This is a genomic window from Massilia sp. YIM B02763 (assembly GCF_030412015.1).
Taxonomy (GTDB): Bacteria; Pseudomonadota; Gammaproteobacteria; order Burkholderiales; family Burkholderiaceae_D; genus Telluria.
Map to the genome: position 1 here is coordinate 1 of NZ_JASNRD010000007.1, position 55,650 is coordinate 55,650.

Annotated in this window: 57 protein-coding genes, 1 tRNA gene and 1 pseudogene (1 of these 59 only partly in view); 20 read left to right on the top strand and 39 right to left on the bottom strand. The window is 64.6% G+C overall.

Going from position 1 to position 55,650, the window contains the following annotated elements; all coding sequences use genetic code 11:
* Window positions 1–56: 56 nt before the first annotated feature.
* Complete coding sequence (locus tag QPK32_RS11270) at window positions 57–254, top strand: hypothetical protein (RefSeq protein ID WP_290412908.1); 198 nt, start codon at window positions 57–59, stop codon at window positions 252–254.
* A gap of 189 nt (window positions 255–443) precedes the next feature.
* Window positions 444–1,175, top strand: a complete 732-nt coding sequence (locus QPK32_RS11275) for a helix-turn-helix transcriptional regulator (RefSeq protein WP_290412909.1) — start codon at window positions 444–446, stop codon at window positions 1,173–1,175.
* Between the two features lie 75 nt (window positions 1,176–1,250).
* Here the strand turns inward: QPK32_RS11275 and QPK32_RS11280 are convergent, their stop codons facing one another.
* From QPK32_RS11280 to gpmA, 16 genes are all read right to left on the bottom strand, one after another.
* Window positions 1,251–1,982, bottom strand: coding sequence for a type II secretion system protein N (locus tag QPK32_RS11280; RefSeq protein ID WP_290412910.1), 732 nt, complete (start codon window positions 1,980–1,982; stop codon window positions 1,251–1,253).
* An 11-nt stretch (window positions 1,983–1,993) separates the two neighbouring features.
* Complete coding sequence (gspF, locus tag QPK32_RS11285) at window positions 1,994–3,214, bottom strand: type II secretion system inner membrane protein GspF (protein ID WP_290412911.1); 1,221 nt, start codon at window positions 3,212–3,214, stop codon at window positions 1,994–1,996.
* A gap of 3 nt (window positions 3,215–3,217) precedes the next feature.
* Complete coding sequence (gspE, locus tag QPK32_RS11290) at window positions 3,218–4,645, bottom strand: type II secretion system ATPase GspE (protein ID WP_290412912.1); 1,428 nt, start codon at window positions 4,643–4,645, stop codon at window positions 3,218–3,220.
* An 18-nt stretch (window positions 4,646–4,663) separates the two neighbouring features.
* Window positions 4,664–7,036: a type II secretion system secretin GspD gene (gene gspD, locus QPK32_RS11295; protein ID WP_290412913.1), complete on the bottom strand. Its 2,373-nt coding sequence runs from the start codon at window positions 7,034–7,036 to the stop codon at window positions 4,664–4,666.
* Window positions 7,036–7,809 carry a type II secretion system protein N gene (gene gspN / locus QPK32_RS11300; protein WP_290412914.1) on the bottom strand — a complete coding sequence of 258 codons (774 nt, stop codon included), beginning with the start codon at window positions 7,807–7,809 and terminating at the stop codon, window positions 7,036–7,038. The genes gspD and gspN overlap by 1 nt, the downstream gene beginning before the upstream one ends.
* Complete coding sequence (locus QPK32_RS11305) at window positions 7,806–8,324, bottom strand: type II secretion system protein M (protein ID WP_290412915.1); 519 nt, start codon at window positions 8,322–8,324, stop codon at window positions 7,806–7,808. Before QPK32_RS11305 ends, gspN begins: the two co-directional genes overlap by 4 nt.
* On the bottom strand, window positions 8,321–9,532 hold the full coding sequence (gspL, locus tag QPK32_RS11310) for a type II secretion system protein GspL (RefSeq protein WP_290412916.1): 1,212 nt from the start codon (window positions 9,530–9,532) through the stop codon (window positions 8,321–8,323). Before gspL ends, QPK32_RS11305 begins: the two co-directional genes overlap by 4 nt.
* Before the next feature lie 18 nt (window positions 9,533–9,550).
* Window positions 9,551–10,519, bottom strand: a complete 969-nt coding sequence (gspK, locus tag QPK32_RS11315; RefSeq protein ID WP_290412917.1) for a type II secretion system minor pseudopilin GspK — start codon at window positions 10,517–10,519, stop codon at window positions 9,551–9,553.
* A gap of 14 nt (window positions 10,520–10,533) precedes the next feature.
* Complete coding sequence (locus QPK32_RS11320; RefSeq protein ID WP_290412918.1) at window positions 10,534–11,229, bottom strand: type II secretion system protein J; 696 nt, start codon at window positions 11,227–11,229, stop codon at window positions 10,534–10,536.
* Window positions 11,226–11,612, bottom strand: coding sequence for a type II secretion system minor pseudopilin GspI (gspI, locus tag QPK32_RS11325; protein WP_290412919.1), 387 nt, complete (start codon window positions 11,610–11,612; stop codon window positions 11,226–11,228). The genes QPK32_RS11320 and gspI overlap by 4 nt, the downstream gene beginning before the upstream one ends.
* A 14-nt stretch (window positions 11,613–11,626) precedes the next feature.
* Window positions 11,627–12,103, bottom strand: a complete 477-nt coding sequence (gspH, locus tag QPK32_RS11330; protein ID WP_290412920.1) for a type II secretion system minor pseudopilin GspH — start codon at window positions 12,101–12,103, stop codon at window positions 11,627–11,629.
* Window positions 12,104–12,139: 36 nt separating this feature from the next.
* Entirely contained in the window at window positions 12,140–12,592 is a 453-nt protein-coding gene (gene gspG / locus QPK32_RS11335; RefSeq protein ID WP_290412921.1) for a type II secretion system major pseudopilin GspG, read from the bottom strand.
* A gap of 144 nt (window positions 12,593–12,736) precedes the next feature.
* Entirely contained in the window at window positions 12,737–13,489 is a 753-nt protein-coding gene (locus tag QPK32_RS11340) for a molybdopterin-synthase adenylyltransferase MoeB (protein ID WP_290412922.1), read from the bottom strand.
* Window positions 13,486–15,012, bottom strand: coding sequence for a S41 family peptidase (locus QPK32_RS11345; protein ID WP_290412923.1), 1,527 nt, complete (start codon window positions 15,010–15,012; stop codon window positions 13,486–13,488). The genes QPK32_RS11340 and QPK32_RS11345 overlap by 4 nt, the downstream gene beginning before the upstream one ends.
* A 28-nt stretch (window positions 15,013–15,040) precedes the next feature.
* Complete coding sequence (locus QPK32_RS11350; RefSeq protein WP_290413090.1) at window positions 15,041–16,417, bottom strand: murein hydrolase activator EnvC; 1,377 nt, start codon at window positions 16,415–16,417, stop codon at window positions 15,041–15,043.
* Between the two features lie 66 nt (window positions 16,418–16,483).
* Window positions 16,484–17,230 carry a 2,3-diphosphoglycerate-dependent phosphoglycerate mutase gene (gene gpmA / locus QPK32_RS11355; RefSeq protein ID WP_290412924.1) on the bottom strand — a complete coding sequence of 249 codons (747 nt, stop codon included), beginning with the start codon at window positions 17,228–17,230 and terminating at the stop codon, window positions 16,484–16,486.
* Between the two features lie 98 nt (window positions 17,231–17,328).
* Here gpmA and QPK32_RS11360 point away from each other — a divergent pair, with 98 nt between their 5' ends.
* From QPK32_RS11360 to QPK32_RS11380, 5 genes are all read left to right on the top strand, one after another.
* On the top strand, window positions 17,329–17,733 hold the full coding sequence (locus tag QPK32_RS11360; RefSeq protein WP_290412925.1) for a rhodanese-like domain-containing protein: 405 nt from the start codon (window positions 17,329–17,331) through the stop codon (window positions 17,731–17,733).
* A 15-nt stretch (window positions 17,734–17,748) separates the two neighbouring features.
* Window positions 17,749–18,018 (top strand): glutaredoxin 3, encoded by a 270-nt coding sequence (grxC, locus tag QPK32_RS11365; RefSeq protein WP_290412926.1) that lies wholly within the window; start codon window positions 17,749–17,751, stop codon window positions 18,016–18,018.
* 191 nt (window positions 18,019–18,209) lie between these two features.
* A complete protein-coding gene (gene secB, locus QPK32_RS11370; protein WP_290412927.1) occupies window positions 18,210–18,671 on the top strand; it encodes a protein-export chaperone SecB in 462 nt (153 codons plus the stop codon).
* Between the two features lie 96 nt (window positions 18,672–18,767).
* Complete coding sequence (locus tag QPK32_RS11375) at window positions 18,768–19,229, top strand: SH3 domain-containing protein (protein WP_290412928.1); 462 nt, start codon at window positions 18,768–18,770, stop codon at window positions 19,227–19,229.
* An 18-nt stretch (window positions 19,230–19,247) separates the two neighbouring features.
* Entirely contained in the window at window positions 19,248–20,279 is a 1,032-nt protein-coding gene (locus QPK32_RS11380) for an NAD(P)H-dependent glycerol-3-phosphate dehydrogenase (RefSeq protein ID WP_290412929.1), read from the top strand.
* 132 nt (window positions 20,280–20,411) lie between these two features.
* On the opposite strand, the gene QPK32_RS11385 is transcribed toward QPK32_RS11380, so the two are convergent.
* The 4 genes from QPK32_RS11385 to mscL are packed head-to-tail and all read right to left on the bottom strand — an operon-like array spanning window position 20,412 to window position 23,075.
* Window positions 20,412–20,771: a cupin domain-containing protein gene (locus QPK32_RS11385; protein ID WP_290412930.1), complete on the bottom strand. Its 360-nt coding sequence runs from the start codon at window positions 20,769–20,771 to the stop codon at window positions 20,412–20,414.
* A gap of 1 nt (window position 20,772) precedes the next feature.
* Entirely contained in the window at window positions 20,773–21,462 is a 690-nt protein-coding gene (locus QPK32_RS11390; protein WP_290412931.1) for a DUF2461 domain-containing protein, read from the bottom strand.
* 19 nt (window positions 21,463–21,481) lie between these two features.
* Entirely contained in the window at window positions 21,482–22,630 is a 1,149-nt protein-coding gene (locus tag QPK32_RS11395) for a Do family serine endopeptidase (RefSeq protein ID WP_290412932.1), read from the bottom strand.
* Window positions 22,631–22,637: 7 nt separating this feature from the next.
* Window positions 22,638–23,075: a large conductance mechanosensitive channel protein MscL gene (gene mscL, locus QPK32_RS11400; protein ID WP_290412933.1), complete on the bottom strand. Its 438-nt coding sequence runs from the start codon at window positions 23,073–23,075 to the stop codon at window positions 22,638–22,640.
* A 270-nt stretch (window positions 23,076–23,345) separates the two neighbouring features.
* Here mscL and petA point away from each other — a divergent pair, with 270 nt between their 5' ends.
* From petA to QPK32_RS11435, 7 genes and pseudogenes are all read left to right on the top strand, one after another.
* On the top strand, window positions 23,346–23,960 hold the full coding sequence (gene petA / locus QPK32_RS11405) for a ubiquinol-cytochrome c reductase iron-sulfur subunit (protein ID WP_290412934.1): 615 nt from the start codon (window positions 23,346–23,348) through the stop codon (window positions 23,958–23,960).
* 1 nt (window position 23,961) lies between these two features.
* Window positions 23,962–25,377 carry a cytochrome bc complex cytochrome b subunit gene (locus QPK32_RS11410; protein ID WP_290412935.1) on the top strand — a complete coding sequence of 472 codons (1,416 nt, stop codon included), beginning with the start codon at window positions 23,962–23,964 and terminating at the stop codon, window positions 25,375–25,377.
* Window positions 25,378–25,403: 26 nt separating this feature from the next.
* A complete protein-coding gene (locus QPK32_RS11415; protein WP_290412936.1) occupies window positions 25,404–26,165 on the top strand; it encodes a cytochrome c1 in 762 nt (253 codons plus the stop codon).
* Window positions 26,166–26,268: 103 nt separating this feature from the next.
* The gene (locus tag QPK32_RS11420; protein WP_052234221.1) at window positions 26,269–26,880 is read left to right on the top strand and encodes a glutathione S-transferase N-terminal domain-containing protein; all 612 of its coding nucleotides are present in this window, start codon (window positions 26,269–26,271) and stop codon (window positions 26,878–26,880) included.
* A 124-nt stretch (window positions 26,881–27,004) separates the two neighbouring features.
* On the top strand, window positions 27,005–27,493 hold the full coding sequence (locus tag QPK32_RS11425; protein WP_290412937.1) for a ClpXP protease specificity-enhancing factor: 489 nt from the start codon (window positions 27,005–27,007) through the stop codon (window positions 27,491–27,493).
* Window positions 27,494–27,514: 21 nt separating this feature from the next.
* Window positions 27,515–27,590 (top strand) — tRNA-Thr (locus QPK32_RS11430).
* Window positions 27,591–27,754: 164 nt separating this feature from the next.
* Window positions 27,755–28,186: pseudogene (locus QPK32_RS11435) on the top strand (phage integrase SAM-like domain-containing protein); the annotation flags it as partial.
* A gap of 389 nt (window positions 28,187–28,575) precedes the next feature.
* On the opposite strand, the gene QPK32_RS11440 reads toward QPK32_RS11435, so the two are convergent.
* From QPK32_RS11440 to QPK32_RS11465, 6 genes are all read right to left on the bottom strand, one after another.
* Window positions 28,576–30,246, bottom strand: a complete 1,671-nt coding sequence (locus QPK32_RS11440) for a DNA glycosylase AlkZ-like family protein (protein ID WP_290412938.1) — start codon at window positions 30,244–30,246, stop codon at window positions 28,576–28,578.
* A gap of 1,484 nt (window positions 30,247–31,730) precedes the next feature.
* Window positions 31,731–31,997 (bottom strand): hypothetical protein, encoded by a 267-nt coding sequence (locus QPK32_RS11445; RefSeq protein ID WP_290412939.1) that lies wholly within the window; start codon window positions 31,995–31,997, stop codon window positions 31,731–31,733.
* Between the two features lie 189 nt (window positions 31,998–32,186).
* Window positions 32,187–32,750 carry a hypothetical protein gene (locus tag QPK32_RS11450; protein ID WP_290412940.1) on the bottom strand — a complete coding sequence of 188 codons (564 nt, stop codon included), beginning with the start codon at window positions 32,748–32,750 and terminating at the stop codon, window positions 32,187–32,189.
* Window positions 32,751–33,321: 571 nt separating this feature from the next.
* Window positions 33,322–33,981, bottom strand: a complete 660-nt coding sequence (locus QPK32_RS11455) for a hypothetical protein (RefSeq protein ID WP_290412941.1) — start codon at window positions 33,979–33,981, stop codon at window positions 33,322–33,324.
* A gap of 360 nt (window positions 33,982–34,341) precedes the next feature.
* The gene (locus QPK32_RS11460) at window positions 34,342–36,183 is read right to left on the bottom strand and encodes a M48 family metallopeptidase (RefSeq protein WP_290412942.1); all 1,842 of its coding nucleotides are present in this window, start codon (window positions 36,181–36,183) and stop codon (window positions 34,342–34,344) included.
* Window positions 36,184–36,275: 92 nt separating this feature from the next.
* Window positions 36,276–37,511 (bottom strand): RtcB family protein, encoded by a 1,236-nt coding sequence (locus tag QPK32_RS11465; RefSeq protein WP_290413091.1) that lies wholly within the window; start codon window positions 37,509–37,511, stop codon window positions 36,276–36,278.
* A gap of 233 nt (window positions 37,512–37,744) precedes the next feature.
* Here QPK32_RS11465 and QPK32_RS11470 point away from each other — a divergent pair, with 233 nt between their 5' ends.
* The gene (locus QPK32_RS11470) at window positions 37,745–38,509 is read left to right on the top strand and encodes a GIN domain-containing protein (RefSeq protein ID WP_290412943.1); all 765 of its coding nucleotides are present in this window, start codon (window positions 37,745–37,747) and stop codon (window positions 38,507–38,509) included.
* An 82-nt stretch (window positions 38,510–38,591) separates the two neighbouring features.
* Here QPK32_RS11470 and QPK32_RS11475 read toward each other — a convergent pair whose 3' ends face one another.
* The 12 genes from QPK32_RS11475 to QPK32_RS11530 form a co-directional block, all read right to left on the bottom strand.
* Window positions 38,592–38,918, bottom strand: a complete 327-nt coding sequence (locus QPK32_RS11475; RefSeq protein ID WP_290412944.1) for a BON domain-containing protein — start codon at window positions 38,916–38,918, stop codon at window positions 38,592–38,594.
* Between the two features lie 95 nt (window positions 38,919–39,013).
* Window positions 39,014–40,120, bottom strand: coding sequence for a LytR C-terminal domain-containing protein (locus tag QPK32_RS11480; protein WP_290412945.1), 1,107 nt, complete (start codon window positions 40,118–40,120; stop codon window positions 39,014–39,016).
* Window positions 40,121–40,137: 17 nt separating this feature from the next.
* Window positions 40,138–41,079 carry a type II secretion system F family protein gene (locus tag QPK32_RS11485; RefSeq protein WP_290412946.1) on the bottom strand — a complete coding sequence of 314 codons (942 nt, stop codon included), beginning with the start codon at window positions 41,077–41,079 and terminating at the stop codon, window positions 40,138–40,140.
* A gap of 34 nt (window positions 41,080–41,113) precedes the next feature.
* Window positions 41,114–42,097, bottom strand: a complete 984-nt coding sequence (locus QPK32_RS11490; RefSeq protein ID WP_290412947.1) for a type II secretion system F family protein — start codon at window positions 42,095–42,097, stop codon at window positions 41,114–41,116.
* Window positions 42,098–42,114: 17 nt separating this feature from the next.
* Window positions 42,115–43,464, bottom strand: a complete 1,350-nt coding sequence (locus tag QPK32_RS11495; RefSeq protein WP_290412948.1) for a CpaF family protein — start codon at window positions 43,462–43,464, stop codon at window positions 42,115–42,117.
* 19 nt (window positions 43,465–43,483) lie between these two features.
* On the bottom strand, window positions 43,484–44,656 hold the full coding sequence (locus QPK32_RS11500; RefSeq protein ID WP_290412949.1) for an AAA family ATPase: 1,173 nt from the start codon (window positions 44,654–44,656) through the stop codon (window positions 43,484–43,486).
* Between the two features lie 54 nt (window positions 44,657–44,710).
* Window positions 44,711–44,995 (bottom strand): hypothetical protein, encoded by a 285-nt coding sequence (locus tag QPK32_RS11505; protein ID WP_290412950.1) that lies wholly within the window; start codon window positions 44,993–44,995, stop codon window positions 44,711–44,713.
* A gap of 9 nt (window positions 44,996–45,004) precedes the next feature.
* Entirely contained in the window at window positions 45,005–46,546 is a 1,542-nt protein-coding gene (locus tag QPK32_RS11510) for a type II and III secretion system protein family protein (protein ID WP_290412951.1), read from the bottom strand.
* 19 nt (window positions 46,547–46,565) lie between these two features.
* Window positions 46,566–47,423 (bottom strand): Flp pilus assembly protein CpaB, encoded by an 858-nt coding sequence (gene cpaB / locus QPK32_RS11515; protein ID WP_290412952.1) that lies wholly within the window; start codon window positions 47,421–47,423, stop codon window positions 46,566–46,568.
* Window positions 47,424–48,776, bottom strand: coding sequence for an ATP-binding protein (locus QPK32_RS11520; RefSeq protein ID WP_290412953.1), 1,353 nt, complete (start codon window positions 48,774–48,776; stop codon window positions 47,424–47,426).
* 93 nt (window positions 48,777–48,869) lie between these two features.
* Window positions 48,870–49,394 carry a prepilin peptidase gene (locus tag QPK32_RS11525; protein ID WP_290412954.1) on the bottom strand — a complete coding sequence of 175 codons (525 nt, stop codon included), beginning with the start codon at window positions 49,392–49,394 and terminating at the stop codon, window positions 48,870–48,872.
* Window positions 49,395–49,452: 58 nt separating this feature from the next.
* A complete protein-coding gene (locus QPK32_RS11530) occupies window positions 49,453–49,653 on the bottom strand; it encodes a Flp family type IVb pilin (RefSeq protein WP_290412955.1) in 201 nt (66 codons plus the stop codon).
* Between the two features lie 382 nt (window positions 49,654–50,035).
* Here QPK32_RS11530 and QPK32_RS11535 point away from each other — a divergent pair, with 382 nt between their 5' ends.
* The gene (locus QPK32_RS11535) at window positions 50,036–51,097 is read left to right on the top strand and encodes a GGDEF domain-containing protein (protein ID WP_290412956.1); all 1,062 of its coding nucleotides are present in this window, start codon (window positions 50,036–50,038) and stop codon (window positions 51,095–51,097) included.
* Between the two features lies 1 nt (window position 51,098).
* Here QPK32_RS11535 and QPK32_RS11540 read toward each other — a convergent pair whose 3' ends face one another.
* The gene (locus QPK32_RS11540; RefSeq protein WP_374046733.1) at window positions 51,099–52,283 is read right to left on the bottom strand and encodes an HD-GYP domain-containing protein; all 1,185 of its coding nucleotides are present in this window, start codon (window positions 52,281–52,283) and stop codon (window positions 51,099–51,101) included.
* 176 nt (window positions 52,284–52,459) lie between these two features.
* On the opposite strand from QPK32_RS11540, the gene QPK32_RS11545 reads away from it, so the two are divergent.
* From QPK32_RS11545 to cydB, 4 genes are all read left to right on the top strand, one after another.
* Window positions 52,460–53,395 (top strand): LysR substrate-binding domain-containing protein, encoded by a 936-nt coding sequence (locus tag QPK32_RS11545; RefSeq protein WP_290412958.1) that lies wholly within the window; start codon window positions 52,460–52,462, stop codon window positions 53,393–53,395.
* Window positions 53,396–53,570: 175 nt separating this feature from the next.
* Window positions 53,571–53,792 (top strand): cytochrome oxidase putative small subunit CydP, encoded by a 222-nt coding sequence (gene cydP / locus QPK32_RS11550; RefSeq protein WP_290412959.1) that lies wholly within the window; start codon window positions 53,571–53,573, stop codon window positions 53,790–53,792.
* A gap of 9 nt (window positions 53,793–53,801) precedes the next feature.
* The gene (locus QPK32_RS11555) at window positions 53,802–55,397 is read left to right on the top strand and encodes a cytochrome ubiquinol oxidase subunit I (protein WP_290412960.1); all 1,596 of its coding nucleotides are present in this window, start codon (window positions 53,802–53,804) and stop codon (window positions 55,395–55,397) included.
* 17 nt (window positions 55,398–55,414) lie between these two features.
* On the top strand, window positions 55,415–55,650 hold the 5' end (the start) of the coding sequence (gene cydB / locus QPK32_RS11560; protein ID WP_290412961.1) for a cytochrome d ubiquinol oxidase subunit II. It continues 907 nt past the right edge of the window; 236 of the gene's 1,143 nt are visible here — the first part of the coding sequence; the start codon lies at window positions 55,415–55,417; its stop codon lies off the right edge, out of view.

Consider the following 55,650-nt stretch of genomic DNA (forward strand, 5'->3'; position numbering starts at 1 on the left):
AACTCCGTCTTCCCCCATTCCCCGCGAAGAACCTTTTTTTTCGCAAAGGAGCGGACATGGCAAACAAGTCACTGGCAACCCGGCAAAAGATGCGCCTGCGCGTCGAACCCACGCCGCCCCTCAAGCCGCGCAATCCGTTCGCCGGCTTCGCCAAGGCGCGCGCGGCCGGGTCGCACGAGAAACCCGCGGCCAGCAAGCGGCTGGAAGAGAAACGCGCACTGAAGAAGCTGCCGCTGGTGGCCGAGGACAACTAAGAGCGCCTAACAAACCTGCAGGGCAAGGCGCATCGTCGAAGACAGTACGCCTGTACGGCGAGACGATGCAACGCAGCCATGCAGGTTTTGTTAGGCGCTCTAAGCCGCGGCCGGCCCCGGCTGTTGTACAAGTCCCCGCTCTTCTGTACATTGGTGTCCGCCGAGTAAAACTGATCAGCGGAACCCTCCATGAGCTCTCCCGACATGCTGCTGGACGTGCTGCGCGCCGAACTGCGCGCCGCCGGCATTACCTACAAGATGCTGGCCGAACGCATCGCCATGAGCGAATCGAGCATCAAGCGCATGTTCGGCCAGAAGGACATGACCTTGTCGCGCCTGGCCCAGATCTGCCAGGCCGCCGGCATCGCGCTGGAAGACGTGTTGCGGCGCGCCGCCGATGCGCGTCCCCAGGCGGATACCTTGACCCTGGTCCAGGAAAATGCGCTGGTGAACCACCCGCGCCTGCTGCTGGTGGCGATCTGCTGCCTGGGCAACTGGAACATGGAACAAATCGTCGAGACCTACCGCCTGACGGAAGCGGAATGCATCGGCTTGCTGGTCGAGCTCGACCGCCTGGGCGTGATCGAACTCAAGCCCTTGAACCGCTACCGGGTACGCGTCTCGAACGCCTTCCGCTGGCTGCCGGATGGTCCCGTGCAGCGCTTCTTCCGCGAACACGTCGTCAGCGATTATTTCCAGGGCCGTTTCGACGGTGCCGGCGAAACGCTGATGTGCCTGCCTGCGCGCCTGTCCCTCGCCTCGGCGGGCGAGCTGGCCGAGAAAATCCACCAGCTGGCCGGGGAACTGGCGCGCATGCACCGCAACGACCGGCGCCTGCCGGCGCAGGAGCGCGACGGTTTTACCTTGCTGGTGGGATTCCGGTCGTGGGAGTTCGCCGCGTTCACGGCCCTCAGGCGCTGAGGGATGCGCTCAACTATGCGCTCAACGATGGGCTGAGCGGTGCGCTGAAGCGACGTCGCTCAACGATCGCCGCGATCACTGCGTCGGCGGATTGGCGGTCGGTTGCGGCGTGGCCGGCATCTGCGCCGCGCCCGGGTTGGTGGGTGGCGGGCCCTCGCGCGAACCGACGTCGCCCGGCGGCACGAATTCCGGCACCGGTTGCTGCTGCTGTTGCTGCGACACTGCGCCCGGCGACATCGGCGGCTCCGGCACCATATTGGCGTTCGGTGCGGCTTGCGGGGCCGGCGTGCCGGCCGGCGTGGTAGCCTGCTGTTGCGGGAGCATGGGACGCGCGGTCTGCACACCCTGCGGTATATTTCCCGCCTGCATGCCCGGCACGCCCGTCAGCACGGCACCCATCGGCGCCGCCGCCTTGGCATCCGGTGCCAGATCGACGCGCTTCATCACGCCGTTGTCGGACAGCATCACGTAGCGCGGATGGACTTCGGCCAGCGTCACGCCCGGCGAAATTTCCTTGCCCACCACGAGGGCCTTCGGTGGCGCATTGTCGGCGACCAGGATGGCGACGCTCTCGCGGCCGGCCGAGACGATGCCCGTCAGCTGGTAATTGGTGGCGCTGGCGACGGCGACCTGGCCGCCGAACAGCGTGGCGGCGGCGTCGATCGACGGGTCCGGCACGTTCGAGGCCGGCACGGCCGCGAGCGGACGCTGCGGCGGCTGGTAGAGCTGCAGGATCCAGTAGGCGAGCGACGCCGCCAGCAGGATCACGCCCACGAGACTCAACAGAAAGGGCAAACGCTTGTTCATCAATATCCTTGTCAGCGCACCAGCTGGTTAATTTCGATAATCGGCATCAGGACCGCCAGCACGATCAGGAGGACGACCAGGCCCATGGCCAGGATCAGCACCGGCTCCAGCAGGCCGGCGATGGTCAGCGCGCGCCGCTCGAAATCGGCCTGCTGCGAATTCGACGCCCGCTCCAGCATGGCGGGCAGTTCGCCGGTGATCTCGCCGGCGCGGATCATGTGCACCAGCATCGGCGGGAACAGTTTCTGCGCCGACAGCGCACGCGCCAGGCTGACGCCCTCGCGCACGCTGCCCGTCGCATCCTCGACCAGTTCGCGCATCGCCACGTTGGACAGGGTGTCGCGGCTCGTTTCCAGCGCGCGCAGGATCGGCACGCCGGAACCGGTGGTGATCGCCAGCGTGCTGGCGAAGCGCGTCGTGTTCAGGCTGCGCTCGAACTTGCCGTACACGGGCGCCGTCAGCAGCCAGGCATGCCAGCGCCGCTTGAGCGCCGGGTTCTGCAGCGCGCGGCGCCACAGGAACCAGGTGGCGATGACGAGCAAGGCGACGTAGATCCCGTAGGCACGCGTAAAGTTCGACACGCCCAGCATCACCACGGTGAGGAAGGGCAATTTCTGCTTGGTGTTGGCGAACACCGAGACGATCTGCGGCACGACATAGGTGAGCAGGAAGATCACGATGGCGAACGCGACCACGGTGACGATGGCCGGATAGGTGAACGCCAGTCGCACGCGCTGCACGAGGGCATTGCGGCGCTCGATGTAGTCGGCCAGGCGCGACAGCACGCGCGCCAGCTGGCCGATCTGTTCGCCGGAACCGACCAGCGCGCGGTAGATGTCGGTGAAGTCGCGCGGGTGGCGCGACAGCGCGCTGGAGAACGAGGTGCCGCCCATGACTTCCGAGCGGATCGAGGCGACCAGGTCGCGCACGTAGGCGCGTTCGGCCTGTTCCAGCAAGGCCGTGAACGCCTGCTCGAGCGGCAGTCCCGCTTCCAGCAAGCTGGCCAGCTGGCGCGTAAACAGCGCCAGTTCGACCTGGGACAGGCGCTCGCCGAAGCCGCGCGCGCGCGCCGCCCCGCTTTCGTCGACCTGGGCCGAGATCGCTTCGACGTTCAGCGGCGTCAGCCCTTGCAGGCGCAAGTCGGCGCGCGCCGCGCGCGGGCTGTCGGCATTGAGCACGCCCTTGCGGGTGATGCCGCCCGTGTCGACGGCTTCGTAGCGGAAGGCTGGCATGGATCAGTCCGCCTTCGCCACGCGCAGCAGCTCGGCTTCGGTGGTGACGCCCTCGCGCACCCAGCGCTCGCCGTCCTGGCGCATCGTCTGCATGCCGGACTTGAGCGCCGTGTCGCGGATTTCCGCTTCCGAGACCTGGTTGTGGATCTGGGCGCGGATCTCGTCGTTGGTTTCCAGCAGCTCGTAGATACCGACGCGGCCCTGGTAGCCCGTATGGCCGCAACGGTCGCAGCCGACCGCGACCCACTGGCCCGGTCCTTCCTGGCGCTTGCAGTGCGGACACAGCTTGCGCACCAGGCGCTGGGCCATCACGCCCAGCAGCGAGGACGACAGCAGGAACGGTTCGATGCCCATGTCGAGCAGGCGGGTGACGGCCGAGGCGGCGTCGTTGGTGTGCAGGGTGGCCAGCACCAGGTGGCCCGTCAGCGAAGCCTGCACGGCGATCTGCGCCGTTTCCAGGTCGCGGATCTCGCCGATCATGATCACGTCCGGGTCCTGGCGCAGGATCGCGCGCAGTGCCTTGGCGAAGGTCATGTCGATGCGCGCATTGACCTGCGTCTGGCCGATGCCGGGCAAGTCGTATTCGATCGGGTCTTCCACCGTCATCACGTTGGTCGTGGTGGCGTTCAGGCGCGACAGGGCGGCGTACAGCGTGGTGGTCTTGCCGGAACCGGTCGGGCCCGTGACGAGCACGATGCCGTGCGGCTGGTTGATCAGCTTGTCGAACTGGGGCAGCAGCTCGTCGCTCATGCCCAGGTGCGACAAATCGAGGCGGCCCGCTTCCTTGTCGAGCAGACGCAGCACGGCGCGTTCGCCGTGGCCGGTCGGCAAGGTGGACACGCGCACGTCGACGGGCTTGCCGCCGATGCGCAGCGTGATGCGGCCGTCCTGCGGCAGGCGCTTCTCGGCGATGTCCAGCTGCGACATGATCTTGATGCGCGAGATCAGCGAGGCGTGGATGGCCTTGCGCGGACGCACGATGTCGCGCAGCGCGCCGTCGATGCGGAAGCGCACGATGGACGTCTGCTCGAACGGCTCGATGTGGATGTCGGACGCCCCTTCGCGCAGCGACTGCGTGAGCAGCGCGTTGATCATGCGGATGACGGGGGCGTCGTCGGACGACTCCAGCAAGTCCTCGATGGCCGGCACGTCCTGCAGCAGCTTGGTCAGGTCGAGGTCGGCGTCGAATTCGTCGGCGACCTGGGACGCGTCGCCGCCGGCCGACTGGTAGGCCGCGGCGATCGCCGCTTCCAGCTCGGCGCGCTCCATGCGGCGCAGGCTGATGCGCCCGAAGCGGCGCGAGACTTCGGCGATCGCGGCCGGCTTGGTCGCGTTCGAGACCAGCACCTCGACGGCTTGCGCCGGGTCGCCGTTGGAACGCGCCAGCACGCCGTAGTCGCGTGCGAATGCGTAAGGCAACAGGTTATTCATGATGTCGGATCAATCTGCTCATTGTTGCTGCACGGGTGCCGCCGGACGGTACTCGGGCTGCGGTTGCACGGGTCGGAACTCGCCGACGCCCGGCTGCGGCTGGGCATTCGGCTGGCCCGGCTGGCCCGGCGTACGCGGCTGGGTCGTGCCGGGGCCGGTGGCGGCCCCGGGGCGCGCGCTGACGGGCGCCGGCGGCGGCATCGTCGCCATGGCGCCGCCCGTCGGCGGCTGGCCGCCCTGGTTCAGCGGCGGCAGCATCGGCGCGCCCAGGTTGCGCACCAGGATCGAGTCGTCGACCGGCTGGGCCTGGCTGCCGGCGGCGCGCATGTATTCGTAGCGGTCCATCGAGATGCTCGCGTTCTGCTCCTTGCTGCGCACGACGACCGGGCGCAGGAACACCATCAGGTTGCGCTTGGCGCGCGCGCGGGTGCGGTACTTGAACAGGTTGCCGATCACCGGGATGTCGCCCAGGCCGCGCACCTTTTCGTTGTTCTCGGACTCGTCGTCCGAGATCAGGCCGCCCAGCACGATGATCTGGCCGTCGTCGGCCAGCACGTTGCTCTCGATCGCGCGCACCGTCGTCACGATGCCCGAGGCCGACGTGACGGAGTTGTCGATGCCCGAGTTCTCGTGGTAGATGGCGAGCTTGATGGTACCGCCTTCCGAGATCTGCGGGCGCACCTTCAGCAGCAGGCCCACATCCTTGCGGTCCACCGTCTGGAACGGGTTGTTGGCGCCGCTCGTGCCCGTCGTGAACGAGCCCGTCAGGATCGGGATGTTCTGGCCGACCTTGATCGTCGCCAGCTCGTTGTCCAGCGTGATCATGTTCGGCGTCGACAGGATGTTGGCGTTGCCGTCGTTCTCGAGGGCGCTGGCGACCGCCCCCAGGCCCAGCTGGCCGTTGATCTGGCGGAAGATACCGATCGACAAGCCGTTCAATTGCGGCAGCGTGCTGCCGGTCGTGCCCGTGCTGGAACCGCCGACGCCAGCCGCGGCGGCGGCCAGGTTGATGATGTTGTTGGTGCCGTTGTTGTTGAACGACTGCACGCCGCCGACGCGGTACTTGCTCGTGCTGTCGCCGGACAGGCCGATCCACTGCACGCCAAACTCGGACGCCTTGTTCGACGTGACCTCGACCACCAGCGCCTCGATGTACACCTGGGCACGGCGCACGTCGAGCTGGTCGATGACGCCGCGCAGGTTGCGGTAGACGGCATCCGGCGCCGTGATGATGAGGCTGTTGGTCGAGGCGTCGGCCTGGATGAAGCCGGAACCCTGGCCGCCGCCGGCGCCGCTGGACGTCGCCTGGCCCTGCTGGGAGGAAATGCCGCCGGTGCCGCCCGCGCCGATGCTGCTCTGCTGGTTGTTCTGTCCCAGGCCGCCGTTGCCGGAGCCGCCCGCGGTGCCGGACTGGATCGAGCCGCCCGACGTGCCCTGCTGCTGCACGGGCACGGCCGAGGCATCCTGCGACACCACGGCGCGCAGCGTCTGCGCGACCTTGCTGGCGTCGGCGTTCTTCAGGTAGACGACGTGGATATTGCCCAGCTCCGCCGTCGGCTGGTCGAGCTTGGCGATCAGGGACTTGGCCATGTTGGCGCGCGCCAGCGACGGCGCGCGCACGATCACGGAATTGGTGCGCGGATCGGCCAGCACGTTGACGCGGCCGGAGTCGCCGCCCGGGCTCGGTTCCATCAGGCGGGTGACGAGGGTCGCGACATCGCTGGCGATGCCGTTGCGGATGGGGATCACGTCCAGGTCGCTGGTCGAGGGCGCGTCGAGGGCGGCGATGATCTTCGACAGGCGGCGCAGGTTGTCGGCATAGTCGGTGATCACCAGGCTGTTGTTGCCCGGGTCGGCCATGATCGAGTTGTTCGGCGAGATCAGGGGACGCAGCACGGCCGTCAGGTTGGCCGCCGACTCGTGCTGCAGGCGGTAGACCTGGGTCGCGACCTGGTCGCCCTTGGCGCGCGCGCCGCCGCTGCCGACCTGGGTCGGCGAGGCCTGCAGCTTGGCTTCCGCTTCCGGCACCACCTTGGCGAAGCCGTCGCCGGTGACGACGGCATAGCCCTGCAGGCGCAGCGCGGAGGTCAGCAGGGCGAACGCCTGGGCCTTGGTCAGCGATTTTTCCGAGACGAGGGTCAGCGTGCCCTTGACGCGCGGGTCGATGATGAAGGTCATGCCGGTGTAGTGGCCGACCGCCTTGATCACCGATTCCATGTCGGCGTTGACGAAATTCAGTGCGGCGCCGTCCTGGGCGAACGCCGTCACCGGCGGGAGCGCCGTGCCGACGGCGCAGCACAGCATGACGCCGGCGGCGAGGCGGCGCATGGCGGGGAGGCGCGCCGGACGAGACGGGGCTGCGGACTGGACGACTGCGTGGGTGTTTTTCATTATCTAAACTCGAGTGCGATTATGTTCTTGCCGTTCACCATTCGGCGCTGGCCCAGGAGGCCCAGCAGGTTGCCCAGCGTGTCTTCGTATCCTTCGGCGGCCGACGCCTGGCCCGAGAAGCGCAGGCGGCCGTTTTCCAGTCCCCCGCTGCCCGACAGCAGCAGCGCACCGCGCACGGTACGCAGCGTCAGGTCGGCGCGCTGCCCGTGCCAATCCATGGCCATCTCGTAGCTGCCCAGCGGCTTGATCGGACTCATGCGCGATCCCATGTCGTTCATGACCAGCACCGTGCGGCCGCTCACCGCGACCGCATTTCCCGCGCGGGCGATGTCCAGCAGGTTCCAGGACAGGCGGATCGCACCCGACGGCGCCAGCGTGTTCAGGGGAGCGCCCAGGCCGGCCAGGCCCTCGGCCGGCAGCAGCAATTCGCCGGCGCTGACCTGCCACTGCGACCAGCTGCCGCTAATGCGCACCGGCTGCGACAGCGCCTGGTCGTTGGCCAGTTCCATGTTCACCTGCCCGAACAGCACCAGCGGCGACAGCCGCCAGGAAAACCGTCCCGGCAACAGCGGCGTGACCGCCCCGCCCTCGCCCGGCGCGCCTCCCACGAAGGCTGAGCCGCGCCACAGCGTACCCTGCGCATCCCCGAGAGTCAAACGGCCGCCCGTCTGGCGTTCGACGATCGGTCCGAGCCAGGCCGCCGGCAGGAATACCAGGACCGTGAGCGCCACCGCCAGCGCGGCCAGCAGGATCCAGGACAGCGCGCGCCTCATTGGGCGGCGCCGGTGTTCTGACGCAGCGTCAGGCTGGCGTCGACCTGGCCCGCGGCCGGCAGCGAGGTGATGGCGGCGTCCTGCACCTGCACCCGGTTGGCGCGGCGCTGCTCGTCCAGCCAGGTGGCCAGGGCGGCGAACGGCACGTCGTTGAACTGCACCTTGATGAATTCCCCGGTGGCCGACAGCGATTGCGGCTTCAGGCCGCGCCCATTCAGGCTGGCGTCGATGGCCTCGCGCGACAGCGGCGCGACCTGGGTGGCGGGCGCGCGCGCCAGGGCGTTCGCTTCCTGCGCCATGGCCTGCAATTCGGCGGCCTGCTGGCGCAATTGCGGCAAGGAGCGGTTCAGGCGCGCACGCCCCTCGACGGCCGGGTCGACCAGCAGCAGGTAGACGATCGCCAGCAGCACGACGGCGCCGCCGATCGCCAGCAGGCGCCGTTCCTGCTCGGTACGGGCGAGCCACTGCGTGGTGGCGCGCTCGCGGACCTGGGCGATGGTGGTGGCGATGCTCATTGCTTGGCTCCTGTGCTGCGGATGGTCCAGTTGCCCGGCGCGGCTTCCTCCAGGCTCAGGCGGCGCGTGGCCAGGGCCGTGCGCAGTTGCCCGACGAGGCCGGGGTCGGCGGTCTCGGGTTTGACTTTGACGATGAGCGCGCGTTCGCGGTACTCCATTGACGCAATGCCGGGTTGGCGTCCGCTCGCGCGCGCGGCTTCGCCGAACGCGGACGCGAGATAGGTGAATTCGTCGGGCGACATCTCGCCCGTGTTGGCGCGGGCGCGCGCGATGTTCTGGCGCATCTGCAGTACCGGGTCGAGGATCGCCGTCTCGCGCGGATAGGCGGAACGGAAGGTCGTGGTCATCGACTGGCGCACCGTATCGGCTTCACGGCGCAGGCGCAGCCAGTCCAGGTTGAGGCCGACCAGGTTGATGGCGACGGCAAGCAGCACCAGGCGGATCGGCCAGCGCCAGCGGCGCCAGTCGCGCGCCGGCACGCCGGCGGCGCCCAGGCCCGACACCAGGTCCAGCGCCGTGCTCCTGGAGCCGGCGATCCAGTGCGCCCAGTCGTCGGCCTCGATCGTGATGCCGGGCCCCGCTTCCTGGGCCAGCGCCGCATATTCTCCGACCTCGCCGCGCGGCACGTACAGCGCCAGCGGGGCGTCGCCGCCGAAGGCGCGCGCGGTCTGCAGCACGGCAACAGGGTTGGCGTCGAGCGCCAGGCCGAAGCCCTGGAACAGGCCCTGGCGCAGCGTCAGTTCGGCGCCGGAGACGGCGGCCGACACGCTGCCCGGCAGCAGCGGCAGGCACAATTGGGCCGGCACGGCGGCCACCGAGCGCGCGCCCTGCACCAGCAGGCTGCGCACGAGGCCTTCGAGCCAGTCGCGGTCGGCCACGGCGATGGGCCGGGTGCCGTCCGGCTGCTCGGGCGCGGCCACCAGCACGGCGTCGTCCGGGTCGCCCAGGATGTGTTCCTCGACCAGCGCCGGCAGCGCCGCCTTCAGGCGCGCGCCGGTCAGCGGCGGCGCCTGCACCGACAGCAGGCTGACATCGGCCGCGGCCAGGATCAGCACGACGCGGCGGCTGGCCCCGACCAGGTCGCCCAGGTTGCGCAGCGGCCCCTCGCCCTGCTGCTCGATGGCGCCGCCGTCGCCGACCACGGCGAAGCGGCTCAGCGCATGCTCGCCCTCCGCGCGGGCGGGGTGCCGGATGTAGAGAGTAGTCAAACCGTCTCGCTTTCTTGTTCAGTATTGGCGGATCCACACCACGCGGGTGCCGCCGGTCAGCGGGCTCGCGCCGCGCTGGATCAGCGATTCGGCGTCGAGCGCGGCGCGGTCCAGGCGGATGCGGCTGTTGACCAGGTACCAGTCGCTCTTGATCCCCAGCGAGTCAGGCGCCGTCACTGCCTTCCCGTTCGTTTCATTCATAAACTGGTCGATCGACAGGTAAGCCGCCTGCTTCCGCCTGACCGCCAGCGCGTTCGCTTCCGACACCGACATTCCCGTCACCATCGCCGCCAGCACTTCGGGCGCGGCCGTGTTCACGTTCACCGTCGACTTCACCGGCAGCACGATGACGTACGGTCGCAGGCGCTCGACCATCGCCGGCGTGAAGCCCGGTACCGACAGCAGGTCGTCGACTTCGACGAACGGCATCGGCGACCCTTGCACGCCGCTGACCTGCGTCCTGGTCTGCGGCTGATCGGTATTGTCGTCCACCGGCGCCCGCACCGATTGACCGGCCGCCACATACTGGGCTACGCGGCGCGCCAACCCGCTGTCCATCTGCAGGTTGGTCAGCAAGCGTCCGAATGCCGTCAGCTGCCCTTCGTCCGGCTGCCGGTTTTCCGCCAGATTGGTCAGATTGTAGCGTGCGCATGCGTCCGTAATATTACCGGACAGGGTGGCGTCATATCTTTCTCCCTCGACCCGCTGGCGTTCGACGTATTCGTCGAGCCGGGTTTCCGCCAGCGGCGTGGCCCAGGGCTGGTCGAGCGAGGTAAACGGCAGGTTGCTGCCCTGCAGGACCAGGATCGCCCAGTCGAGGGCGCCACGCTGGATCCACTTGGTCTGCAGCTGCAGGCGCTGGTTTTCCATCGTGCGCACCTGCACCTGCTGCTGCCAGAACAGGCTGGCCACGATGGACACGGCCAGCGTGGTCAGCAGCAGCGCGGTGACCACGGCGACGCCGCGCCGGCGCATGGGCAGGGGCATGGGGCGACGGATTCTCATGGCACGAGGAGGAAGGATTTGAGCATCGGCACCTGCTGGCCCTGGACCTGGATCGCCACCTGCATCCCGGTCGGATCGCCCGTCTGCACGACGCCATTGTTCTGGAGCTGTTCGGCGATGGGGTTGGACCGGCCCGGCGTCGCGCCGGCATTCGCGCTCGGGTCGATCCCGGCCTGGCGCCACGCATTATTGACCCAGGTCTCGATCTGCATCGATGCGACCTTTTCTTCCAGCGCCACGGTGCCGCTCGTGTCGCTGTCGCTGACGGCGGCCTGCCACAGCGCGTCGAGCTGCACGAGGTCGCGCGTGGGCTGCGACTCGCGCCGCACCAGCGTGCCATTGACGACGCGGTAGGACACCACCTGCAGCCGCGCCGGCTGGTTGTCGTTGAAGACCTGGCGCACGAGGGTGAAGCGGTCGCCGCCGACCTGCAGGAAGGCCCGGTTGCCGACCACGTCGCGGCTGGCGATGCGCTCCGTGTCGCTCTGCATCTGGGCGAAGGCGAGCTGCATGCCGCGCGTGGTCTCCATCTGGTCGGTGAGGGTCTGGCGCGCGCGGATGATGCCGTCCAGGCCGCGCCAGCCGAGCACGGCGACGATGGCCAGGATGCTGATCGCGACCAGCAGCTCGACGAGGGTGAACGCGCGCGCGCGCGCGCGCGACAGGCGGCCCATCCGCATGGTCATGCTCATGCCCCCGGCCGCGGGCGCGGCACCAGTTGCACCAGCTTGACGATGCGCCGGTTCGGGTTCTCGATGTCGAACACGGAGACTTCGACCCGGCGCAGCAGCGGATTCGGGCTGGCGAACACCTCTTCCTGGCACACCAGGCGCAGGTCGCCCTGCGGACAATCGAAGCCGCGCTTGCCGATCTCGGGGAATTCGCGGCCCAGGCGGATCTGCACGAGGCGGTTCTCGGCCGACCAGGTCGCCATCATGGCATTGCGCAAGCCCGTGCTGTTGGCCGTCAGGCTGCCCACGGCGCGCAGGCCGGCGCCCAGCGCGGTGCCGACGATCACCAGCGCGACCAGCACTTCGAGCAGGGTGAAACCGTGGTGGCGATGGGGGGCGCGCATGCTCGTTCGACCGCTCATTCGACCGTGAAGTGCCCGACGCCGTCGGCCCGGATCGCGACGCGGCTGTTGCCGCTGGCCAGGGTCAGGACGAAGGGCTTGTCGACCGGTTCGCGGCCGAAGGTGATGCGCAGGGGATTGACGGTGCCGGCGCTGGTCGGGTCCAGCAGCAGGGACACGGGCGCGTTGCCGAATTCGCGTTCGCGCAGCATGTCGTCGCCCGTGATGAGGTCCCAGCGCGTCTCGTTGCGCACCAGGAAACGGTAGCGCTCGGGCGTGGCTTCGAAGGTGACGAGGCGGTTGCGCACGATGGCTTCGTCGCGCGCCAGCTGCAGCAGCAGCGCCAGGCGCTGGGCGTCCTTCTGCAGTTCCTGGCGCGGGCTGGGGACGACGTTGAGCGAGACCATCCCCAGCGTGATGCCGATGATGACCATCACGACCATGATCTCCACCAGGGTGAAGCCGCCGGCCGGCCGCCGCGCGCGAGTGGTCATGGGTTTGCCTGTTCCGAAGCGCGCGTGGATGAGCGCTTACTTGTCGTCCCAGGAGCCGACGTCGGCATCTTCGCCGGTACCGCCCGGCTGGCCGTCCGCGCCCAGCGAGAAGATGTCGATGTCGCCATGCAGGCCCGGCGACAGGTACTGGTAGGCATTGCCCCAGGGATCCTTCGGCAGGCGCTCGATGTAGCCGCCATCCTTCCAGCCATTGGCGGCCGGGCCGCTGGTCGGCTTCTGCACCAGGGCTTGCAGGCCCTGCTCGGTGGTCGGGTAGCGCTGGTTGTCGAGCTTGTACAGCTGGAGCGCCGACTTCAGGGTCTTGATGTCGGTGCGCGCCGCGGTCACGCGCGACTCGCCGGTGCGTCCCAGCAGCTTGGGCACGACCAGGGCGCCCAGGATGCCGATGATGACCACGACGACCATGATTTCGACGAGGGTGAAGCCGCGCTGGCGGTTCCGTGCGAAACGATGCGGGATGTTCTGCATAATTGAATGATGGATGCGGTCGGGATAATCGAACTAGTATAAGGCCGAATGGGTAGGCACAGCTACCCGTACGGCTGTCTCCAATTGTAAGACAGCCGGTCCATCAGGATACACACCCGCGCTTAGAGCGTTCTTAATGCCGGCTCAGTGCCGATGAGCGCAGACGGGGCAGACCGGGTTGCGGGCCACGCCGATGTCGGTCCATTCCATCGTACGGCCGTCCAGCATCAGCAGGCGCCCCGCCAGCGAGCGGCCGACCCCGGCCAGCAGCTTGAGCGCCTCGGCCGCCTGCATCGTGCCGATGATGCCGACCATGGGCGCGAACACGCCCATCGTGCTGCAGGCCACGTCCTCGAAGCGGCTGTCGGGGGGAAACAGGCAGGCATAGCAGGGAGAGGCCGGATCGCGCACGTCGAACACGGACAGCTGGCCGTCGAAGCGGATCGCGGCGCCCGACACCAGCGGCACGCCGGCCGCGACGCAGGCCCCGTTGACGGCCTGGCGGGTGGCGAAGTTGTCGCTGCAATCGAGCACGACGTCGGCGCTGCCCACGAGCTCGCCCAGGCGATCGCCTTCCAGGCGTTCGCGCAGGGCCACGACCTCGACCTCCGGATTGATCTGCAACAGCGCCTCGCGGCCGGACGCGACCTTCGGCTGGCCGACGCGCGCCGTCGTGTGCATCACCTGGCGCTGCAGATTCGTCAGGTCGACCTCGTCGTCGTCGACCAGCGTGATGCGGCCCACGCCGCTCGACGCCAGGTACAGCGCGGCCGGCGAGCCGAGGCCGCCGGCGCCGATCACCAGCGCATGGCCGGCCAGGATGCGCTGCTGGCCCTCGATGCCGATGTCGTCGAGCAGGATGTGGCGCGAATAGCGCAGCAATTGTTGGTCGTTCATTTCTTGGGTACGGGCACCACCGCCGGCTTGGCACCGTCCTTCAGTTCGGGTGGCTTGTTTTCCGTGCCCGGCAGCTTGGCCGGCGCCGACTTGTCCTCGGGCTCGCCGGCGGCGTCTGCCTTGGCCAGCTGCACGGGCAGGCCCTTGAAGTGATTGATCGCCTGGGCCAGCTGGAAGTCGTCCTTGCCGCCGAACTCGAGGGGCTTGGCGTGCTTCATGGCGGCGAAGGCGCGCTGCTCTTCTTCCAGCTCGTCGCGGCGCTCCTTGGCGTTGGCGCCGGCCTTGGCGCTGGCCTCGTTGGACAGGTGGTGGTCGAGGTCGGCTTCGCGCACCTGCAGCGCGTTCAGGCCGTCGCCCTCGGCGGTCTCGTCGACCTTCAGGTCGGGCACGATGCCCAGCGCCTGGATCGAGCGGCCCTTGGGCGTGTAGTAGCGTGCCGTGGTCAGCTTGACGGCCGTATCGGCGGTCAGCTGGCGCAGCGTCTGCACGGAACCCTTGCCGAAGGTCTGGCTGCCCATCACGATGGCGCGCTTGTAGTCCTGCAGGGCGCCGGCGACGATTTCCGAGGCCGAGGCCGAGCCCGTGTTGACCAGCACCACCAGCGGCACCTTCTTGAGCGCCGCCGGCAATTGCGCCAGCGGATCGCTGCCCGGCTTGGCATAGAAGTCGCGGCGGCCGTAGAAGATGACGTTCGAGTCCGGCAACTGGCCCTTGGTCGAGACGATCACCTCGTTCTTCGGCAGGAAGGCGGCCGACACGCCGATCGCGCCCGGCAGCAGGCCGCCCGGGTCGTTGCGCAGGTCCAGCACCATGCCCTTGATGTTCGGGTCCTGGGCATACAGTTCGCGGATCTTGGCGGCCATCTCGTCCACCGTCTCTTCCTGGAACTGGCTGATGCGCAGCCAGGCGTAGCCCGGCTCGATCATCTTGCCCTTGACGCTGACCACGCGGATTTCCTGGCGCTCCACCGGCACCACCCAGGGCGCGTCGGCGCCGCGGCGGGCGATGGTCAGCATCACCTTGCTGTGCGGCTCGCCGCGCATGCGCTTGATCGCCTCGTCCAGCGACAGGCCCTTCACGGGCACGTTGTCGATGCGGGTGATCAGGTCGCCGGCCTTGATGCCGGCCTTGTAGGCGGGCGTGTCCTCGATCGGCGAGACGATCTTGACGTAGCCGTCCTCCATCGCCACCTCGACGCCCACGCCGACGAACTTGCCCTGCACCGTTTCCTGCATCTCGGCGAAATCGTTCTGGTCCAGGTAGACGGAATGCGGGTCGAGCGACGCGACCATGCCGGCGATGGCTTCGGACAGCAGTTTCTTGTCGTCGACCTTCTCGACGTAGTCGCTCTTGATGAGGGCGTAGACGTCGGCCAGCTGGCGCAATTCGTCCAGCGGCAGCGGCGCGGCGGCGCTGTTGGCCACGCCGCCCTGCTGCGCAAATGCGGAAAACTGCACCGACGCGGCCACGCCGGCCGCCATGCCCAGGCCGATCAGCCCGAGATTCTTGAGTTTCTTGCGCATATGTTCCTGGAACTTGGAGGATAGGCTCTCAGAAGTTCACCCAGCCCGTCGGGTCGAAGGCCTTGCCGAGATGCCTGAGCTCGAAGTATAGCCCCGATTCCTCGTTGCCGCCGGTGTTGCCGGCATTGGCGATGACGTCGCCCGATTTGACGGAATCCCCCACCCTTTTGATCAGGCTCTGGTTGTTCCCGTAGATCGACAGGTACTCGCCGCCGTGGTTGACGATGATCAGGTTGCCATAGCCGCGCATCCAGCTCGAGAACACGACGCGGCCCGCGGCGATGGCGCGCACGTCGGTGCCTTCCGGTGCCTTGATGAACATGCCGCGCCAGGCCGGGCCGTCGCCGCGCTTGGCGCCGAAGCGCGCCGCCACGCGGCCCGAGATCGGCGCCGGCAGGCGGCCCTTGAGGCTGGCGAAGGCGCCGCTCGGCAGGTCGGTGGCGAGCGCCGTGTCGGCCGCGCGCTGCGGGGTTTCCTTCGGTTCGTCCGCGACCTTCGGCTCGTCCTCCACCGGCGCCGGCGCGGGCAGCGGCTTCATCGGCTTGCCCGTCTTGGCCGCTTCGCGCGCCAGGCGCGCGCGTTCTTCCTGCAGGGCCTTGGCACGAGCCAGCGCCCGCGCCTTCGCCTCGGCGGCGGCCTTGGCGCGGGCGGCGGCCAGTTCCGCGCGGCGCTTGCGCTCGGCCGCGGCGGCGATTTCCTGTTCGCGGATCAGGCGCGCCAGCCGGTCCACCAGGCCCGTCATGCGCTGTTCGTCCTGCTCCAGGCGGCTGGCCTGCTTGCGCTGGTCCGTCAATTTGCTCGACAAATTGGCCAGCAGCGTGGCGCGCTTGGCCTTTTCCTTTTCCAGCAGCGTCTTCTGGTCGCGCTGCTCCTGGGCGATTTCTTCCAGCTCGTCCTTGGCGTTCTGCGTTTCCGCCTGGTTCGCCTCGACGGCGGCCAGGTTGTCGCGCAGGGAATTCAACAGCTTGGCCTGCGCCTGCGACACGTAGGCCATCATCTGGAGGTCGCGGTTGATGCGGTTCGGATTATCGCCCGACAGCAGCAGCTTGATGCGGTCTTCGTTGCCCGCAACATAGTGTTCGCGCAGCAGCCTGGACAGCTGCTGCTTTTGCGCCGCGATGGTATTGGCCAGGCGCTCCTGCTCGGTAGCGAGGTCGCGCAGCTTGGCATTGGTCGAGGATTGCTCGTCGGCGAGTTCGCGCAGCGAGCGGTTGGCGTCCGAGATCGCCTCTTCCGACGCGGCCAGTTCGTCGGCCGCGTCTTCCTTTTCGCTCTCGGTGCGCGAGATGTCCTTCTTGAGCGCGCCGAGCTTTTGCTGGATGGCCGCGCGCGACGCCTCGGCGGCGGCCTTTTCCTTGCTGCGGTTGGTCTGGCGCGGCGCGGCCTGGGCCGTGCCCAGGGCCAATGCGCAGACCAGCAAGCCGCACAGCAGCTTGCTGCCGGCGGCGGTCAGAACGGAGGAACGCAAGACTTACTTCGCCTTCCCTTGGTTGGCGACGGCGGCCATCTTGGCGGCGATCGCTTCCTGGTCGCCCAGGTAGTAGTGGCGGATCGGCTTCAGGTCCGCGTCCAGCTCGTACACCAGCGGGGTGCCGTTGGGGATGTTCAGGCCCACGATGTCGGCGTCGCTGATGTTGTCCAGCATCTTGATCAGCGCGCGCAGGCTGTTGCCGTGGGCCGAGATCAGGATCTTCCGGCCGGCGCGGATGGCCGGGGCGATTTCCTCGTCCCAGGCCGGCATCACGCGGGCGACGGTGTCCTTCAGGCACTCGGTCAGCGGGATCTGTTCCCTGGCCAGGCCGGCATAGCGGGGATCGGCGAACGAGGTGCGCTCGTCGGACGCTTCCAGTGCCGGCGGCGGGGTGTCGTAGCTGCGGCGCCAGACCAGCACCTGCTCGTCGCCGAACTTGGCGGCGGTCTCGGCCTTGTCCAGGCCCTGCAGGGCGCCGTAGTGACGCTCGTTCAGGCGCCAGTCGTTCTTGACGGGCAGCCACATCATGTCCATCTCGTCCATGGCCAGCCACAGCGTGCGGATCGCGCGCTTGAGGACCGAGGTATAGGCCAGGTCGAAGGTGAAGCCGGCGTCGCGCAGCAGCTGGCCGGCCAGTTTCGCTTCGCCGATGCCTTTTTCGGTCAGGTCGACGTCGGTCCAGCCGGTGAAGCGGTTTTCCAGGTTCCAGGTCGACTCGCCATGGCGCATGAATACGATTTTGTACATAAGCGTCTCAGTTCTTTATATCGAAAAAAGTGTGCGGGAAATACCGATCCGACTTCTATTTTATAATGCCGGGATTCAGTTCAACCAACGGAAACTTTGTGAATTTCATCCTCGACCATCTTCTTACCGTTGCCGTTGCCGTCGTTTCGGGCGGCGCCCTGCTCTGGATGTCGCTGGCACCGCGCGGCCGCCAGGCATCGCCGACGCTGGCCACCCAGATGATCAACCGCGGCAAGGGCACCGTCGTGGTCGACGTGCGCAGCACCGACGAGTATGCCGCCGGGCACCTGCGCGACGCGAAACACATTCCGCTGGCAGACTTGGCCAATCGCATCGGGGAGCTGGACAAGTCGAAAACCAAGACGGTGATCGTCGTCGACCAGGCCGGCAATCGCGCCGCCAAGGCCGCGAACCAGTTGAAAGCGGCAGGGTTCGACGATATCTATACGCTGGAAGGCGGCATCGCGGCCTGGACGGCTGCCGGCTTGCCCCTGATCAAATAATTGAAAGGATATGTTATGACAGCCCACGTCGTTCTCTATCACACCGCCAGCTGCCCCTACTGCGTGCGCGCCGAGCGCCTGCTGGAAGCCAAGGGCGTGACCGACATCGAGCGCATCCGCATCGACCTCGATCCGGAACAGCGCGCCATCATGATGCAGCGCACCGGCCGCCGCACCGTGCCGCAGATCTACGTGGGCGAGACCCACGTGGGCGGCTTCGACGACCTGTACGCGCTCGACCAGGCCGGCCGCCTGGACCCGCTGCTGAAGGGCGAAGCAGCCTGACCTTCCCTCCTCGACGAGAGCCCGCCTGGGCTTTCGTGCGGGCTGGCCGTGGAGACCGGCAAGCCCTGCCTGGGCGTGCGGCAACGCTATTGGAATCCACATTGGTTTTGATACAATTGCCGATGCCTTGACAACGAGGCACTCTGGACGACAGGTTCGTCGTTCTTCTTACAATTAAACGAAAGCGTTCCATGGCTGACGAAACCCTGCAACCCGTATTCCAAATCCAGCGTGTCTACCTGAAAGACCTGTCGCTGGAACAACCGAATTCCCCGGCGATCTTCCTGGAACAGGAAGCCCCGACCATCGAGGTCTCGCTGGACGTCGGCGCCGAAGGCATTGCCGATGGCATCTACGAATCGACCGTCACCATCACCGTGACCGCCAAGGTCAAGGACAAAGTCGCTTTCCTGGTCGAAGGCAAGCAGGCTGGCATCTTCGAAGCCCGCAACATCCCGGCCGAGCAGATGGATCCGCTGCTGGGCATCGGCTGCCCGAACATCATCTACCCGTACCTGCGTTCGAACATCGCCGACGTGATCACCCGTGCGGGCTTCCCGCCGGTGCACCTGGCCGAGATCAACTTCGAAGTGTTCTACCAGCAGCGTCGCCAGGCCCTGGCCGAGCAAGCCGGCGGTACCGCAGTCCAGTAATACCCCGTCGAGCGTCCCGCGCCGCCTCGCGAGGCGGGGCCGGACGCCTCTCATGCCTGCCTTTCGGCGCGACACGTTTTCCCAAGGCCTTCCGCCATGCGTTCCATCCGCCGCTTCCGCTTCGCTCATCTCGTTGCCATTGGTGTCATGATGGCGGCGTCGTGCGCAGCCCATGCCTTCGATTTCAAGACGGTGGGCGCGCGCCCCGTGATCCTGTACGATGCGCCGTCGCCCAAGGGCGGCAAGCTGTTCATCGCCCCCTCCGGCATGCCCGTCGAGATCGTGCTCAGCTATGGCGACTGGGTCAAGGTGCGCGACGTGACGGGCGACATGGCCTGGACCGAGGCCAAGGGCCTGTCCGCCAAGCGCAACGTGATCGTGCGCACGGCGAACGCCAGGATGCGTGCGGCGCCGGAAGACAATGCACCGGTCGTGATGACGGCCGACAAGAATGTCCTGCTCGAACTGGTCGATCCGGAAGCTGGCCCCTGGGTGCGCGTACGCCACCGCGACGGGATCACCGGCTACATCAAGTCCAGCGAGGTGTGGGGCATCTGAATCTGAGTCAGGAGACCCATGCTAGAAGTCAAATCCCCCCAACCGATCACCATCCTGGGCGCCGGCGCCTGGGGCACCGCGGTCGCCATCGCCCTCGCCGCACGCCATGACGTGATGCTGTGGGGCCGCAATCCGGAGCAGATGGCCGCCGCCGCGGCCGCCCGCGACAATACCGAATACCTGCCCGGCTTTCCCTTCCCGGACACCCTGCGCGTGACGAGCGACCTGGACGAGGCCGTGGCCCACGTGGGCAATGCCCCTGCCGGCACCACGCCGCTGCTGATCCTGGCCAGCCCGGTGGCCGGCCTGCGTCCCCTGCTCGAACAGTTGAAAGGCCGCGCCATCCCCAATGTCGTGTGGCTGTGCAAGGGCTTCGAATACGGCACCGGCCTGCTGCCGCACCAGGTCGTGCGCGAGGTACTGGGCGATGCCGTACCGGGCGCGGCGCTGTCCGGCCCCTCGTTCGCCCAGGAAGTGGCGCGCGGCCTGCCTTGCGCCCTGACCGTGGCCTCCGGCAGCGAGGCATTGCGCGAGCGCGTCGTGTCGCTGGTGCACGGCAATAACATGCGCGTGTACGCCTGCGACGACCTGGTCGGCGTCGAGGTCGGCGGCGCGGTGAAGAACATCCTGGCCATCGCCACCGGCACCGCGGACGGCCTGGGCCTGGGACTGAATGCGCGCGCGGCCCTGATCACGCGCGGCCTGGCCGAAATCACCCGCCTCGGCACGGCCCTGGGCGCCCAGCCCGGTACCTTCATGGGCCTGACGGGCATGGGCGACCTGATCCTCACCTGCACGGGCGATTTGTCGCGCAACCGCCGCGTGGGCCTGGCGCTGGCGCAGGGCAAGCCGCTCGAGACCATCGTCAAGGAACTGGGCCACGTGGCCGAAGGCGTGCCCTGCGCGAAAGCCGTGCGCGAGCTGGCGGCGAAGATGGGGGTCGACATGCCGATCACCAATGCGGTGGCGGGCGTGCTGTTCGACGGGGATGCGGCGCCGGAGATGGTGGCGCGGCTGATGGAGCGCGATCCGCGCAATGAATTGGCGTAGGGTCAGCCACTAACTTGTCGTCCCCGCGCAGGCGGGGATCCCATTTCCGGGCTACGACCGCAAAAATTGGGTCCCCGCCTGCGCGGGGACGACGGTATGTTGGTGCTTGCCGCGACGCTTGCTTGTGCGTCGTTACTTGTGCGTCGGCCCGCCGCTGTTGTCGCCCGGGTGCAGCAGGATGGTCAGCAGCGCCACCGCATCCTTCTTCGCCCGGATCGCGTGCGGCTCGCCGCCGGCCAGGTACACCATCTCGTTCGGCTGCAGGATCGTGGTGCGGCCATGGGCCTCGAACGCGATCTCGCCTTCCAGGCACAGCAGCGTGATTTCCCCCTCGACCCGGTGCTCGGGCATCGGCTTGTCGACCGGCACCACCAGCCGGATCAATTCCATGTGGTCGGTCTTGATCAGCGCGATCGACGTGAAGTTCGCGATGTCGTCTTCCCCGCGCTGCAGCGCGATCCTTTCTCCCGATACTGCGTGCTGCAAGGCCATCTTAATTCTCCTCAAATGTCTGCGGAACACCCCGCAGCCAGGTCACCAGTGCGGTGGCGTCCTTGAATCCCTGCGCGAGCTGCGGTACCAGCTTGTCCGGTGCGTTGATGTCGAGCCTGGTCTCGATCCAGACGAAATAACTCTTGAGCTTCAGGTAGTCGACCAGCGGGTGCTCCGGGTCGAAGCCTTTCGGCGGACGCTGCAATTTGTCTTCCGGATTCAGGTCGCCGTAGGTCTCGCGCAGATGTTTATTCTTCAACATTTTCGAGAATCCTGTCGCATCGTTGACGACGTGTTCGCGGATCGCCTTCAGGCGTGCCGGCGGCGGCAGGTACTCTCCGGCGCCGAACAGCAGCGTGCCGTCGGCCTCGATGTGAAAGTAATAGGTCGGGCCGCCGCCTTCGCTGGGACGGCGCTTGTTGCCCGGCGCGATACCGGCCGAGAAATGCGTCTTATACGGCGTCTTGTCGTGCGAAAAACGGGTATCGCGCTGGAAGCGGAACATCGCCTTCTTCGGATCGCAGGCCACGACCTGGCGGTCGAACTTGCCGATTTCCTTGATGAGTTCGGTCAGGACTTCCAGGAATTCCGCGCGCAGGATGTCGTAGCGCGGCTTGTTCATGATGAACCAGGGGCGGGTATTGCTTTCCTTGAGTTCGGACAGGAATTGCGTGAGATCGCGCAGGTGCATGGGTCGTTACAGTCAAAAATCAGGGTGTCTGGCGCGGACGGCGGCCGACGGTGACGTCGAGCGTGGTCTCGCGGTTCTTGCGCATGACGGTCATTTTCGCCTTGTCGCCCGGGGGCAGGTCGGCGATCAGGTTCATCATGTCGTTGGTGTTGCCGACCTGCTTGCCCTGGACGGATAGCAGGATGTCGCCGGGCCGCATGCCGGCGCGGTCGGCCGGGCTGCCGCGCACGACGCCGGCGATGATGGCGCCCTTGTCGCGGCCCAGGCCGAAGCTGGCGGCCAGTTCGGGCGTGATGTCCTGCGATTCGATGCCGATCCAGCCGCGCACGACCTGGCCGTGCTTGATGATGGAATCGAGCACGGTCTTGGCCGTCGTGACGGGAATCGCGAAGCCGATGCCGACCGAGCCGCCCGTCTGCGAATAGATCGCGGAATTAATCCCGAGCAGGTTGCCGCGCGTGTCGACCAGCGCGCCACCCGAGTTGCCGAAGTTGATCGCGGCATCGGTCTGGATGAAGTTCTCGAAGTGGTTGATGTGCAGGTTGTTGCGGCCCAGCGCGGAAATGATGCCCAGCGTGACGGTCTGGCCCACGCCGAACGGGTTGCCGATCGCCAGCACCACGTCGCCCACGCGCGCCTGGCCCGGGTCGCCCAGCGCGATCACGGGCAATTTGTTTTCGCGGATGCGGATCACGGCCAGGTCCGTTTCCGGATCGGTGCCGACGATGCTGGCGGCGGCCTTGCGGCCGTCGGCCAGGCCGACCTCGATCTCGTCGGCGCCTTCGACCACGTGGTAGTTGGTCAGGATGTAACCGTCGCCGCTGACGATCACGCCCGAACCCAGGCTGGCCATCTGCTCCTGCGGCGGCGTCTTGTCGCCGAAGAAGCGGCGGAAGAACGGATCCTTCAGCAGCGGATGCGCCTCGCGCAAGGCCTTGCTGGTGAGGATGTTGACGACGGCCGGCATCGCACGGCTCGCGGCGTCGCGGTAGCTGCCCGGCGTCGGCCCGCCCGGCGCCTGCAGCACGGGCACGGAGTGCTGCGGCGTGCCGATGCCGACCTGGGTCGGCGCGCGCTCGAACCAGGCCGGGCGCAGCGCCGCGACCACGACGTAGAGGCCGAGGGCGATCGTGACGGTCTGGGCGAACAGCAGCCAGTAGCGGCGCATGGCGGCGTTATTTCTTCAGGGCGTCGCGGATCTCGCGCAGCAGCAGGATGTCTTCCGGCGGCGCCGGCGGCGGGGCGGCGGCCTTGTCGGTCTCTTCCTGGCGATGCAGCGTGCTGCGCAGGCGGTTCATCAGGCGCACCATCTGGAAGATCACGAAGGCCAGGATCAGGAAGTTCAGCAGGATGGTGAAGAAGTTACCGTAGGCCAGCACGGCGCCGGCCTTCTTCGCCTCGGCCAGCGGCAGGCCGTAGGGCTGGCCGTTCAGCGGCAGGTAATAGCTGGCGAAATCCAGGCCGCCGAACAGCTTGCCGATGGGCGGCATGATCACGTCCTGCACCATCGAGTCGACGATCTTGCCGAAGGCGCCGCCGATGATGACGCCGACCGCCAGATCGACCACGTTGCCCTTCATTGCGAACTTCTTGAACTCTTCCAGCATCGCCATTGCGGCCCTCCTTGCCATTCTTAAAACATTGTCTTGCTCGACATGATCATACAGGAAAGCCGTATCGTCCTACCGCCGGGAATGGCTGCCGCGCGGCGAACGTTTCCAAAGAAATGTAGCGTTGAAAACGCCGGGGCAAGCCGCTGGTTTTTTTCTTTTGTTTGCAAATCTGTTCACATATAATCGACTGTTGCCAATAGGGTTTTTACTAGGCTGCAACATATTGCGTTGCAACATTTCGCAGTTCGCTTTTGACCGAATGGAGTTGGTATGAGTAATGAGAAGCAGGTCGATTCAGGCCGGCGAGGCTTGCTCGTGGCTACATGCGCGGCGGGTGGCGTTGTCGGTGTTTCAACGGCCGGAGTGCTGGTCAGTACGCTACAGCCCTCCGAACGAGCGAAGGCCGCCGGTGCTCCGGTCGAAGTGGACATCTCCGACGTCAAGCCGGGCGAACTGAAGGTCGTCGAATGGCGCGGCAAACCCGTGTGGATATTGCGCCGCACACCCGAGATGCTGGCCAGTCTCAAGAAGAATGATCCCCTGGTCGCCGACCCCAACTCGGACAAGACCTTCCAGCTCGACATGCCGGAATACGCGAAGAACGAATTCCGCGCGCGCGAACAGCACAAGGAAGTGCTCGTCACGGTCGGGATCTGCTCCCACCTGGGCTGCTCGCCCTCTTCCCGCTTCGCCGAGGGCCCCCAGCCCAACCTGCCCGACGACTGGCGCGGCGGTTTCCTCTGCCCCTGCCACGGTTCCACCTTCGACCTGGCCGGCCGCGTGTTCAAGAACAAGCCGGCGCCGACCAACCTCGATGTTCCCCCCTACATGTATCTGTCCGACAGCCGCATCGTGATCGGCAAGGACGAGAAAGGCGAGGCATAGCATGGGCACGGCATTCAAGGAAACCAAGGTGCCGGCCGACGCGCCGGCCAAGGACAAGGCGCTGGCCTGGATCGACGACCGCTTCCCCCTGTCGAAGCTGTGGAACGACCAGTGGGGCAAGTACTACGCACCGAAGAACTTCAATATCTGGTACCTGTTCGGCTCGCTGGCGATGCTGGTGCTGGTGCTGCAGATCGTCACCGGCATCTTCCTGACCATGCACTACAAGCCGGACGCCAACCTGGCCTTCGGCTCGGTCGAATACATCATGAAGGAAGTCCCCTGGGGCTGGCTGGTGCGCTACATGCACTCGACCGGCGCCTCGGCCTTCTTCATCGTCGTCTACCTGCACATGACGCGGGGCCTGCTGTACGGTTCCTACCGCAAGCCGCGCGAGCTGATCTGGCTGTTCGGCTTCGCGATCTTCCTGTGCCTGATGGCCGAGGCCTTCTTCGGCTACCTGCTGCCCTGGGGCCAGATGTCGTACTGGGGCGCCCAGGTGATCGTCAACCTGTTCGGCGCCATTCCCTTCATCGGCAACGACCTGTCGCTGTGGATCCGCGGCGACTACGTGGTGTCGGACGCCACGCTGAACCGCTTCTTCGCCTTCCACGTGATCGCGATCCCGCTGGTGCTGCTGGGCCTGGTCGCGGCGCACCTGATCGCGCTGCACGAAGTCGGCTCGAACAACCCGGACGGCATCGAGGTCAAGGAAAACCTGGGCCCGGACGGCCACGGCGTCGACACGATTCCCTCGCACCCGTACTACACGACCAAGGACTTGTTCGGCGTCTCGATGTTCCTGCTGATCTACAGCGCCGTCGTGTTCTTCGCGCCCGAGATGGGCGGCTACTTCCTGGAATACAACAACTTCCTGCCGGCCGATTCGCTGAAGACCCCGCCGCACATCGCGCCGACCTGGTACTTCACGCCCTTCTATTCCGTGCTGCGCGCGACCACGTCCGACTTCATGTGGGTGGTGATGGCGGGCCTGGCCGCCTACGTCGTGTTCATCTGGCTGCGCTCGCGCCTGTCGCACACGACCAAGATCGCCATCACGGTGCTGGCCGTGATCCTGGAGATCGGCATGCTGCCGCAGGTGCTGGATGCGAAGTTCTGGGGCGTGGTGCTGTTCGGCTCGGCAGTGATCATCCTGGCCCTGCTGCCCTGGCTGGACCACTCGCCGGTGCGCTCGATCCGCTACCGCCCGGGCTGGCACAAGACGGTGTACGGCGTGTTCTTCGTCGCCTTCCTGGTGCTGGGCTACCTCGGCACCCAGCTGCCGACGCCGGCCTACACGCTGCTCGCCCAGGCCTGCACGCTGCTGTACTTTAGCTTTTTCCTCCTGATGCCATGGTGGAGCACGTGGGGCCGCTTCAAGCCGCTGCCCAACCGCGTGACCTTTACCCCGCATTGATCACGGAACCGAGCCAAAGGACCACCATGAACTTTTCGAAGAAATTGCTCGCGGTCTTGGCCTTGCTGCCGGGATTCGTGTTCGCGAATGAGGGCACCGTGCAGCTGGACCGCGCGCCGGCGCGCGGCGACCTCGCCTCGCTGCAGAACGGCGCCAAGCTGTTCATCAACCATTGCCTGAACTGTCATTCCGCATCGTCGATGCGCTACAATCGCCTCCGTGATCTGGGCCTGACCCAGGACCAGATCAAGAACAACCTGCTGTTCTCGGGGGAGAAAGTGGGCGACATGATGACGATCGCGATGCGTCCGGCGGACGCGAAAGCCTGGTTCGGCGCCGTGCCGCCCGACCTGACCGTGATCGCGCGCGCCAAGGCGTCCGGCGGCGGCAGCGGCGCCGACTACCTGTACACCTACCTGCGCACCTTCTACAAGGACGATACCCGCCCCACCGGCTGGAACAACCTGGTGGTGCCGAACGTGGCGATGCCGCACGTGCTGTGGCAGTTGCAGGGCGTGCGTACCGTCAAGATGGTCGAGGAACCGGACCCGCACGAAGCCGGCAAGACCGTGCACCGCTTCGCCGGCTTCGAGCAGGTGACGCCGGGCACCCTGAGTCCGCAGGAATTCGATGCCCAGGTCGCCGACCTGGTGGCGTACATGGACTGGATGGCCGAACCGACGCGCGACCTGCGCAAGCGCCTGGGCGCGATCGTGCTGCTGTTCCTGTCCCTGTTCGCCTTCCTTGCCTGGCGCTTGAATGCTTCTTATTGGAAAGGCGTACAGTGAGCTGATTGCCTGGCTCAGTTGCGCGGTTATAATGGCGGCAACGTCTATTTTCGGGGTGAGCCGCCTGGCTTCACCCCTTTGTTTCTTGAAGGAACTATAAACCATGATGGTTCTCTACTCCGGCACCACGTGCCCGTTCTCCCAGCGCTGCCGCCTGGTCCTGTTCGAAAAGGGCATGGACTTCGAGGTACGCGACGTCGACCTGTTCAACAAGCCGGAAGACATCTCGACGATGAACCCGTACGGCCAAGTGCCGATCCTGGTCGAACGCGAACTGATCCTGTACGAATCGAACATCATCAACGAGTACATCGACGAGCGCTTCCCGCACCCGCAGCTGATGCCGGCCGACCCGCTGATGCGCGCCCGTGCCCGCCTGATGCTGTTCAACTTCGAGAAGGAACTGTTCGTCCACGTGAACACGCTGGAAAACGAGCGCAGCAAGGTCGGCGACAAGAGCCACGACAAGGCACGCGCCGAAATCCGCGACCGCCTGACCACGCTGGCCCCGCTGTTCCTGAAGAACAAGTACATGCTGGGCGACGAATTCTCGATGCTGGACGTGGCCATCGCCCCGCTGCTGTGGCGCCTGGACCATTACGGCATCGAACTGTCGAAGACCGCGGCCCCGCTGATGAAGTACGCCGAGCGCATCTTCTCGCGCCCCGCCTACATTGAAGCGCTGACCCCGTCCGAAAAGGTGATGCGCCGCTAAGCGCGCGCTCCCGGCGGCCGGCTCTCAAAGGCCGCCGCCGGACACTGTTGCAGGCCGTTTTTCGACGTCGACGACGAATCGAAGTACACTGGCTGTAACATCTTGTTTCATTTCGACCCAACACATGGCAGACATCTCTACCAAGCCCTACCTGCTGCGCGCCATCTACGAATGGTGCACGGACAGCGGCTTCACGCCCTACCTGGCCGTCAAGGTCGACGCCGCCACCACGGTTCCGATGGAATACGTGAAGAAAGGCGAAATCATCCTCAACATCAGCTACGGCGCCACGTCCGGGCTGAAGATGGACAACGATGCGATCACCTTCCGCGCCCGCTTCAACGGCGTCTCGCGCGAGCTGTACATCCCCGTGCACAACGTGCTGGCGATCTACGCCAACGAAAACGGCCAGGGCATGGCCTTCGACGTGAGCACGACAGCGGCCGAGCAGCCCGCTCCCGCGCCCGCATCGGCCCCCGAACCGGCGGCCGCACCGGCACCGGGCCTGTCTGCCGTGCCGGGCAAGAATTCGCCGGAAGCGCCGTCGCAACCGGACGGCGACAACGAACCACCCAAAAAAGGTGGACGCCCCACGTTGACCAGGATCAAATGAGGGTATAATTCTGGCCACATTGCCGGCTTAGCTCATCAGGTAGAGCAGTTGATTTGTAATCATCAGGTGGCGGGTTCGAGTCCTGCAGCCGGCACCAAAATTTAGCTTTGAAAGCAGTGCCTTAGGTTTAACCGACCTAAGGCATTTGTCTTTGTGGAACGCGAAAAGTACACTTTCAGTACACTCAGCAGTCACAGAGGCTCATGGCAACCATTGTTCTTACCTTCTTACCCCTTCCGCACCTACAAAGCACTTGTTCGCATGCGAGGCTGGCCGACCACTTCCAAGACTTTCCGACTCAAACGCGACGCCGTCGATTGGGCCCGCAGAACCGAAGATGAGATGGTTCGTGGCGTTTACATCTCGCGGACTGGTTCCGAGCGCATGACGCTTTAGGAAGCGCTGCAGCGGTACTTGGCCGAGGTAACGCCAACCAAGAAGCCAACCACTCAGCGGAGTGAGAACATCACGGCCCAGCACTTGATCGGCTACCTCGGCAAGTACTCGATGGCCGCATTGAGCAGCGAGCTTGCGGCATCTTACCGGGACCATCATCTGGCAGAGGGAAAATCCAACAACACAGTTCGCATCGAACTGGCAATGCTGAGTAACCTCTTCACGATCGCGATTCAGGAATGGGGTTTGGGCCTTACACACAATCCTGTCGCCGCTATCCGCAAGCCAAGCCCAGGATAAGGGCGCGAGTGTCCGTCAGGATGAAGAGGCCGACACGCATCCAAACTAGCTTCGTAAGTCTCTCAGACAAGCTTATTAAACTACAAACTAGTTTCATAGCAGTACAAACTAGCTCTGTCAGACCCAAACTAGCTTTGTAAGACCCCAAAGTAGCTCCATAAGACCCCAAAGTAGCTCCATAAGCCTACTAACTAGCTTCATAAGCCTACTAACTAGTTCTATAAGCCTACAACCTAGCTCCATAAGACTCCCAAACTAGCTCCATAAGGCCCCAAACTAGCTTCATAGGTCCTTCCATCCTCTAAGATCCAACAAGCACGACTACTTAGCTAACTATCTACCAACCGTGCTCTTGCGCTATCTGATCGTTCGCTGAGCAGCTTAGTTCAAGCGGGTCCAGCAGCCTTGCCTAGCACATAGTACGCTGCACGCCGCTCTCCATGTTGGAGCAGCTGATCCGTATCCTTTAGACGTTTTAAGAGGTCCTTGGCTTGATCAGACGTCAGACGGCACAGATCGGCTACTTCACTACGGCGTACTGAACCATGTTGCCTGACATAGCTAAGAACCATTTGCTCATGCTGCAGGTTTGTGAACCCCATTTGCCGCGTATACGCAGCCTTGTCGCCATCAGCACGATAGACTCCGTGAGCCAACGTATATGTACGCCCACGAGCCGTTCCATGTGCTTGGACCAGTCCCGCCTCAACTAACGCTTCCAAAGTACGTTTTGCCTGCGCTGGCTCACGCTGAATATGAAGAGCCAATTCTTCAGTTGAAAGCCGCTTCAAGTCGCGCAACGCTGCTAACGCGATCAGACTATCGATTGGAAGCTCAGCACGTCTGCGATTCTCTTCTTCAATAACTCTTTTTAAGAAAGCCACATCAGCATCAGTCGTCGCTAATTTGAGAACGACATTTGTAGTATCCGTTCTCCTATAATCTGGCTCCGGCCTGCCGAAACGCAGCATCCCTCGATAAATTTTATCGACGCCGCGACCTGAACGTTCCACTATTCCAATTCGCTTCATTGCGTCTGCTAAGGAACGATTACGAGGCCGCGGTTCAGTTGTCAATAAATTTGCAAGCGTCACGCCATCTACGAGACCACCAGGATTACTGACAGTAAGACCGTCATCATCTATTCTGACATGGACCGCACCAAGCCGATGATAGTCACGATGAACTAATGCATTTGCAACCGCTTCGCGGAATGCGCCTAAGTCAACTTTGGGCACTGGCACACGAAATAGACCGACTTGAATCTCACGCTCAGGATTGTATGGACGAAAATTGGTTTCTAGCCAATCTAAAGCCTTAAGCAAAGGAAATCGACGGAACTCGTTAAATGCGACTGCCTCACGCTCTAGTACTTGAAAAGCGAACTCGTGCGTAGGCACAAGTTCACGCAAAGCCAATTCTCGTCCAATCAACAGCAACCCAGTCAACGTTGGTAAGCGATTCCCATCGCTACCACGAACTGTCAGCCCTAAGGCTCCGTCAAGGGCTTCGTCATCTAGCTCTAACAATACGCGATCGCCGCCATATTGCTGAACATTTTGACGTAGTCGTTCACGTTCCAACGGGTCCAAATCGGCTAAAGTCGCACCGGAAACAGATTGAGCAGAAACGTCCATAAGTCCAAAACTAGTGACACGGCTTGCTCTGTCGTGTGGCAACATCGCTACACACTCTGGCTGTCCATCGGCCTTAATCCGACGGCGTACATAAACCCCATTTGTAGTTGCAACCTCACCCTGAGCTTTAGGGACAACTATGCGAGCAACAGTGGCTCCTTGAAGATCAACGGATGAAACTGTTACTGTTAAAGATGGTGACGTGCGTGCAGAAATTATTCCTGATAGCCCAACTAATTGCGAGCGCTCAGCATGAAGCCCAGTCGGCCGTCCGTCGTCCTCTACCCCCAACCATAACTCGCCACCTTCAGCATTGGCTAAACATACTACCGCCTCTACAAGATCACGATCAGATAATCGATTCCTATCACTCTTAAATTCAACTGTGAGAGATTCAGCTGTAGGTAACGAAAAACTCATGAATATACGTTATATATTTCTATTGACAAGCTAGAGAAGCTCTCTAACGCTCTGTTGAGGGCTGATTCAGTTAGGCTATTACCGCGAAGAATTCAAAACATGCATCATTTATGTAGTGTCCTGGACACAACAACGTACCTCAAGCTAACCAATAACCCGCCTTTTAGAGATCGCTCAAGGATCCTTTTCATACTCTGTATTTGAGAATGCATGCATTGGTGCATGTGACTAATGTGGTGCTAAACCAATAGGATTTTTGCGTTTGCAGCCATTATCTGGCAGACCAGCTCTAACTTAAACAGCGAAGCTACTTTCTATTCTGGTAGAGCTCAGATCCGCAGAATTCGCTTTTGCTAATCGATAAAAATCCGTGTGATAAGGACTAAGAGATGGCGCTCGAGGTAACTTTTTAACTCTTAAAGCAATGGAAAGTAGTTGAAAGACCTCAGCCTTCTCATGGATGTACTAACAATCTCCTCTAAAACGCAAGAGGTAGACTATCACAACGCGTCGAAGAGAATGCAAATATGCAAATCTTTACTCTGTGCCAAGTTGAAAACGTCCACCGCACAAACAATTGAGCAAGTTTGATAAAAGATTTTAGAGAGAAGCTCCGTCGCTGGCGGACAGCAGCTATGATGGAGAAGAGTAAAGACAGACTTAGATTAAAGTCAAGAGAAAAGAGTCTGCTTAGGCTAAAGCGCCAGACAAGTAGCTGACACCCAGGCCATGGGCCGTATCTAAGATCGAGGCCATAAAGAACTGCTTACGGAATGATTTTTTCATATTACTCACCTTGTTCCTTTCCTGCGTCATCAAACGCATCGTTCATGTTGTTAAAATACCAAATCTTGCAAACCCCAACTGCAAGCAACACGACTAGAAGCAAGGCCTGGATAAGCATAGAAGGCCACGACGCCCCCCGCTCTAACCCTAACCTAAGCAGACTCGAAGGCAAGAATATCAAAAATGCTACCTCAAGTCAACACTTGATGTCAAGATTGTTAATTTGCAATTCCATCATCCACTAAAGCGTATTGATGCCCTAGAGGTACAACAACGGTACAATCGCCAAGTTGCCTCTGCTTCGTTCAATTACGCTAAGTTACTGATATATAAGTGCTTTCCATTCCCTTTGATTACTGTTAAATTAAATTAATAATCAAAGACATACTGTCTTCTCAGCTAATTTGTAATCATCAGGTGGCGGGTTCGAGTCCTGCAGCCGGCACGAAAAATTAGCCTTGAGAAAAGTGCCTTAGGTTTTGTCGACCTAAGGCATTTGTCTTTGTGGACACTAAAAGTACGCTTTCAGTATATTCAGCAGCCACCGAGCCCCACGGCGACCATCGTTCTTACGATTTCGGCGCCTACACAGCAATCGGCCGCATGCGAGGTTGGCGGACCAGTTCCAAGACTTTCCGACTCAAACGCGACGCCGTCGATCGGGCCGCAGAACCGAAGATGGAAATGGTTCGTGACATCTACATCTCGCGGGCCGGTTCCGACTGCAGGAAGCGCTGCAGCCATACCTGGCCGAAGTAACACCAGCCAAGAAGCCGAACACACAACGCGGTGAAAACACCATGGGCCAGCACTTGATCAGCTACCTCGGCAATTATTCGATGGCGGCACTGCGCAGCGAATTCATCACGTCCTACCGAGACAACCGTCTGGCAGCTAGAAAGTCCAACAATAAGGTTGGCATCGCGCTGGCGATGCTGGGCAATCTCTTCACGATCGCGATCCAAGAATGGAGCTTGGGCCTGACACACAACGTTGTCGCTGCCATCCGTAAGTCGTGCCCTAGACAAGGACGCTATCGTAGGCCTACAGACGTCGAAAAGCGCCAATTGATTGAGGTCATAGAGCCCACAGCAATCCGGTGCTTGCGTAGGCGTTAAAGTCGCAATCGAGACGCGTATGTGACAGTCCAAAATTTAGGGCTGAGGCTCAGCCAGATGGACCTGCATAGAGGTTTCGTAGAGTAAACGTTGGGCGTTGACTGGTGCCGCCACAGTGGGATCCATCGCAGATGGCCAAATCCGGACGGCAAAGTCAGCGATGTCGCGGCTTGCTGCTATCACTCCACGCATATCCTCGATGTTAATCGCGTTATAGGGCAGCCAATCAGTCTTAGGTGCGAAGCTTTGAATCGCATGGAGGTTTTTGATGGTGCGGTGTGCCGTGTATGGCTTATTGTTGTTTTTCTTGTCGATATAGTAGTGGACCACCAAGAAAAGGGTTCGTTGACGATCCTCTCTGCACAATCCATTCAGCAACGCGTATTGACCTGCGAGCAGCTTGGCCATGTTTCCAGAGTCAATCTCGACCAAGATCAGACGACCATCCGGCAGCAAGATAGTCTCGTCAACTGAAGTCGAGACTGGCTCGTGGCCTGGAAAACGGAGGTGGTAACGGCGCTTGCCGTCCAAGGAGGCGCCACCAAATTTTTCAATGAATGTCCGGCGAAAATCCGCCTCATTGTCTCCCGCCATGCCCATGGATCGCTCTATCTTAACTCAAAGAAATATTATAGTTTATTGCTAGTGAGGGCTAACGGAAGTAGTGCAATTCTTGGCACCGGTGGGTTAGCACGGGTGCCGCTGGCTCCGCTCTCATCCAGCACCAGCGGAGTGTCATCGTGGTTCCGCCCCTCTCTCATCCGGCACCGATGGAGTTGGCGTTGGTAGCTCCAGTCCCCCCACGCACTGGTGAGGTTGGCACCAATGGCGCCAGCGAGGCTTGTCTTGTAGGGTTGCAAAACTACCAGTCATAAGCTAATCGTATGAATTTTTCTGACACCAGCCGAATATAAATTCAATACAGCAATCAGTTTGCGACGGTTTCGCTCAATTACGTCAGTTATTGATAATGAAGTAATTTTATTTTAATTTTGTTGCGGCATAATTATCTTCACAATCAAAAACATATCGTCCTCTTGCTAATTTGCAATAATCGGGTGGCGGGTTCGAATCCTGCAGCCGGCACCAATTTGCGAGGATAAAGCCCGGCCTTCACGGTCGGACTTTTTGCTTTCTAATGCCATGCCCGTTCATGACTGATAAGATACAGCTATTTGACGAGGTCATCAGTCGAAGGCAACGCATCGTTTCCCATCCGAAACATGAAAGGCGTGCCCTTCATTGTCTTAAATCCTAATTGCCGATAATGACGATGCAACTTGGCGATTGCGCGTCGATAATTTTTATCTAGGTTGGAGAGCTGAAGCTCAGTTCTCCATGAATCTTCTTCTCTGCTACCGATATACTCTTTTTGGAGCGGGAACGGCTTAATAGCGACATAGGCTGCACCGCTTCCAAAGCGCTCGATCAGCCTTCTCATCACTATCAGCCCAAGATTACGTCCTCGAAATGCTGGCAGAATCTCCAACCTTTCAAGAATTAGCACATTCCCCCAAGCTGACTCAAATTTAAATAATTTTTCCAGTTTGTCGGAAATGTCGAGGCTATCGCCAGTAAAGATAGCGCCGTAGTAATCGAGTGTGACAGCGTGGCAATCGAACATATCAAAAACAGATGCGCTAGCATTCACGGCAGCACATATATCCAGATAGTAAATATGAAACTTTCCTACTAGCGTCTCGTTATCATTTTTATCTAACCCGATGACAGTGCCATGTGTAGAGTGGACGTAGTGCGAAGGATCATCATCTTCAAGGGCGCTTTCACCACCATCAAATCGCAAGTGAAAATAATAATCACCAATTAGCATGGCTCATGTTCTCGGCAATGTAAACTTAACTTCGTTCTTTGGCTATAGAGGACTGCCCGAATAACTCAGTGTACGGATTTATTGCTCTAAGGGCAAGCAATGGGTTTCGCTATGCGCAGGGGCGTCAATACCAGGTACCAAAGTATCATATAAGCATTACATCGTATAATGCAAAGCATCATTGGCACTCCGCTAATACTGCTTGCCATCTTCAGTAAGCCATTGACACGATTAGCTTTCCTTAAACTTAGCGCAACTCTGACATAAATTAGGATGTTGATTCGATGTATGCAGGCGTCGCCAGAAATGCTGCAATTATCAGGCTCACGTGCCTTGCATGTGAGCCTTTTTCATTTCCAACTACAACGCCGCCAGCGACGGCATGCCTCCCTTGCCCAGCCAGGTACGCTCGAACCGTTCCTGCACCAGCTTCAGCGACGCCGCATCCCCGCGGCTGCTGTACACCTCCATCAAGCCGCGCAGCGCCCAGCCATTGCTGGGCGTTCTTGCCAGCGCCGCCTGGAACACGTCCTCCGCCTCATTGATCTGCCCTGCCCGTAGCAGCGCCACGCCCAGCGTCTGGCGCGTCGGGTAGTACCAGTAGGGCGGCTCCATATAGGGCAGGCGGTCCTGCGACGCAACCGCTTCGCGGTAAGAGGCCAGTGCGCTTGCGGTGTCCTTGCGCGCATCGGCCAGGCGGCCGCTGGCGACGTGGCGCGCGGTGGCGACGATGTCGCGTGCCGGCACGTTCCAGGCCTCGAATGCCTTGAAGTCGGCGTTGCGTTCGACGGCGGCGAGGGCGTCGATCTCGCGCCGGCTGTCGTTCACCATGCCCTTGCGCGCGTAGCCGACGGCGCGGGCGTAGTGCCACATCGCCTGCACCAGCACCAGGTCCGGCCCCGGGTCGGGCAGCGCCACCAAGACGTCGGGGGTGCTGAACTGCACATGCGAGAAATAGATCGCGGATTTCACCGGCTGGATCAGGGGCAGCTTCGCCACCAGCTCGTGCGGCAGCGCCTTGTCGAGCTTGGCGGATGCCTCGAGCGCCGTCTTGCCGTCACCGCCCATCAGCGCCGACACCATCACGAAGTGGATGTTGTGCGGGTAGTAGGCGCCCTTGTAGACGGGGTCGCTCTGTGCGCGCGAAAAATAGCGCTCGTCGATGGCGACGGCGTCGAGATTGGTGGCCAGCGATTCCCGGTACATGCCGAGGCGGTAGTAGATGTGCGAGGGCATGTGGACGATGTGGCCCGCGCCCGGGATCTGCTTCGCCAGGATCCTTGCGGACGGCAGGGCGCGCTCCGGTTGCGCCGAGGCTTCCACCGCGTGGATGTAGTAGTGGGCGGCACCCGCGTGGATGGGATTGCGTGCAAGTACCCGTTCGAGCGTCGCGACCATCTCGCCGTTGCGGCCCTTCGCCTCGCGTCCGCCGGGTTGCCAGTAATCCCACGGCGACAGGTCCATCAGCGATTCGGCGTACAGCACCTGGATGTTGTCGTCGTCGGGAAAGGCGCGGGCGACCTGCATCATGGCGTCGGCATAGGCCTTGTCCAGGGCCGAGCGGTCCTCGGCCGGCGCGTCGGCATAGCGCTGGGCGACGGCGCGGATCAAGGCCTGCTCGTGCGGCTTGGCGCGGCCGGCCAGCGCCTGGGCCTTGGCGGCCGCGGCATGGGCGGGCGCCACGGCTTCCGGGAACATGGGCGCGTTGATGTTCGGCCCCAGCACCAGCGCTTCTCCCCAGTAGCACATGGCGCAGTGCGGGTCGAGGCGCTGGGCGGCGCGGAAGGCGCGCGCGGCTTCCGCATGGTTGAAGGCATAGGCCAGGCGCAGGCCCTGGTTGAAGTAGGCTTGCGCCCTGACGTTGTCGGTCGTGATGGGCATGTGCAGCTTGCCCAGGTTCTTGTACAGGGGCGGGGGCGTGGTGTCGGCCGGCGCCGGCGCTTGCTGGCCGGGCTGGAACGGGCGGGTTTCGACTTGCGGCTGGGTCTGCGGCTGGGTCTGCGGCTGGATTCGCAGGCTCACTAGGCGCGTCAGCAGGAGCGGCGGACCGCTCTGGCCACTACGGGCCGGCGTACACGTGGCGCCCTGCGTGAGGATGGGGTCGAATGCGCGGGACGATTGCCCGGATGACGACGGCCACAGCGTCAATGCTGCGACGAAGCCGGCGCCTGCCAGCGCGGCCAGGATGCGACGGTGTTTCATGATGCCCTCCTCGAAAAATGTATCGGAGGAGGAAAACTTAGACGCCCCTGCACGTCAGTGGTTCGGTGAACATGCGCGCCAGACGCCCGCGGTCAACCTTTCACGCACACCACCTGCTTGAGCGTATGCACCACCTCGACCAGGTCGCTCTGCGCCGCCATCACGGCGTCGATGTCCTTGTAGGCCATCGGGATCTCGTCGATCACGCCCTCGTCCTTGCGGCATTCGACGCCCGCGGTGGCGCGCACCTGGTCGTCGACGGAATAGCGGCGCTTGGCTTCGGTGCGGCTCATCGTGCGGCCGGCGCCGTGGCTGCAGCTATGAAAACTTTCCGGGTTGCCCTTGCCGCGGACGATGAAACTGCGGGCGCCCATCGAGCCGGGGATGATGCCCAGTTCGCCCGCGCGCGCGGAGACGGCGCCCTTGCGCGTCACCAGCACATCCTTGCCGAAGTGGTGTTCCTTCTGCACATAGTTGTGGTGACAATTAACCGCTTCCACGTGGGTCTCGAACGGCTTCTTGATGACGGTGCGCACGGCGGCGATCAGGTTCTGCATCATCACTTCGCGGTTCATGCGGGCGAACTTCTGGGCCCAGCCGACCGCCTCGACGTAGTCGTCGTAGTGCTGCGTGCCCTCTTTGAGGTACGCCAGGTCCTGGTCCGGCAGGTTGGCGAGATGAGTGCGCATGTCCTGCTTGGCCACCTCGATGAAATGGCTGCCGATCGCATTGCCGACGCCGCGCGAGCCCGAGTGCAGCATGAACCAGACGAAACCCTGCTCGTCCAGGCACACCTCGATGAAGTGGTTGCCGCTGCCCAGCGTGCCCAGGTGCTTGTAGTTATTGGAATGGCGCAGCTTGGGCGTCTTCTGGCAAATCACGTCGAACTCGTCCTTCAGTGCGCGCCAGGCCTGGTCGACGGCATGCGGCGGTGTATCCCACGAACCCTTGTCGCGCATCTTGCCGCCGCGCGCCTTCGGCGACATGCCGTGCGGCACGGCCTGCTCGATCGCGCTGCGCAGCTTGCCCAGGTTGTCCGGCAGGTCGTTGGCGCTCAGCGTGGTCTTGGCGGCCATCATGCCGCAGCCGATGTCGACGCCGACGGCGGCAGGGATGACGGCGCCCAGCGTCGGGATCACGCTGCCGATGGTCGAGCCTTTGCCGAGGTGGACGTCGGGCATCGCCGCCAGGTGCTTGTAGATGAAGGGCATGCGCGCCGTATTCGCCAGCTGGCGCCGCGCTTCTTCCTCCACGGGGACGCCGCGCGTCCACATCTTGACCGGGTGGGCACCTTGCACTTGCAGTACGTCGTAGGGTTCTTGCTGCATCGTCGTCGAGCGTCTCATTGGCATTCCAGAAGGGTGTATGTGCTGTCCGCATCGCCGTTTGCAATCCTCGGGCACGGGATTATTCGACGGCCGTGCCCGTTCGACAAGCACGCTCCGTTTTCAGGGCGAATCGACGCTTCATTCCGCCAATGCTGCAGTCCATCGCAATCCGCCATCGTGGCCGAGAGCAACTGCCTATAGTGATCCCATCAGCCAATCACGGGAGACACGTCATGAACAAATTGCTCGGCAATGCCCTGCTCGCGACCAGCCTGGCGCTGGTCTTTCACGCGGCCGCGGCGGATGATGTCGTACGCGAGAACCGCGCCGTCGACGCCAAGGTCACCAAGGTGCGCCTGGGCGGCATCGTGCGCCTGAACCTGCGCCAGGGTCCGCCGTCGCTGGTGGTGTCGGGCGACCGCCGCTACATCGGCAAGGTCAAGACCGTGCAGAACGGCGATACCCTCACGATCGACCTGGAAAACAATACGCGCATCCAGGGCAATATCGACGAATTGCGCGCCGACCTCTCCGTGCCGAATCTGCAGGAATTCGTGTCGCAGGGCGTGGGATCGAGCGATGTGTCGGGATTCAAGGGCGACAAGGTCAAGCTGGCGCTGGACGGCGCCGGCGCCGTGCGCTTCACGGGCCAGTACCGCGAAGTCGATGCGCGCCTGGGCGGCGTCGGCGGCCTGACCCTGAATCCCGGCCAGTCCGACCGCATTGCGCTGGAGCTGGGCGGCGCCGGCCACATCACGGTGTCCGGCCAGACGAAACTGCTGCGCGCCCACATGGGCGGTATCGGCGGGCTCGATGCCCAGCAGCTGCGCGCGGAAACCGTCGACCTCGACATGAACGGCCTGGGCGGGGCCAGCGTGTTCGCGAGGAACGCCGCCAACGTCAGCCTGAACGGCATGGGGTCGGCCACGGTCTACGGCAACCCGGCCACGCGCCGCGCGACGACGAGCGGCTTCGGCAAGGTCAGCTGGCAGCAATGAGGTGGCAGCAATGAGCGACCGCAGGCCGCGTCCAGCGCGATGCCGGAAGCAGCCTGCGAGGATGGTGCAGGATTGCGACCGCTTAGCGGATCACCAGGTCGTTCTTGACCGACTTGACGCCCTTCACGCCGCGTGCCAGTTCGACTGCCTTCTGGGCGCTCTCGCGCGAGTCGACGAAGCCGCTCAGCTGCACGGTGCCCTTGAAGGTCTCGACGTTCACCTGGGTGGCTTTCACGGTCGAGTCGGTAGCGAAGGCGGCCTTGACCTTGGTGGTGATGACGCTGTCATCGACGTATTCGCCGGTGCCTTCGCGGGTGGCGGTCGGCGCGCACGCGACCACGGAAACCAGCAGGGTCGTCGCGATGACGGATTGAGCAATTGCGGACTGGAAACGACGGGTCATTTGCATGGCGATTCTCCGGAAAGTGTTAATGTTTTTGTATTATGACTATTCTTGAATTTGCCTGGCGCCCGATAGTGTTGTGAAAACGACACTGTGCAATATCAAGGTGCGCCGGTACTTGCCAGGGCGTCGCCTGACGGTCGCGGCCGTGCGACGATGCGCTGCGGCGGCAAATCGTGGCCGATCACGAGGCGCACATCGGGCCGCCCCGGCGTGCCCATCCGCACCGGAGCGCCGGCATCGAAGCGCTGGGCCAGGCGCTCGGCCACGTTGCGGAAAGCCGGCTGGTATTCGACGCGGGTCTGGCGCACGGCAAAGCCCTTCTGGTTGCTCAGGCGGACCACTTTCACGCCGGGATCGCGCAACTGGCGCGACAGCAGCCGCGCCAGGCCCTGGCGGCCGTTGCCGTTGCTGATCTCGAGCGCCGCCACGGCCGTGCCGTCCTCCTCCTCGACTGCCGGCTGCGGCGCAGGGGCCGGCGCTTCCTTGCGCGTCGCCGGTACCCGCCGCAATGCATACATGCCGTTGCCGGTGCTTTCAATGTCGATGAAGGCCCAGTCGCCATCGGACTGTTGCTGCGGCTGCGCCAGCGCCTGCGCGATCGGGGCCGGACGCTGCCCCGCCACCATCGCATAGTCGGCGCGCAGGTCGTGCTCGCGCAGGGCGATGGCCTGGCGTAGCATCAGCCTGGCGCGCTCGTCCTGGCCGAGCCGTTGCAGCGTCTCGCCCAGGTTCTGCCAGGCGCGCGCGTTGAGCGGATCGAGCAGGCAGGCTTTTTCCAGCGCCGCCTGGGCCGCCGCATGGTCGCCGCTCAGCAGGTAGGCATAGCCCAGGTTACTGAACAGGAAGCCGACGGCGGGGCCGGACGCCATGGTGGCGTCGCGGGTCAGCGCGGTCCAGATCGGGATCGCGTGGTCGAAATCGCGCCGCTCGGCATAGGCGATCGCCAGGCCGTTGCCCGCGTTGACATGGCCGGGATCGCGCCGCAGCGCGGCCTGGTAGGCCGCGATGGCGTCGTCGCGGCGGTGCGCCAGGTGCAGGCTGCGGCCGCGCTGGTAATGCTCGTCGGCCGAGGCCTGCTGAGCGCCGGCCGCGTCGGCCGCCGCCGGAAGCCCGGGCGAACTGCTGCAGGCCGGCAGCAGCGCACCGGCGCACAGCAGGGACAGGGACGTCAACAATATCCGGGGACGTTTCATCGAGGGTTGCATGGCATTCTCCGCAAAAATCAAAGGGCGCCGCCGCTCAGGGCGGTCTTCAGGGTGCGCGCGATCTGGATGCCGGCCGGGCCGAGCAGCACCATCAACAAGGTGGGAAAGATGCAGAAGATCAGGGGGAACAACAGCTTCAGGCCGATCTTGGCGGCGGCTTCCTCGGCCATCATGCGGCGCTTGGTGCGCAGGTTGTCCGAGTACACGCGCAAGGCCGAGCCGATGCTGGTGCCGAAGCGCTCGGACTGGATCAGCATCGCCACCAGCGAATCGATGTCGTCCACGCCGATGCGCATGGCGAAGTTGCGCAGCGCCTTTTCCTTGCTGAACCCGGCGCGCATTTCCATCAGCACCAGCTGCAGCTCCTGCGCCAGCGTGACGCTCTTGATGTGGATTTCGGCCGCCACCTTGATCAGGCCGCGCTCCAGGCTCAGGCCGGCCTCGACGCACACGGTGAGGAGGTCGAGCGCGTCCGGGATGGTTTCGAAGATCTCGCGCTTGCGGCCGCGGATGGTCCGCGCCAGCACCGCGTTCGGCAGGTAGTAGCCGAGCGCCGCCACCAGCAGCAGCAGGAACAGCACCCTGGCGCCGCCCGGGGTCCCCGGCGCCAGCGCCAGCACGATGCCGGCGATGGCTGGAAAGGCGAGCGCGAGGCCGCTCTTGGCGGCGAAATACAAGGCCGGCGTGGCGGGATTGCGCCAGCCGGCGTTCATGAAGCGCAGGCGCAGCGCCGATTTTTCCCATCCCTCTTCCGGCACCGACAGGCGCGACAGCGGCCGCACCGCATGCGCGATGCGTTCGACCCAGCCGACGTCATGCGCGCCTTCCTGCGGCACGCCCATGAAGCGCGTCAGGCGCGAGCGCAAGGTCGCGGGCGCGAACAGCAGCATCGCCAGCCAGACAAGGCCGCCGACGATCGCGAACACGATCAGCAGGAACAGCAGCTGTGCGGTGGTCATCGATGCCTCCTCGGATAGGGATGCATGGGGTGCTTCAGATACGAATGCGGATGGCGCGGCGCAGCCACAGCACGCCGACGACGATCATGCCGAACGCCACCCACAACAGCCGGATGCCCGCCGGATCGGTCCACAGCACGCGGATGTAGCTCTCGTTCACGATCAGCATCATGGCCCCTACCGCGAACGGCAGCAGGCCCAGGATCCAGGCCGACATGCGCCCTTCCGCCGACAGCACGCGCACCTGGGCCGCCAGCTTGAGGCGGTCGCGGATGATGTGGCTGATGTTGCCGAGGATCTCGGCGAGGTTGCCGCCGGTCTCGCGCTGGATCAGGATCGCGATGACGAGGTAGCGCAGGTCGGTCAGCGGGATGCGCGCGGCCAGGTTGTGCAGCGCTTCGGCCATCGGCACGCCGTAGTTGATCTCCTCGCGCACGACGCGAAATTCGCCGCTGAGGGGTTCGGACAGTTCGTTGCCGACGATCTGCAGCACGTTGCTGAACGAGTGGCCGGCACGCAGCGCGCGCGCGATGAAGTCGGCCGCGTCGGGCAGTTGCTCCTCGATGCGTCCCAGGCGCTTGCGGCGCGTGCGGCGCACCAGCGCCAGCGGAATGAAGGCGCACAGCAGCGCCGCCGCCAGGCGTGCAGGCAGCGGCACCGGCCAGCGTGCCGTCAACAGCAAGCCGCCCAGCAGCGCGATGCCCGACCATGCCAGGAACTGCCCGACCGACCATTTCACCCCGGCCTGCACCAGCAGGCGGTCGAGGTGGTGCGCAGGCGCGAGGCGATGCAGCAGGCGGTCGAGCAGTTCGCGGCTGCTGTAGCGGCGCTGCTTCAGGATCGAGATGCGCTCGCCGGCGCGTCCGGCGCCCTGGCTGTCGGACATCAGCTGCAGCCGGCGCGCGATGCGCTGGGCCGCGGCGCCGTGCTCGCTCATCCACCAGAGGTAGGCGCCTTCGATGCCGAGGATGACGGCGGCGAACAGGAATACGACGAAGGCATAGAAGAGGATGTCCATCGAGGCTCCGCTGGCTGTCAGGTGAAGATGCGGTCGGGGTCGAACGTGTCTTCGGGCACCGGCGCGCCGAACATGCGCAGCCGCTCGGCGAAGCGCGGGCGCACGCCGGTCGCGCCGAAGTGGCCCAGCACCTTGCCTTCGCCGTCGACGCCGGTCTGCTCGAAGCGGAAGATCTCCTGCATCGAGATGATCTCGCCCTCCATGCCCGTTACTTCCTGCAGGCTGACCAGCTTGCGGGTTCCGTCGGTCAGGCGCGACGCCTGCAGGATGACGGTGATGGCCGAGCAGATCTGCTGGCGGATCGCGCGCGGGGTCAGGGTGACTCCGGCCATGCCCACCATGTTTTCCAGGCGCGACAGCGCATCGCGCGGCGTGTTGGCGTGGATCGTCGCGAGCGAGCCTTCGTGGCCGGTATTCATCGCCTGCAGCATGTCCAGCGCTTCCGGCCCGCGCACCTCGCCCAGGATGATGCGGTCGGGCCGCATGCGCAGCGCGTTGCGCACCAGCGCGCGCTGCGTGACCTCGCCCTTGCCCTCGATGTTCGGCGGACGCGTCTCCAGGCGCACCACGTGCGGCTGGCGCAGCTGCAGCTCGGCCGCGTCCTCGATCGTCACGATGCGCTCGTTGGCGGGGATGAAGCCCGACATCAGGTTCAGCAGCGTGGTCTTGCCGCTGCCGGTGCCGCCGGAGATCAGGATGTTCACCTTGGCCAGGCCCAGGCTTTCCAGCACCTTGACCATGGGCGGCGTGACGCTCTTGTAGTCGAGCAGGTTCTGCACGGTGAGCGGGCTGGCGCCGAAGCGCCGGATCGAGACCAGCGGCCCGTCCACGGCCAGCGGCGGAATGATCGCGTTCACGCGCGAGCCGTCGGGCAGGCGCGCGTCGACCATGGGGCTCGATTCGTCGACGCGGCGGCCCACGCGCGAGACGATCTTCTCGATGATCTTCATCAGGTGCGCGTTGTCGTGGAAGCTGACGTCGGTGAGCTCGAGCCGGCCGCGCCGCTCGACGTACACCTTGCTGTAGGTATTGACCAGGATGTCGGAGACGCTCGGGTCGTTCAGCAGCGGCTCGAGCGGGCCGAAGCCGAGCATTTCGTGCTGGATGTCGAGCACGAGGTGGTGGCGCTCCTGCTGGTTCAGGACGATGCGTTCCTCTTCGATGATGCGCTGGACCAGCAGCGCCAGCTCGTGCTTGAACTGTTCGCTGGTCAGGCGTTTCAGGCGCTCCAGGTCGATCCGGTCGAGGATCATCTGGTGCATGGTCTTCTTCAGTTCCTGGTAGGCGTGCTGCGCCACTTCCGGCATCGGTGCCGGCTGGTGGACGCGTTCCTCCTCGGACCCGGACAAGCGCTCGCGCAGGGACATGGCAGGCTCCTTTGTGTGATCAGGCTTCGCCGCGGCCGAACAGGCGATCGAACAGGCCGTTCTTCGCTTCCGCGACGCGGCGCGCCGTCAGCACCTCGACCAGGTCGGCCAGGCTGCGCGCCGCCGCGCTGCCGCGCGCCAGCTGCAGCACCGGGATGCCCTGGTTGACCGAGTCGGTGACGGCGATGTAGTCGTTGGGGACGGTATGCACCACTTCCGCGCCGAGCGCGGCGTGCAGGTCCTGCAGGCGCAGCTTGCCGCCCTTCTCGTAGCGGTTGACGACCAGGCGGATATGGTCGGTCACGTAGCCGAGCGAGCGGAAGATGTCGAGCAGGCGGCGGGCGTGGCGGATATCGGGCAGCGCCAGTTGCAGCACCGGGTAGATCGCGTCGGTGCTGTCGAGCGCGCGCAGCGAGACGGCGTCGATCTGGCGGCCGATGTCGAGCAGGATGTAGTCGTAATGCTGGCGCGCCACGCGCAGGATCGCGTCGATGTGTTCGGGCTTGGCCTCGACCGCCTGGGCAGGGTCGTCGGCCGCGGCCAGCACGCCGAAGCCGGGCGCCACGTGCACCAGGCAGGAATCCAGGAAGGGAGCATCGATGCGCGCGATCTGCTGGCACACGTCGGACAGCGTCATGCTCGGTTTCTGGTCGGAGACGTACAGGGTGGCGTCGCCGAACTGGCGGTGCAGGTCGATCAGGAGCACCTTCTTGTCCGCCAGCGTCGCCAGCGCGTAGCCGAAATTGGTCGCGATGAAGGTCGCGCCGCTGCCGCCCTTGCAGGCGATGAAGGCCAGCACCTTGCCGTCGCGCGATGCGGTGACGCCGGCGCTGGCGGCAATCCGGTCGATCGCTTCGTGCAGCGCGCGGTGCACGAGCGGCAGCTGCAGGACCTCGCGCACGCCGGCGCGCATGGCGCGGATCAGTAGTTCGGGATGGTGGTTGTCGGTCAGCAGCATGAAATGCGCGGCCGCATAATGGCGGGTGAGGCGTTCCAGCAGGTCGGCATCGGCGGCGTCGGCATCGGCGGCGTCGACGATGACGAGGCCGGGGTGCTCAGGCAGCGGACGGTCGAGCGCGTCGCGCAGGCCGTCGCGCCCGGCGGCGATGTGCAGCGGCGGCACGCGCGCCGCGCCTTGCGACGCGATCTCCGCATGGAGCTGTGGATCGCGGCTGATCAGGAGGGCTCTCATCGGGTTCCTCGGGGCGGCATGGGGTTGGCGCCGGCGGGGCCGGCAGATGGGTTGTCATTTGGTGCCGCTCCCGCCGATCAGCGGTTGTTCGGTGCCGGCGTTGTCCTTGAACGAGCGCTGGTAGCGTTCGTGGCTCGCGCGCGCCGCGGCGCCATCCATGCCGGCGGCGGGGTTCGTATTGGCGGCGGCGTCCGGGTCGATCACTTGGGCCGCCAGGTTGGCGCGCACGGCGTCGCCGAAATGCTTGTCGAAGCGCGGCGTCGTGCTGCATCCCTGCAGCAGCAATGCCGATGCGATCGGTAACACGGCGGACACCAGGCGGTTGCGTGCGGTGGACATCGCTGTCTCCTATTTCAGTTCGAAGCCGCCGGCTTCGCGCGACGAACGGGCCGCCGGGTTCGAGGCTTTCGCCGTCGTGGTCTCGGGCGCGAAGCCATCCAGGCGGCCGCCCAGCAGCACCGCGGCGCGCGACGGCTCGCCGACCTTGTCGGTCGGCAGCTCGTAGCCCGCGCCCGGCAAGGGCTTGACCAGGTGGGCGGTGATCACGAACACCAGTTCGGTGCGGTCCTGCTGGTAGTCGGTGCTGCGGAACAGGGCGCCCAGCACGGGGATCTCGCCGAGCACCGGCAAGCCTTTCAGGTTGGTGACCATATTGCTCTTGATCAGACCGCCGATCGCGAAGCTCTGGCCGTCGTACAGCTGCACCGTGGTGCTGGCGCGGCGCGTCGTCACCACCGGCAGGATCGCGGTACCGGAGATGCCGTTGGCGGACAGGCCGATGCCGTCGCGCGAGAGTTCCGACACTTCCGGCGCGACGCGCAAGTTGATGCGGCCACCCGCCAGCACGGTCGGCGTGAAGCGCAGGCCCACGCCGAATTCCTTCTCTTCCAGCGACACGCGATTGTTGTCCTGCGCGACCGGGATGTAGAACTTGCCGCCGGCGAGGAAGCTGCCTTCCTGGCCGCTGATCGACATCACGTTCGGCTCGGCCAGCACGCGCACCAGGCCGTCCTGCTTGTCGGCGGCCGCCGTGATGCTGCGGTCGTTCGACTTGGACAGCTTGATCGCGCCGCCCGCCTTGCCGGTGACGAAGTCCGTCAGCAGCGTCGCGGCCCAGCTGCCGGAGCCGAAGCTCCAGGTGGCATTCGCTTCCAGCCGTTCGATGAGGGACTTCGAGACCTCGGCGACCTTCACTTCCAGCTGCACCTGCTGCGGGGCGCTCACGCTCAGCATGTTGATCACGCGGACGGCAGCCTGGCTGGCCCCGTTCTGGCCCTGGTTGTTCTGGCCCGGCGGCAGGTCTTCCTTGTCCGGCACGGCCAGCGTGCGCAGCGGCCGGCGCACGTAGGCCCCCGCCAGTTCGACCGCGCGCGCCACCGCGGCGGCGTCGCTCACCGTGCCGGTCAGCACCAGGCTGTCGGCGGCGGCCAGCACGCGGATGCCCCGCTCTTCCGGCATGGCGGCGAGCAGCGTCGCCTGCAGCGCCGCCGGGTCCATGGCCACCGTGATGTCGAGCACGCTGCACAGGCCGCTCCTGCCCTGCACGATCATATTGGTCGTGCCGACGTCGACGCCGGCGATGTACAGCGTGTCCGGCGCCACCAGCAGCGCCTGCACCACGGCCGGATTGCCGACGCTGCGGTGCTGCACCGGTTCGGGCAGGCGCATCAGGCTGGACTTGCCGACCTGGAGCGACAGTTGCGCGGGCCGCGCCGCTTCGCCCTGGCAGTGCGGACCGCGTTCGACGCGGCCAGCAGCGCCCTGGCCGGCATCCTGGGCGCGCTTGGCGGCGGCCGCCGCGGCGCCGGCAGCGCTGGCAGGAACAGCGGCCACTGCCGCCAGCGCCAGGCTGGAGGCAAGCAGGCAACGGAGCATCGGATTACCGTTCATGGCATCACCTCGGACGGGTTCACAGGCATTCCTGCGTTGCGCGCAGGCCATTCAGGACGGTGATGCAGTCGCGCTTCACGGGGACGGGCGCCGCCACTTTCACCACCACCGGCTTGGGCCGCGCCACCACGGGCGCCGGCGGCTTGGGCGGCGGCACCGCGGTGTCGGGCAACAGCGTCACCTTGGTCGCGCCGCTCGTGCTGGCAGGCTGCGGATCGATCTGGTTGCGCAGCGCCAGCGACAGGGTGCCCACGCTGCGTGCCAGGTCGAGCTTCTCGGCCTGCTCGGGCGTCACTTCCAGCGTGACCGCATTGACCACCTTCGGCTTGGTCTCGTCGCGGCTGACTTCCTGCGCGACCGCCAGCACCAGGATCCGTTCCAGCACGATCTTCGAGATGTTCTGTTCGCGGCCGCTCGAGCGCGTGCCGTCCGGCGCATCCTTCTGGGTGCTGACGATGATGTCGACATAGTTGCCGGGCAACGCGAACCCGGCCACGCCGATCACGTCGTTCACGCGCACCGTGATCGCGCGCTTGCCTTCGGCGATCAGGGCGGACAATCCGCCCAGGGTTCCCGACGGCGCCAGCTTGGCTTCGCTGACCGGTTCGCCCATCAGGAGGTTGGCCTTGAGGACGCGCCCGGCCAGCTTCTGCGGATCGGCAAACGCGCCTTTCGGCACGCTGTCGGCCGGCCACTCGACCAGCTTGAACATCTCGGGCGTCAGGCGCTGTCCGAGGCTGATATCGGCCAGCGCGACGGCGATGCGGCCACTCGGACCGCCGGGCTGGTTCAGCAGCCAGCGCGAGGCGAACGCCACCGCGGCCAGGCCGAACAGGATGGCCACCGCCATCACGAGGATCGCACGCCGGTTCTTCATTCAGGCCTCCCCGTCGCAGGCAATGAACATGCTGTGCCAGGCCTGTTCGACGCTGGCTTGCGTGAAACGCGCTTCCTGGCCGGCGAAACCGGCGAAATCGGCGATGCGCTCGACCAGGCCGGCGGGATAGCAGGCCAGCAGCGCGCGCCGTGCCTGCGGATGCAGGCGCTGGATGAGGTAGTCGCAAGCGCCGTCGTCATAGTCGACGCGATGCGCGCAGCACTGGCGCTTGATCAGCGTGCGGTAGGCGGCGGCCGGGAGCGCGCCGATCTCGGCCTTGTAGCCGATGCGACGCAGCGCGGCATCGTCCAGCACGCTGGCAGGCGCCAGGTTGGTGGCGAACACCACGGCCGCATCGAACGGCACGGTCTCGGCCTGGCCGCCCTGCAGCGTCAGCTGGTCGGCGCCGGCATCGAGGGGCGCGGTGAAGCGGTTGAGCAGCTCGGCGGCCGGCATGCGCTGGCGGCCGACATCGTCGATCACCAGCATGCCGTTGTTGGCCTGCAGGTGCGGCGGCGCGTGATAGACGCCTTCCTCGGCATCGTGGCGCAGTTCGAGCATCTCGCGTCCCAGCTCGGCGCCGACGTGCACCAGGGGACGCTGGCACAAGCCCCAGCGTGCATCGCCGCTGCGCCGCTCTTCCTGGCGCGCCAGCGGCGGCGGCAGGTGCAGCGCCGGGTCGTACAGGCGGATCACCTGGCGCCCCGCCATCAACGCATACGGCACCGCGACCGGTCCCGGCAACAGGCGCGCGAGCTTGCGCGCCAGCTGCGTCTTGCCGCTGCCTGACGGGCCGTGCAACAGCAGCGAACGGCGCGCGTACAGGGCGGCGCCGATCGTGGCGCGCGCATGCGGTGCCAGGCCGTCCTCGCCCAGCACAGCGGCCAGCCGGGCGGGCGTGACGCGTTCGATGTCGTGACCGCGCAGCGACTGCCGTTCGACCTGCGCGCGGTACGCCGCCAGGGGCACCGGCGCCGGGCCGAGGTAGCGCGAACGCGCCAGCGCCTCGGCGCAGGCGCGCTGGCCGATCGACGTCAGCTGGTATTGCATGTCGATGTCGGAGTCGCCGCACCAGGCCACCTCGACCTGCTGCTCGGCGATCAGGGGGTTCAGCACTTCGCGCAGCACGCCGACCGACAGGCGCAGCTGGCCGGCCAGGATCGCCAGCGGCGACTTGCCGCCGGCCTGGATCGCCTTGAGCACGAGGTCGGCGAGGAAGCGCGGCTCGAGCCCCGTGTCGCGCACGGTCTTGGCCTGGCGCGGCAGGGCCGGCAAGGCGTCCGCGGCGGACTGCGCTGCCGGCGCCATGGCGGGCAAGGTCGCGATGCTTTCTGTCGATAGCGTTTCAATCATCGGAATCTCTCGTCATGCATGTTTTCCGAAACGGGTCGGAATCGATTCTAGCCACGGTGTCCCGGCCCTCTTTGCGTTGCACCAAAGCCGAACTCAACCGTGGTGACGGACCAGCACGATGATCGTGCCGATGGCGATCGCCACGCCGTAGGGGATGGTGCCGGAACTGGTCCTTTGCTGCGCCGCTGCGGCCGTCATGCCCGGCGCCAGGACGGCGTGCGCCATGTGCATCACGTTGCCGAGGGCGAGTTTCAGACGGCCGCGCGCGAGCACCGCCAGCAGCGCCATGACTCCTCCCGCGCACCAGGTCAGCACCGCGATGGACAAGACCTCCTGCGGCCCGGCGAAGGCGCCGACCACGGCCAGCAGCTTGACGTCGCCGGCGGCCATGCCGCGCAACAGGTAGAACGGCAGGAACAGCGCCAGGCCCAGGGCCAGGCCGCCGAGCGCGGCAAGCAGCGCGGCAAGGGGTGCGGCGGACAACAGGCGCAGCACCAGTGCGCACGCCAGCGCCGCCAGCAATAATCGATTCGGGATGCGGCGCGTCGCCAGGTCGTTGATGGCGGCAATACTGACCAGCAGCAGCAGGGCGGCGTGCAGCCAGGAGTCGATCGGCATGGCATCCTCCGGAAAATGAAAAACCCTCCGGGCCGAGGCCCGGAGGGTTCGACGGCGATTACGGAGCCGGTGCCGCGGCAATTGCCGCAGTCAGGCGGGTGCCGATCGTCGTGAAGGCGGCCGACAGGTCGTCGCCCAGTGTCTGCGCGCCGGCGACGATCGCCAGGCCCACCAGCGCGGCCATCAGGCCGTACTCGATGGCGGTGACGCCGTTCTCGTCAGCGACGAAGGCTTTGACAGCGGACATGAACTTGCTCATGACTTACTCCCATATGGTAGGTTGATAAAAGCCCTGGAAAGACGGTACGTACTGCTGCACCGTTACGGCTGGCTGCTCCGCGTTCCGTCCAGTGAGTCCACTATAAAAGTTGATTCCACACAGCAACTTGACTGCTCGCAACTTTTCTGTGTGGAACTATTTTTTGGCTTCAGGAATCAGCTTTCGATCAAGCGCCAGGGATGTTGAACACCTGCCCTCGAGAATTCCTCCGCACCAAAGAAAATTGCACTTGCATAATTGCCTAGAATACAAAAACGCTATATGCTGTTCGGCTTGCTCTTTGTGAAATGCCAGATGCCTGCGAACGCGACGGCGGCTGTTTTCAGCCCGCAGGTCGGTTGATTACATTGCTGAGAACGACATGGATTCGCTACTGAAACACATGGTGGACATGACTGGCCACCGCGATCACGCGATGCTCGATATTTCCGTGATCTCGGCGGTGCAGGAACTGGCCGGCGCGGCGCAGACGCGCATCCTGACCATTGCGACCATGTCCGGGCAGCGCTACCTGCGCCCCCGCGCCAGCATCGTGAAGGGCGGCGCCGCGCGCCTGGAAGAAGTCGATGAAGGCGCGCCCGGCGAGACGCTGGCCCGCCATCCCGAACTGGAGCGCTGCCTGGCCGAGCACCTGGCCAGCGCCGAAGCCCTGGCCGACGACGGCACCCGTACGCTGTGGCTGCCGATCTGGATCGGCGACGAGGCCACCACCTGCCTCGAACTGCGCAACCACGCGCCGTATTCGAGCCACACGGTCCACACCGTGGCCGGCATCGTCGGCGTCTACCGCAATTTCCAGAACCTGCTCGACTACAGCGAGCGCGATTCGCTGACCGGCCTGCTCAACCGCAAGACCTTCGACGACCACCTGGCGCGCATGCTGCATTGCGCGCACGAGCAGAAACAGGAACAGGAGGCGCGCCTGCCCGGCGCACTGGAACGGCGCCAGCTGCAGGGTCAGCCGCAGGGCGAGGAAAAGCAGTGGCTGGCGGTGGTCGACGTCGACCACTTCAAGGCCATCAACGACAAGTTCGGCCACCTGTACGGCGACGAGGTGCTGATCCTGATCGCCAACCTGCTGCAATCCTCCTTCCGTGTCGAGGACCGCGTGTTCCGCTTCGGCGGCGAGGAATTCGTCGTGCTGCTGCGCTCGACCACGCTGGAGAATGCCTGGAAGATCATCGACCGCTTCCGCACCAACGTCGAGCTGCACGACTTTCCGCAGGTCGGCCGCGTCACCGTCAGCGTCGGTTTCGTCAGCATCAGCGCCTACGATCCGCCGGTGGCGACCCTGGGCCATGCCGACCAGGCCCTGTACTTCGCCAAGAGCAGCGGCCGCAACCGGGTGTGCCACTACGACGACCTGGTCTCGCACGGCATGCTGCAGGCCGTGACGTCGAACGACACGGCAGAGTTTTTCTAGACTAGACGGCCAGCGCCAGGAAGCGCAGCGGATCGACCTGCCACTTGTCGGGCGACTCGTGGCGCACGATCTTGTCGCCGCCGCCGAAGCCCAGGCCGCGCGCCAGGTCCACCATCTCCGGCTTGATGTAGGTCTGGCTCTTCGTGCTGTAGAACACGTTGACCTTCGGCGTGAGCAGGCTCGTTTCGTGCGGTTCGACCACCACGGCCAGGCGCCCCGATTCCAGCAGCACCAGCGTGCCCACCGGATAAATGCCGACACAGCGCATGAAGGCCTGCGTCAGCTCGGGATTGAAATGGAATTTGCTCCATTCGTAGAGCTTGCGCAGCGCTTCCGCCGGCGGCATGCCCTTGTGGTAGCAGCGGTCGGCCGTGATGGCGTCATAGACGTCGACGATGGCGGCCATCTGCGCCAGTTCGCTGATCTCGCTTTCGCCCTGGCGGTCCGGATAGCCGCTGCCGTCGCGCCGCTCGTGGTGGTGCAGCGTGATGTCGAGCGCGATGTCTCCGATGCCGCCGGTACGGCACAGGATGTCGTAACCGTCTTTCGGATGGCGGCGCACGATCGCGAATTCCTCGTCGGTCAGGCGTCCCGGTTTGTTCAGGATATGGTCGGGAATCAGGGCCTTGCCCGTATCGTGCAGCAGGCCGCCGATGCCGGCCTGGTAGACCGTGTCCGCATCCATCCCCCGCGAGCGGCAGAACGCCACCAGCAGCGTGCACACGCTCACCGAATGGAGGAAGGTATAGTCATCCTTGTTCTTGATGACGGACAGGCCCAGCAAGGCCCCCGCATTGCGCAGGATCGAGGCAGTGACGTTCTCGACGACGGGGGCGACCCGGTCGAGTTCGACCGCCTTGCCCAGGCGGGCGTCCTGCATCACCGTTTTCACGAGCCCGGCGGCCTGGCGCCGGATGGCGACGGCCTGGTCGTACTCTTCTGCAACGGTGGTGCGCAGCGGCGCCACCGGCTTGGCGGCGATCGCCGTGACCTCGGCCTCGGTGATGGCCGCCGCTTCCTCCACCGTCGGGGCATCGGCGACATCCAGCCCCCGCTCGCAATCGATCGTCACGCCACGGATCCCGGCCAGGCGAATCCGCCGAATCTCTTCTTCGCTCGTGATGACGAAGCGGCTACGGACGAAGGGATGCTCCATCCACCCGCAATCCAGGTCGTGAATGGACATGCCGACGCGTAGCTGGGAGGAATCGAGTGTCTTCAACATGGTGGAGGCCCTATGGTAATCTCGCCGCGGCTAGGCTTTCGCTTTTACGGTTTCGAGTATAACAATCTGATGAATTCGCCAGTAAAAAATATTTCTATCGAGAACCTCTAGTATCTTTAAAGATACAATCGTCAAATATGGAACTTCGCCAGCTACGCTATTTCGTTGCCATCGTCGATCACGGCTCGCTGTCGCGTGCCGCCCTGGTGCTGCACGTGGCGCAGCCGGCGCTGACGCAGCAGTTGCGCCAGCTCGAGGATGAGCTGGGCGTCCAGTTGCTGCACCGTTCGGCCCAGGGTGTACTGAGCACGGATGCCGGCAAGCTGTTCTACGAGCACGCGCAAGCGATCCTGAAGCAGGTGGCCGATGCCCAGGCGGCCGTGGTGCAATCGGCCGAGCGGCCGTCGGGCAGCGTCACGCTGGGCCTGCCGCACAGCATTTCCGGCGCGCTGGCCTTGCCGCTGCTCAGCGCCATCCGCCAGCGCTATCCCGAGATCACGCTGCAGCTCACCGAGGAATTGACGGGCAACCTGGCCGAACAATTGCGCTCCGGCCGCGTCAACCTGGCCGTCCTGCTCGATGACGGACAGCTGGGCGGCTTCGCGACGACGCCGCTCGTGGAAGAGGAATTGCGCTTCATCTGCCGCGCCGACATGCCGCTCGCCGCCGGCCGCGACGCCCTGCTGCTGCGCGAAGCGCTCGCCACGACCTTGATCCTGCCGGGCCTGCAGCACGGCGTGCGCCCGCGCATCGAAAGCACGGCGCGCGCGGCCGGCCTGGCGACGCAGGGCGTCATCGAGATCAATTCGATCGCCATCCTGAAGTCGGCGATCCTGGCCGGCATGGGCGCCACCATCCTGCCGGTGGCGCCGGTGCAGGCGGAAGTCGAGCGCGGCGCCATGCGCGCGCTGGCGATCCGCGAACCGGCCATCTCGCGCCGCGTCGTGCTCTGCACCTCGCGCAACATCCCCCTCACCAATGCCTCTGCCGCCGTAGGCCGCCTCGTGGCCGACGTCGCGCGCGCGCTGTGCCGCGAAGGCGCCTGGATCGGCGCCCATCCCGTCGTCGACTGATCTAATCGCCTACCCCGCGCCGACTGCCCTGCCGCAGCCGCTCCGCCGAATTTGATGTGGATCAAGGATTTTTCCGCAAGGGAAAATTAACCTGCGCTCATCGTTGCCTTATCAAATCTTGAGTTAGCCATTTTGCGTTGACTCAAGGTGTGCGACGGAAAAACAGAGTGCACCAATGAATACCGCATCCCTTTCCCACAACCCGCAGCGCGCGCGCCGCGAACGCCTGGCCCTGACGCTGTTCGTCGCCATCGCCGTCAAATGCCTCGTGCTGTACGGCCTGTGGCACGCCTTCTTTTCGCACCCGCAAACCAAGCACATGCTGCTGCCGTCGGACCAGGTGGAACGCCACTTGTTCACGCCGGCGGCCGGCCCGATTTCCAACACCAACAAGTAGGTCGTTACCATGCCTCCGCTCGACGATGTCGTAGCCCTGTCGCGGCTACAGTTCGCAGCCACCGCGCTGTACCATTTCCTGTTCGTTCCCCTCACCCTCGGCCTGGCCTGGATCCTCGTGATCATGGAATCGGTCTACGTCATGACCGGCAAGCAGGTCTACAAGGACATGACCCAGTTCTGGGGCAAGCTGTTCGGCATCAACTTCGCGATGGGTGTCACCACCGGCATCACGATGGAATTCCAGTTCGGTACCAACTGGGCCTATTACTCGCACTACGTGGGCGACATCTTCGGCACGCCGCTGGCGATCGAAGGCCTGATGGCCTTCTTCCTGGAGTCGACCATGGTGGGCCTGTTCTTCCTCGGCTGGAAACGGCTGTCGAAGAACCAGCACCTGTTCGTGACCTTCTGCGTCGCGCTCGGCTCGAGCCTGTCGGCGCTGTGGATCCTCATCGCCAACGGCTGGATGAACCATCCGATCGGCGCCGAATTCAACTTCGACACGATGCGCATGGAACTGGTGTCGATCGGCGAGGTGATCCTGAACCCGGTCGCGCAGGTGAAGTTCGTGCACACGGCCGCCGCCGGCTACGTGACGGCCTCGATGTTCGTGCTGGGCATCTCGGCCATGTACCTGCTCAAGGCGCGCGACGTGGGGTTCGCGCTGCGCTCCTTCGCCATCGCCGCCGCGTTCGGCCTGGCCTCGACGCTGTCCGTGATCGTGCTGGGCGACGAATCCGGCTATACCGCCGGCGAAGTCAACAAGGTGAAACTGGCCGCCATCGAAGCGGCCTGGGAAACCCAGCCGGCACCGGCGGGCCTGACGTTGTTCGGTTTTCCGGACGATACGGAGCAGAAGACCCACTACGCCGTCGAACTGCCTTATGTGCTGGGCCTGATCGCCACCCGCTCCACCGACGGCAAGGTGATCGGCCTGAAGGAACTGCGCCTTGAAAACGAAGCGCGCATCCGCAGGGGCATGGACGCCTATGCCGCCCTGCTGCGCCTGAAGGGCGGCGACAAGTCGCCCGAGGCGCGCGCCGCCTTCGACGGGCTGAAGGCCGACCTGGGCTACGGCCTGCTGCTGAAGAAATACACGCCGAGGGTGACGGATGCCACCGAAGCGCAGATCAAGCAGGCGGCCGCGGACACGATCCCGAAAGTCGCCCCGCTGTTCTGGTCCTTCCGCGGCATGGTGTTCCTGGGCTTCCTGTTCCTGTTCATCTTCGCTGCCTCCGTCTGGTTCATGGTGCGCCGTAACCTGGCGCCGCAGCGCTGGCTGCTCAAGCTGTGCGTCGTCGCGATCCCGCTGCCCTGGGTCGCCGCGGAACTGGGCTGGGTGGTGGCCGAATACGGCCGCCAGCCGTGGACCATCGCCGGCGTGCTGCCGACCCATTTGTCGGTGTCGACGCTGAGCGCGGGCAGCCTGTGGTTCAGCCTCGCCGGCTTCCTCGGCTTCTACACGCTGCTGCTGGTGGTCGAGATGGGCCTGATGATCAAGTACGCGAAGATGGGGCCGTCCAGCCTGCATACGGGCCGCTATCACGATGAAATTGGCACCGAGCAGACCTCCGAGCGGATCGACGAACCGGCCGCCGCCTGAACCACAAAGGAACCATCATGCTGTTCGACTACGAAACCTATAAACTGATCTGGTGGGCCTTCGTCGGCGTCCTGATCCTCGGCTTCGCCCTCACCGACGGCTTCGACTTCGGCGTGGGCACCGCCCTGCCCTTCGTCGGCCGCACCGACACCGAGCGCCGCATCGTCATCAACACGATCGGCGCCACCTGGGAGGGCAACCAGACCTGGCTGATCACCGCCGGCGGCGCCCTGTTCGCCGCCTGGCCGCTCGT

Bases quoted from the DNA above. Each gene is read 5' to 3' on its own strand.
- grxC (WP_290412926.1), top strand. From the start codon at position 17,749: ATGACAGCCCACGTCGTTCTCTATCACACCGCCAGCTGCCCCTACTGC.
- QPK32_RS11450 (WP_290412940.1), bottom strand. From the start codon at position 32,750: ATGGGCATGGCGGGAGACAATGAGGCGGATTTTCGCCGGACATTCATT.
- QPK32_RS11490 (WP_290412947.1), bottom strand. From the start codon at position 42,097: ATGGACATCCTCTTCTATGCCTTCGTCGTATTCCTGTTCGCCGCCGTC.
- QPK32_RS11460 (WP_290412942.1), bottom strand. From the start codon at position 36,183: ATGAAACACCGTCGCATCCTGGCCGCGCTGGCAGGCGCCGGCTTCGTC.
- QPK32_RS11270 (WP_290412908.1), top strand. From the start codon at position 57: ATGGCAAACAAGTCACTGGCAACCCGGCAAAAGATGCGCCTGCGCGTC.
- QPK32_RS11505 (WP_290412950.1), bottom strand. From the start codon at position 44,995: ATGTCCACCGCACGCAACCGCCTGGTGTCCGCCGTGTTACCGATCGCA.
- QPK32_RS11525 (WP_290412954.1), bottom strand. From the start codon at position 49,394: ATGCCGATCGACTCCTGGCTGCACGCCGCCCTGCTGCTGCTGGTCAGT.
- QPK32_RS11500 (WP_290412949.1), bottom strand. From the start codon at position 44,656: ATGAGAGCCCTCCTGATCAGCCGCGATCCACAGCTCCATGCGGAGATC.
- QPK32_RS11415 (WP_290412936.1), top strand. From the start codon at position 25,404: ATGAACTTTTCGAAGAAATTGCTCGCGGTCTTGGCCTTGCTGCCGGGA.
- gspN (WP_290412914.1), bottom strand. From the start codon at position 7,809: ATGAGGCGCGCGCTGTCCTGGATCCTGCTGGCCGCGCTGGCGGTGGCG.
- gspG (WP_290412921.1), bottom strand. From the start codon at position 12,592: ATGCAGAACATCCCGCATCGTTTCGCACGGAACCGCCAGCGCGGCTTC.
- QPK32_RS11465 (WP_290413091.1), bottom strand. From the start codon at position 37,511: ATGCAGCAAGAACCCTACGACGTACTGCAAGTGCAAGGTGCCCACCCG.
- QPK32_RS11520 (WP_290412953.1), bottom strand. From the start codon at position 48,776: ATGATTGAAACGCTATCGACAGAAAGCATCGCGACCTTGCCCGCCATG.
- cydP (WP_290412959.1), top strand. From the start codon at position 53,571: ATGAATACCGCATCCCTTTCCCACAACCCGCAGCGCGCGCGCCGCGAA.
- QPK32_RS11385 (WP_290412930.1), bottom strand. From the start codon at position 20,771: ATGGCCTTGCAGCACGCAGTATCGGGAGAAAGGATCGCGCTGCAGCGC.
- QPK32_RS11485 (WP_290412946.1), bottom strand. From the start codon at position 41,079: ATGACCACCGCACAGCTGCTGTTCCTGCTGATCGTGTTCGCGATCGTC.
- QPK32_RS11305 (WP_290412915.1), bottom strand. From the start codon at position 8,324: ATGAGCATCGCCACCACCATCGCCCAGGTCCGCGAGCGCGCCACCACG.
- QPK32_RS11375 (WP_290412928.1), top strand. From the start codon at position 18,768: ATGCGTTCCATCCGCCGCTTCCGCTTCGCTCATCTCGTTGCCATTGGT.
- petA (WP_290412934.1), top strand. From the start codon at position 23,346: ATGAGTAATGAGAAGCAGGTCGATTCAGGCCGGCGAGGCTTGCTCGTG.
- QPK32_RS11320 (WP_290412918.1), bottom strand. From the start codon at position 11,229: ATGAGCATGACCATGCGGATGGGCCGCCTGTCGCGCGCGCGCGCGCGC.
- cpaB (WP_290412952.1), bottom strand. From the start codon at position 47,423: ATGAAGAACCGGCGTGCGATCCTCGTGATGGCGGTGGCCATCCTGTTC.
- QPK32_RS11475 (WP_290412944.1), bottom strand. From the start codon at position 38,918: ATGCAAATGACCCGTCGTTTCCAGTCCGCAATTGCTCAATCCGTCATC.
- gspI (WP_290412919.1), bottom strand. From the start codon at position 11,612: ATGCGCGCCCCCCATCGCCACCACGGTTTCACCCTGCTCGAAGTGCTG.
- QPK32_RS11480 (WP_290412945.1), bottom strand. From the start codon at position 40,120: ATGCAACCCTCGATGAAACGTCCCCGGATATTGTTGACGTCCCTGTCC.
- QPK32_RS11535 (WP_290412956.1), top strand. From the start codon at position 50,036: ATGGATTCGCTACTGAAACACATGGTGGACATGACTGGCCACCGCGAT.
- gspF (WP_290412911.1), bottom strand. From the start codon at position 3,214: ATGCCAGCCTTCCGCTACGAAGCCGTCGACACGGGCGGCATCACCCGC.
- mscL (WP_290412933.1), bottom strand. From the start codon at position 23,075: ATGGCGATGCTGGAAGAGTTCAAGAAGTTCGCAATGAAGGGCAACGTG.
- QPK32_RS11275 (WP_290412909.1), top strand. From the start codon at position 444: ATGAGCTCTCCCGACATGCTGCTGGACGTGCTGCGCGCCGAACTGCGC.
- QPK32_RS11390 (WP_290412931.1), bottom strand. From the start codon at position 21,462: ATGCACCTGCGCGATCTCACGCAATTCCTGTCCGAACTCAAGGAAAGC.
- gspH (WP_290412920.1), bottom strand. From the start codon at position 12,103: ATGACCACTCGCGCGCGGCGGCCGGCCGGCGGCTTCACCCTGGTGGAG.
- secB (WP_290412927.1), top strand. From the start codon at position 18,210: ATGGCTGACGAAACCCTGCAACCCGTATTCCAAATCCAGCGTGTCTAC.
- QPK32_RS11380 (WP_290412929.1), top strand. From the start codon at position 19,248: ATGCTAGAAGTCAAATCCCCCCAACCGATCACCATCCTGGGCGCCGGC.
- gspK (WP_290412917.1), bottom strand. From the start codon at position 10,519: ATGCCCCTGCCCATGCGCCGGCGCGGCGTCGCCGTGGTCACCGCGCTG.
- QPK32_RS11425 (WP_290412937.1), top strand. From the start codon at position 27,005: ATGGCAGACATCTCTACCAAGCCCTACCTGCTGCGCGCCATCTACGAA.
- QPK32_RS11410 (WP_290412935.1), top strand. From the start codon at position 23,962: ATGGGCACGGCATTCAAGGAAACCAAGGTGCCGGCCGACGCGCCGGCC.
- QPK32_RS11455 (WP_290412941.1), bottom strand. From the start codon at position 33,981: ATGCTAATTGGTGATTATTATTTTCACTTGCGATTTGATGGTGGTGAA.
- QPK32_RS11395 (WP_290412932.1), bottom strand. From the start codon at position 22,630: ATGCGCCGCTACTGGCTGCTGTTCGCCCAGACCGTCACGATCGCCCTC.
- QPK32_RS11280 (WP_290412910.1), bottom strand. From the start codon at position 1,982: ATGAACAAGCGTTTGCCCTTTCTGTTGAGTCTCGTGGGCGTGATCCTG.
- QPK32_RS11545 (WP_290412958.1), top strand. From the start codon at position 52,460: ATGGAACTTCGCCAGCTACGCTATTTCGTTGCCATCGTCGATCACGGC.
- QPK32_RS11345 (WP_290412923.1), bottom strand. From the start codon at position 15,012: ATGCGCAAGAAACTCAAGAATCTCGGGCTGATCGGCCTGGGCATGGCG.
- QPK32_RS11530 (WP_290412955.1), bottom strand. From the start codon at position 49,653: ATGAGCAAGTTCATGTCCGCTGTCAAAGCCTTCGTCGCTGACGAGAAC.
- QPK32_RS11420 (WP_052234221.1), top strand. From the start codon at position 26,269: ATGATGGTTCTCTACTCCGGCACCACGTGCCCGTTCTCCCAGCGCTGC.
- gspE (WP_290412912.1), bottom strand. From the start codon at position 4,645: ATGAATAACCTGTTGCCTTACGCATTCGCACGCGACTACGGCGTGCTG.
- QPK32_RS11440 (WP_290412938.1), bottom strand. From the start codon at position 30,246: ATGAGTTTTTCGTTACCTACAGCTGAATCTCTCACAGTTGAATTTAAG.
- gspD (WP_290412913.1), bottom strand. From the start codon at position 7,036: ATGAAAAACACCCACGCAGTCGTCCAGTCCGCAGCCCCGTCTCGTCCG.
- QPK32_RS11495 (WP_290412948.1), bottom strand. From the start codon at position 43,464: ATGTCCCTGCGCGAGCGCTTGTCCGGGTCCGAGGAGGAACGCGTCCAC.
- QPK32_RS11340 (WP_290412922.1), bottom strand. From the start codon at position 13,489: ATGAACGACCAACAATTGCTGCGCTATTCGCGCCACATCCTGCTCGAC.
- QPK32_RS11510 (WP_290412951.1), bottom strand. From the start codon at position 46,546: ATGAACGGTAATCCGATGCTCCGTTGCCTGCTTGCCTCCAGCCTGGCG.
- gpmA (WP_290412924.1), bottom strand. From the start codon at position 17,230: ATGTACAAAATCGTATTCATGCGCCATGGCGAGTCGACCTGGAACCTG.
- QPK32_RS11540 (WP_374046733.1), bottom strand. From the start codon at position 52,283: ATGTCCATTCACGACCTGGATTGCGGGTGGATGGAGCATCCCTTCGTC.
- QPK32_RS11470 (WP_290412943.1), top strand. From the start codon at position 37,745: ATGAACAAATTGCTCGGCAATGCCCTGCTCGCGACCAGCCTGGCGCTG.
- QPK32_RS11555 (WP_290412960.1), top strand. From the start codon at position 53,802: ATGCCTCCGCTCGACGATGTCGTAGCCCTGTCGCGGCTACAGTTCGCA.